At 65.9% G+C, this 57,671-nt stretch carries 45 protein-coding genes and 1 pseudogene (2 of these 46 cut by a window edge); 16 read left to right on the top strand and 30 right to left on the bottom strand.

Annotation, left to right across the window (positions count from 1 at the left end; translation table 11 throughout):
* On the top strand, positions 1–707 hold the end of the coding sequence (gene mfd / locus AB9O74_RS04655) for a transcription-repair coupling factor (protein WP_369348617.1). The gene continues 2,761 nt to the left of window position 1, outside the view; the window shows 707 of its 3,468 coding nt (coding positions 2,762–3,468); its start codon lies beyond the left edge, outside the window; it ends in the stop codon at positions 705–707.
* 105 nt (positions 708–812) lie between these two features.
* Entirely contained in the window at positions 813–1,409 is a 597-nt protein-coding gene (locus tag AB9O74_RS04650; protein ID WP_369348616.1) for an HD-GYP domain-containing protein, read from the top strand.
* Between the two features lie 71 nt (positions 1,410–1,480).
* On the opposite strand, the gene AB9O74_RS04645 is transcribed toward AB9O74_RS04650, so the two are convergent.
* The 3 genes from AB9O74_RS04645 to AB9O74_RS04635 all read right to left on the bottom strand — a co-directional run bounded on the left by AB9O74_RS04645 (position 1,481) and on the right by AB9O74_RS04635 (position 5,663).
* Positions 1,481–3,577, bottom strand: a complete 2,097-nt coding sequence (locus AB9O74_RS04645) for a M13 family metallopeptidase (RefSeq protein ID WP_369348615.1) — start codon at positions 3,575–3,577, stop codon at positions 1,481–1,483.
* 215 nt (positions 3,578–3,792) lie between these two features.
* Entirely contained in the window at positions 3,793–4,542 is a 750-nt protein-coding gene (gene gpmA, locus AB9O74_RS04640; protein ID WP_176990015.1) for a 2,3-diphosphoglycerate-dependent phosphoglycerate mutase, read from the bottom strand.
* 89 nt (positions 4,543–4,631) lie between these two features.
* On the bottom strand, positions 4,632–5,663 hold the full coding sequence (locus AB9O74_RS04635) for a cation diffusion facilitator family transporter (protein WP_369348614.1): 1,032 nt from the start codon (positions 5,661–5,663) through the stop codon (positions 4,632–4,634).
* 143 nt (positions 5,664–5,806) lie between these two features.
* On the opposite strand from AB9O74_RS04635, the gene AB9O74_RS04630 reads away from it, so the two are divergent.
* Both AB9O74_RS04630 and AB9O74_RS04625 read left to right on the top strand, forming a co-directional pair.
* Positions 5,807–7,231, top strand: coding sequence for a diguanylate cyclase (locus AB9O74_RS04630; protein ID WP_369348613.1), 1,425 nt, complete (start codon positions 5,807–5,809; stop codon positions 7,229–7,231).
* Positions 7,232–7,331: 100 nt separating this feature from the next.
* Positions 7,332–8,465 (top strand): metallophosphoesterase, encoded by a 1,134-nt coding sequence (locus AB9O74_RS04625; protein WP_369348612.1) that lies wholly within the window; start codon positions 7,332–7,334, stop codon positions 8,463–8,465.
* A gap of 31 nt (positions 8,466–8,496) precedes the next feature.
* On the opposite strand, the gene AB9O74_RS04620 is transcribed toward AB9O74_RS04625, so the two are convergent.
* The 4 genes from AB9O74_RS04620 to AB9O74_RS04605 form a co-directional block, all read right to left on the bottom strand.
* Positions 8,497–8,772 (bottom strand): hypothetical protein, encoded by a 276-nt coding sequence (locus tag AB9O74_RS04620; protein ID WP_369348611.1) that lies wholly within the window; start codon positions 8,770–8,772, stop codon positions 8,497–8,499.
* A gap of 69 nt (positions 8,773–8,841) precedes the next feature.
* A complete protein-coding gene (locus tag AB9O74_RS04615) occupies positions 8,842–11,535 on the bottom strand; it encodes a tetratricopeptide repeat protein (protein ID WP_369348610.1) in 2,694 nt (897 codons plus the stop codon).
* Positions 11,532–12,134 (bottom strand): ECF-type sigma factor, encoded by a 603-nt coding sequence (locus AB9O74_RS04610; protein WP_369348609.1) that lies wholly within the window; start codon positions 12,132–12,134, stop codon positions 11,532–11,534. Before AB9O74_RS04610 ends, AB9O74_RS04615 begins: the two co-directional genes overlap by 4 nt.
* A 113-nt stretch (positions 12,135–12,247) precedes the next feature.
* Positions 12,248–14,182, bottom strand: coding sequence for an oleate hydratase (locus AB9O74_RS04605; RefSeq protein WP_369348608.1), 1,935 nt, complete (start codon positions 14,180–14,182; stop codon positions 12,248–12,250).
* Positions 14,183–14,444: 262 nt separating this feature from the next.
* Here AB9O74_RS04605 and AB9O74_RS04600 point away from each other — a divergent pair, with 262 nt between their 5' ends.
* The 3 genes from AB9O74_RS04600 (at position 14,445) to AB9O74_RS04590 (ending at position 18,609) form a co-directional block, all read left to right on the top strand.
* Positions 14,445–14,831 carry a type III secretion system needle length determinant, SpaN/EivJ family gene (locus AB9O74_RS04600; protein ID WP_346492103.1) on the top strand — a complete coding sequence of 129 codons (387 nt, stop codon included), beginning with the start codon at positions 14,445–14,447 and terminating at the stop codon, positions 14,829–14,831.
* Complete coding sequence (locus AB9O74_RS04595; protein ID WP_369348607.1) at positions 14,828–16,327, top strand: peptidoglycan DD-metalloendopeptidase family protein; 1,500 nt, start codon at positions 14,828–14,830, stop codon at positions 16,325–16,327. Before AB9O74_RS04600 ends, AB9O74_RS04595 begins: the two co-directional genes overlap by 4 nt.
* 110 nt (positions 16,328–16,437) lie before the next feature.
* Entirely contained in the window at positions 16,438–18,609 is a 2,172-nt protein-coding gene (locus tag AB9O74_RS04590) for a TonB-dependent receptor plug domain-containing protein (protein WP_369348606.1), read from the top strand.
* Here the strand turns inward: AB9O74_RS04590 and AB9O74_RS04585 are convergent, their stop codons facing one another.
* Entirely contained in the window at positions 18,610–19,743 is a 1,134-nt protein-coding gene (locus AB9O74_RS04585; protein WP_346492100.1) for an acyl-CoA desaturase, read from the bottom strand.
* Between the two features lie 2 nt (positions 19,744–19,745).
* On the bottom strand, positions 19,746–20,819 hold the full coding sequence (locus AB9O74_RS04580) for a ferredoxin reductase (RefSeq protein WP_369348605.1): 1,074 nt from the start codon (positions 20,817–20,819) through the stop codon (positions 19,746–19,748).
* 93 nt (positions 20,820–20,912) lie between these two features.
* Here AB9O74_RS04580 and fabR point away from each other — a divergent pair, with 93 nt between their 5' ends.
* Positions 20,913–21,575 carry an HTH-type transcriptional repressor FabR gene (fabR, locus tag AB9O74_RS04575; RefSeq protein ID WP_026069985.1) on the top strand — a complete coding sequence of 221 codons (663 nt, stop codon included), beginning with the start codon at positions 20,913–20,915 and terminating at the stop codon, positions 21,573–21,575.
* A gap of 172 nt (positions 21,576–21,747) precedes the next feature.
* On the opposite strand, the gene AB9O74_RS04570 is transcribed toward fabR, so the two are convergent.
* The 11 genes and pseudogenes from AB9O74_RS04570 to AB9O74_RS04520 form a co-directional block, all read right to left on the bottom strand.
* Complete coding sequence (locus AB9O74_RS04570; RefSeq protein ID WP_319210155.1) at positions 21,748–22,110, bottom strand: glycine zipper 2TM domain-containing protein; 363 nt, start codon at positions 22,108–22,110, stop codon at positions 21,748–21,750.
* A gap of 129 nt (positions 22,111–22,239) precedes the next feature.
* A complete protein-coding gene (locus AB9O74_RS04565; RefSeq protein ID WP_369348741.1) occupies positions 22,240–23,196 on the bottom strand; it encodes a transaldolase in 957 nt (318 codons plus the stop codon).
* Between the two features lie 27 nt (positions 23,197–23,223).
* Positions 23,224–24,360 (bottom strand): annotated as a pseudogene (locus tag AB9O74_RS04560) (CaiB/BaiF CoA transferase family protein); the annotation flags it as partial.
* A gap of 137 nt (positions 24,361–24,497) precedes the next feature.
* Entirely contained in the window at positions 24,498–26,363 is a 1,866-nt protein-coding gene (locus AB9O74_RS04555; protein ID WP_369348604.1) for a glycoside hydrolase family 127 protein, read from the bottom strand.
* Positions 26,360–28,549 carry a formylglycine-generating enzyme family protein gene (locus AB9O74_RS04550; RefSeq protein ID WP_369348603.1) on the bottom strand — a complete coding sequence of 730 codons (2,190 nt, stop codon included), beginning with the start codon at positions 28,547–28,549 and terminating at the stop codon, positions 26,360–26,362. The genes AB9O74_RS04555 and AB9O74_RS04550 overlap by 4 nt, the downstream gene beginning before the upstream one ends.
* Before the next feature lie 37 nt (positions 28,550–28,586).
* On the bottom strand, positions 28,587–29,540 hold the full coding sequence (locus AB9O74_RS04545) for a ribokinase (protein ID WP_369348602.1): 954 nt from the start codon (positions 29,538–29,540) through the stop codon (positions 28,587–28,589).
* Complete coding sequence (locus tag AB9O74_RS04540; protein ID WP_369348601.1) at positions 29,537–30,775, bottom strand: serine hydrolase domain-containing protein; 1,239 nt, start codon at positions 30,773–30,775, stop codon at positions 29,537–29,539. The genes AB9O74_RS04545 and AB9O74_RS04540 overlap by 4 nt, the downstream gene beginning before the upstream one ends.
* A gap of 162 nt (positions 30,776–30,937) precedes the next feature.
* Positions 30,938–33,112: a TonB-dependent receptor gene (locus tag AB9O74_RS04535; protein WP_369348600.1), complete on the bottom strand. Its 2,175-nt coding sequence runs from the start codon at positions 33,110–33,112 to the stop codon at positions 30,938–30,940.
* A gap of 243 nt (positions 33,113–33,355) precedes the next feature.
* The gene (locus AB9O74_RS04530) at positions 33,356–34,237 is read right to left on the bottom strand and encodes a LysR family transcriptional regulator (protein ID WP_179459446.1); all 882 of its coding nucleotides are present in this window, start codon (positions 34,235–34,237) and stop codon (positions 33,356–33,358) included.
* A 93-nt stretch (positions 34,238–34,330) separates the two neighbouring features.
* Positions 34,331–36,715, bottom strand: a complete 2,385-nt coding sequence (locus tag AB9O74_RS04525) for a sodium/solute symporter (protein WP_369348599.1) — start codon at positions 36,713–36,715, stop codon at positions 34,331–34,333.
* A gap of 143 nt (positions 36,716–36,858) precedes the next feature.
* Positions 36,859–37,716: a CoA ester lyase gene (locus AB9O74_RS04520; RefSeq protein ID WP_369348598.1), complete on the bottom strand. Its 858-nt coding sequence runs from the start codon at positions 37,714–37,716 to the stop codon at positions 36,859–36,861.
* 274 nt (positions 37,717–37,990) lie between these two features.
* Here AB9O74_RS04520 and mutS point away from each other — a divergent pair, with 274 nt between their 5' ends.
* The 3 genes from mutS (at position 37,991) to katG (ending at position 43,794) form a co-directional block, all read left to right on the top strand.
* Positions 37,991–40,546 (top strand): DNA mismatch repair protein MutS, encoded by a 2,556-nt coding sequence (mutS, locus tag AB9O74_RS04515; RefSeq protein ID WP_369348740.1) that lies wholly within the window; start codon positions 37,991–37,993, stop codon positions 40,544–40,546.
* Between the two features lie 204 nt (positions 40,547–40,750).
* Complete coding sequence (locus AB9O74_RS04510) at positions 40,751–41,356, top strand: DUF937 domain-containing protein (protein ID WP_176990028.1); 606 nt, start codon at positions 40,751–40,753, stop codon at positions 41,354–41,356.
* Positions 41,357–41,559: 203 nt separating this feature from the next.
* Positions 41,560–43,794 carry a catalase/peroxidase HPI gene (gene katG, locus AB9O74_RS04505; RefSeq protein ID WP_369348597.1) on the top strand — a complete coding sequence of 745 codons (2,235 nt, stop codon included), beginning with the start codon at positions 41,560–41,562 and terminating at the stop codon, positions 43,792–43,794.
* Positions 43,795–43,863: 69 nt separating this feature from the next.
* Here katG and AB9O74_RS04500 read toward each other — a convergent pair whose 3' ends face one another.
* Together AB9O74_RS04500 and AB9O74_RS04495 are read right to left on the bottom strand one after the other, a co-directional pair.
* Positions 43,864–44,268: an RNA-binding S4 domain-containing protein gene (locus tag AB9O74_RS04500; protein ID WP_176990030.1), complete on the bottom strand. Its 405-nt coding sequence runs from the start codon at positions 44,266–44,268 to the stop codon at positions 43,864–43,866.
* A complete protein-coding gene (locus tag AB9O74_RS04495) occupies positions 44,261–44,422 on the bottom strand; it encodes a hypothetical protein (RefSeq protein WP_369348596.1) in 162 nt (53 codons plus the stop codon). The genes AB9O74_RS04500 and AB9O74_RS04495 overlap by 8 nt, the downstream gene beginning before the upstream one ends.
* A gap of 285 nt (positions 44,423–44,707) precedes the next feature.
* On the opposite strand from AB9O74_RS04495, the gene AB9O74_RS04490 reads away from it, so the two are divergent.
* The 5 genes from AB9O74_RS04490 (at position 44,708) to AB9O74_RS04470 (ending at position 49,915) form a co-directional block, all read left to right on the top strand.
* Positions 44,708–45,034 (top strand): hypothetical protein, encoded by a 327-nt coding sequence (locus tag AB9O74_RS04490; protein ID WP_369348595.1) that lies wholly within the window; start codon positions 44,708–44,710, stop codon positions 45,032–45,034.
* A gap of 85 nt (positions 45,035–45,119) precedes the next feature.
* Positions 45,120–46,223 (top strand): polysaccharide biosynthesis/export family protein, encoded by a 1,104-nt coding sequence (locus AB9O74_RS04485; protein ID WP_319210124.1) that lies wholly within the window; start codon positions 45,120–45,122, stop codon positions 46,221–46,223.
* 1 nt (position 46,224) lies between these two features.
* Entirely contained in the window at positions 46,225–46,917 is a 693-nt protein-coding gene (locus AB9O74_RS04480) for a YjbF family lipoprotein (RefSeq protein WP_369348594.1), read from the top strand.
* Entirely contained in the window at positions 46,914–47,705 is a 792-nt protein-coding gene (locus AB9O74_RS04475) for a capsule biosynthesis GfcC family protein (protein ID WP_369348593.1), read from the top strand. The genes AB9O74_RS04480 and AB9O74_RS04475 overlap by 4 nt, the downstream gene beginning before the upstream one ends.
* Positions 47,705–49,915, top strand: a complete 2,211-nt coding sequence (locus AB9O74_RS04470; protein WP_369348592.1) for a YjbH domain-containing protein — start codon at positions 47,705–47,707, stop codon at positions 49,913–49,915. Before AB9O74_RS04475 ends, AB9O74_RS04470 begins: the two co-directional genes overlap by 1 nt.
* A gap of 100 nt (positions 49,916–50,015) precedes the next feature.
* Here AB9O74_RS04470 and AB9O74_RS04465 read toward each other — a convergent pair whose 3' ends face one another.
* The 8 genes from AB9O74_RS04465 to AB9O74_RS04430 all read right to left on the bottom strand — a co-directional run.
* Positions 50,016–50,891 (bottom strand): glycoside hydrolase family 5 protein, encoded by an 876-nt coding sequence (locus tag AB9O74_RS04465; RefSeq protein ID WP_369348591.1) that lies wholly within the window; start codon positions 50,889–50,891, stop codon positions 50,016–50,018.
* A gap of 126 nt (positions 50,892–51,017) precedes the next feature.
* The gene (locus AB9O74_RS04460; protein WP_369348590.1) at positions 51,018–52,040 is read right to left on the bottom strand and encodes an acyltransferase family protein; all 1,023 of its coding nucleotides are present in this window, start codon (positions 52,038–52,040) and stop codon (positions 51,018–51,020) included.
* A gap of 83 nt (positions 52,041–52,123) precedes the next feature.
* Positions 52,124–52,891 carry a WecB/TagA/CpsF family glycosyltransferase gene (locus AB9O74_RS04455; RefSeq protein ID WP_369348589.1) on the bottom strand — a complete coding sequence of 256 codons (768 nt, stop codon included), beginning with the start codon at positions 52,889–52,891 and terminating at the stop codon, positions 52,124–52,126.
* Positions 52,878–54,014: a hypothetical protein gene (locus AB9O74_RS04450; RefSeq protein WP_369348588.1), complete on the bottom strand. Its 1,137-nt coding sequence runs from the start codon at positions 54,012–54,014 to the stop codon at positions 52,878–52,880. Before AB9O74_RS04450 ends, AB9O74_RS04455 begins: the two co-directional genes overlap by 14 nt.
* A gap of 167 nt (positions 54,015–54,181) precedes the next feature.
* Positions 54,182–55,351, bottom strand: a complete 1,170-nt coding sequence (locus AB9O74_RS04445; protein WP_369348587.1) for a glycosyltransferase family 4 protein — start codon at positions 55,349–55,351, stop codon at positions 54,182–54,184.
* Entirely contained in the window at positions 55,341–55,871 is a 531-nt protein-coding gene (locus tag AB9O74_RS04440; RefSeq protein WP_369348586.1) for a DapH/DapD/GlmU-related protein, read from the bottom strand. The genes AB9O74_RS04445 and AB9O74_RS04440 overlap by 11 nt, the downstream gene beginning before the upstream one ends.
* A 121-nt stretch (positions 55,872–55,992) precedes the next feature.
* Positions 55,993–57,234 carry a lipopolysaccharide biosynthesis protein gene (locus tag AB9O74_RS04435; protein WP_369348585.1) on the bottom strand — a complete coding sequence of 414 codons (1,242 nt, stop codon included), beginning with the start codon at positions 57,232–57,234 and terminating at the stop codon, positions 55,993–55,995.
* 90 nt (positions 57,235–57,324) lie between these two features.
* Positions 57,325–57,671 carry the 3' end of a glycosyltransferase gene (locus AB9O74_RS04430; RefSeq protein WP_369348584.1) on the bottom strand. Its footprint extends 736 nt past the window's final position, so the window shows 347 of its 1,083 coding nt (coding positions 737–1,083); its start codon lies off the right edge, out of view; it ends in the stop codon at positions 57,325–57,327.

Genomic DNA, 57,671 nt, shown 5'->3' with positions numbered 1-57,671 from the left:
CTTACCTGGTGGTACCGGACAAGCGCGCGATGACGCCCGATGCCGAGAAGCGCCTGGAGGCGATCGCCTCGATGGACGAGCTCGGCGCCGGTTTCACCCTGGCCACCCACGATCTGGAAATCCGCGGTGCCGGCGAGCTGCTCGGCGAGGACCAGAGCGGCCAGATGGCCGAGGTCGGCTTCAGCCTGTACACCGAGCTGCTCGAACGTGCGGTGCGCAGCATCCGGCTGGGCAAGCTGCCGGACCTGGATGCGGGCGAAGAAGCGCGCGGTGCCGAGGTCGAACTGCATGTTCCGGCACTGATCCCCGACGCCTACCTGCCTGACGTGCATACCCGCCTGACCCTGTACAAGCGCATCAGCAGCGCGCGTGATACCGGCGAGCTGCGCGAACTGCAGGTGGAGATGATCGACCGTTTCGGCCTGCTGCCGGACCCGGCCAAGCACCTGTTCGCGATCGCCGAACTCAAGCTGCAGGCCAACGTGCTCGGCATCCGCAAGCTGGAGCTGGGCGAGAACGGCGGCCGCATCGTGTTCAATCCCAAGCCGGAGATCGACCCGATGGCGGTCATCCAGCTGATCCAGAAGCAGCCCAAGCTGTATACGATGGATGGGCCGGACAAGCTGCGCATCAAGCATCCCCTGCCGCTGCCCGAAGACCGTTTCAGTGCCGCCAAGGCGTTGCTGCTGACCCTGTCCCCGCGCTGATTTCACGCCTGGCGCCGGTCGCCAGGCGGTATCTTTCCACCGGCACGGGCGGCATGCCGTCCTGCCAGGATGGCGGTCTTCCGGCCGCCCACCACCGGACGCCCCATGTTCGACTCCCCCCGGTTCGACGATGCCCACCCGCAGGCGTGCTCCATCGATGCCCTGTCGATGTCGCTGCAGATGCGCGACCAATACACCCGTTTCCACTGCGACCGCGTCGGCCTGCTGGGCGAACAGCTCGGCCGTCTGTGCGATCTGGATGAGGCAGAGCGCGCGCATCTGGCGCTCGCCGCGCGCTTCCACGACATCGGCAAGATCGGTATTCCCGACAACGTGCTGCTGCACCCGGCCCGCCTGGATGACGAACAGCGCGCGATCATGCGCACCCATCCCGAGCGCGGTGAACGCATTTTCGCCGCGACCGGGCGCAGCGACGCGGCCGCGGTGGGCCGCCTGATCCGGGCACACCACGAAGCCTTCGATGGCGGCGGGTATCCGGACGGCCTGAAAGGCAGCGAGATCCCGCTGGCCGCCCGTGTACTCACCATCGTCGACGGTTACGACGCGATGACCAGCAACCGCCCCTACCGTGGCCCGATGCCGCACGCCAAGGCCATGGGCATCCTCGCCGAGCAGCAGGGTGGCTTGATCGATCCGGACGTGTTCGCCACGTTCACCCGCATGATCTCCACGGCTGTCTAGCGCCGCACCCTGCATGGCCCACAAAAAACCCGGCGAATGCCGGGTTTTTTGTTTCACTCAACCGCGTGCGATCACCAGATCACGACGCGCTTGTCGTCGGCCCGCACCATCGCGTCGCCGGCCTTGCACTCGAACGCCTGCGCGTACGCCGGCATGTTCGACGGCGCGCCGTTGGCACGGAAGTTGGCCGGGGCGTGCGGATCGGTGTTCAGACGCACGCGCAGCTCGCCTTCATTGAAGTTGCGGCGCCACACGGTGGCCCAGTTCATGAAGAAGCGCTGGTCCTGCGAATAGCCGTCGACCTCGACGTTGGCCTTCGGGTCTTCCTTCAGTGCCATCTGCAGCGCGTCATACGCCACGGTCAGGCCACCCAGGTCGCCGATGTTCTCGCCCAGGGTCAGCTTGCCCTTCACGTTCACGCCCGGCAGCGATTCATAGCCGTCGAACTGCGCGACCAACTGGTCGGTACGCTGGGTGAAGGCAGCACGGTCGCTGTCGGTCCACCAGTTGTCGAAGTTGCCGTTGGCGGCGAACTGGCTGCCCGAGTCGTCGTAGCCATGCATCATCTCGTGGCCGATGACCGCACCGATACCGCCGTAGTTCAGCGCCGGATCGGCCTTGGCGTCGAAGAACGGCGCCTGCAGGATCGCCGCCGGGAACACGATCTCGTTCTTGGTCGCGTTGTAGTAGGCGTTGACGGTCTGCGGGGTCATGCCCCACTCGGTCTTGTCGACCGGCTTGCCGATCTTGTTGAGCATGTAGCGGTAGTTGAACGTGCGCGCCGCCTGCATGTTGCCCAGGTAGCTGTCGCCGTTGGTTTCCAGGCCCGACCAGTCACGCCACTTGTCCGGATAGCCGATCTTCGGGGTGAAGCTGGCCCACTTCTCGAGCGCCTTCTTGCGGGTGTCTTCGCTCATCCACTCCAGCTTCTCCAGGCGCGCCTTCAGCGCCACCGAGAGATTCTCCACCAGGTGCTGCATCTGCACCTTGGACTCGGCCGGGAACACGGCGTCGACATACATCTGGCCCAGGCCTTCGCCGATGGCACCATTGACCGACTCCAGCACGCGCTTCCAGCGCGGCTGCATTTCCTTCTGGCCACGCAGGGTGGTGCTGTAGAAATCGAAGTTGGCCTTCTCGAAGGCGCTGCTCAGGTACGGCGAGGCGTCATCGATGGTGTGGAAACGCAGGTAGGCCTGCCAGGTAGCAGCCGGGACATCGGCCAGCATCTTGTCCACTTCACCGAAGAAGCCCGGCTGGGCCATCGAGAACTTCTGCGCGGCCGGCACCTTCAGCGTATCGAACAGCGCGGTCCAGCTGAAGTTCGGGGTCAGCTTGTCCGCGTCGGCGGCACTGACCGGGTTGTAACGCTTGGCCGGGTCACGCATGTCGATGCGCGACATCGAGGCCTTGGCCAGGCGCGTTTCGAAGTCCATCACGGCCTTGGCCTGGGTCTTGGCCTGCTCGGCATCGACGCCGGACAGGGTCAGCACCTGCGCGATGTAGGCAACATAGGCGTCGCGGATCTTGGCCTGCGAATCGTCGAAGTAATAGCCCTTCTCCGGCAGGCCCAGGCCGCCCTGGCCGACGTACGCGATGACGTTGGCCGAGTCCTTGTAATCCGCATTGGCGAACAGCGAGAACAGCACGCCCTGGCCCTGCGCCTGGCTGTCGCGCAGGTACTGGGTGATGGCCGCGGTGTCGTTCAGCGCGGCGATCTTGTCCAGCTGCGGCTGCAGCGGGGTAATGCCGGCGGCCTCGATCTTGGCTTCATCCGAGCCGGTCTTCCAGATATCGCCGATCTTGGCTTCCACCGTACCGGCCTTGGCCTGGCTGGCGGCGGCCTGCTGGACCAGCGCGTGCTGCACTTCCAGCGAGCGCTCGCGCAGGATTTCGAAGCTGCCCCAGGTGGTCTGGTCGTTCGGCACCGGGTTGGCCGTGAGCCACTTGCTGTTCACGAACCCGTTGAGGTCGGTGCAGGCGGCGATGGCGGTATCCAGATCGGCAGTGTTGAGCGAGATCAGCGCGGTCTTGATCTGCGACTGGTCAAACGCCGGCTTGTCCGCATCGGCGGTGGCGGCAGGCGCGGTATCGGTCTTGCCGCAGGAGGCCAGCGACACGGCGATGGCGACGGTCAGGCCCAGCGGGACCAGCTTGGAAAACTTCATTCGACTCTCCGGCTACAGATGGATGCATCACCCGGATCACGGGCAATCGGGCAGCGTAGCGCGGGAGGGGCCGGGGCGGACCGGCCAAAGGTCACAGATGGGAACGCCTGCGGTCGGTGTGTGCGGACCGTTGGTCCGCACACACCGGGCAGATGCATCCCTACCGACGGAATGCATCCCCATCAATGGAATGCATACCCACCAACGGTGGGTATCTACCGCGCTTTGCCCTGATTGGCCACGGCCTCAGCGGCCTTGCGTGCCGCCTCGGGGTCGCCCAGGTAGCGGAACGACTGCACCGTCAGGTCGTCGTTGAGTTCGAACAGCAGCGGGATGCCGGTCGGGATGTTGAGCTCCAGGATCGCTTCCTGCGAAACGTTGTTGAGGTACTTGTACAGCGCGCGCAGCGAATTGCCGTGCGCGGTGACCAGCACGGTCTTGCCGTCCTTCAGCTGCGGGGCGATCGCATCGAACCAGTAGGGCAGCACGCGGTCCAGCGTGGTGGCCAGCGATTCGGTGCCCGGCAGCGCATTGCGGTCCAGCCCGGCATAGCGACGATCGTGAATCGGGTGGCCCGGATCCTCGATGTCCATCGCCGGCGGCGGGATGTCGTAGGAGCGGCGCCAGATCTTGACCTGGTCCTCGCCGTGCTTGGCGGCGGTCTCGGCCTTGTCCAGGCCCTGCAGTCCGCCGTAATGGCGCTCGTTCAAGCGCCAGCTCTTGCTGACCGGCAGCCAGTCCTGGTCCAGCTCGGCCAGGGCACCCTGCAGGGTGTGGATGGCGCGCTTGAGCACCGAGGTGTGGGCGACATCGAACTGCAGCCCTTCTTCACGCATCAGGCGGCCGGCGGCGGCAGCCTCGCGGCGGCCCTGTTCGGTCAGTTCCACGTCCACCCAGCCGGTGAAGCGGTTGTCCAGGTTCCACTGGCTCTGGCCGTGGCGCAACAGTACGAGTTTCCGGGTCACTGCAGTATCTCCGACAGATGGCAAGGCAGGCCCGCATTGTAGCGGCAACCCTGCCCTGCCCGTCCGCCGTGGGGCCCAGAAGACAGCCCTCAGGGATGCGGATGCCCGTGGTGGCCCTGCGCATCCGGTGCAGCGCGGCGGCTGTCGTGGCTGCCGTGTGCATGGCCGCCATGGTCATGGGCGGCGTGGTCGTGCCCGGCATGGTCATCGGCATGCCGGTCGCGCGGGCTGCCGACGCTGCAGGGATCCCCACAGTGGTCGGCCTCGATCTGCAGGGTCACGTGGTCGATGCCGTACTGCTCGTGAAGATCGGCACCCAGCTCGCGGCGCAGGCGGTCCGCATCCACGCCGGTGCCCATCACCACGTGCGCGGTCAGTGCCGGCGTGCTGGAGGCCAGCGCCCACACGTGCAGGTCGTGCACGTCCACCACGCCATCGTGCGCGCACAGCGTGCGCCGCACCGCGGCGACATCCATGCCCTTGGGCACGCCTTCCAGCATCACGTTGATCGCTTCGCGCATCAGCACCCAGGTGCGCGGCAGCACCCACAGCCCGATCAGCACGGCCAGGATCGGATCGATCGGCTTCCAGCCCGTCCAGCGGATCAGCAGCGCGCCGAGGATCACCGCGACCGAGCCGAGCATGTCCGCCCAGACTTCCAGATACGCGCCCTTGACGTTGAGGCTCTCGCCGCTGCCCGCGCGCAGCAGGCGCATCGAGATCAGGTTGATGACCAGCCCGAACACCGCGATCACCAGCATGCCGGTGGACGCGATCTCCTGCGGAGCGCGGAAGCGCTGCACGGCTTCCCAGAGAATGTAGCCGGCCACCACGAACAACATGCCACCGTTGATCATCGCGCCGAGCGCTTCCAGCCGTGCGTAGCCGTAGGTGCGCTTGGCATCGGGCGGGCGCCGGCTCAGCCGGACCGCGACCAGCGCGATCATCAGCGCGAGCGTATCGGTGGCCATGTGCGCGGCATCGGACAGCAGCGCCAGGCTGTTGGTCCAGAACGCGCCGGCCACCTCCACCAGCAGGAACGTGGTGGTCAGCCCCAGCGCCCACCACAACGGTTTTTCGTGGCGGATCTCGTTGGGCAGATGGTCGTGGTCGTGACCCATGAAAGCTCTCCTGGACAATGCCGGCAGGTTAAGCAGCGCCTCGCGCGGAGACTATTACACTTACTGCAGCGTTCAGTTTGCAACTCAATAACAACAGCGCCCGGCCGCTACCTCTCGACGGTCTGTGTGGCGGGAAGACAATCGTGCATAACGTTCCAAACCTTGATGATGCCAGCCAGCCGCTCGCGCTGGCCTGGAGCCAGACGCTGGCGCAGACGCCGGCCGCCGCGGCGACACTGTTGGCGAGCCTGTCGGCGGAAAGCCCGCCCGAGCTGGCCCACCACTTCTACGATGTGCTGCTTGAAGACCCGCGCGCGGGCCGCTTCCTTTCGCACGACCAGGTCCGGCTGCGCCTGAAGCCGGCGATGCAACGCTGGCTGCAGCAGATCCTCACCGCCACGCCGGACAGCATCAACGCACTGGTCGCCGCGCAGCGCGTGATCGGTGACGTGCACGCCCGTGTCGGCATCCCGGTGGATCTGGTCGCCCGCGGCGCGCGCGTGCTCAAGCACCGCCTGTTCGATCGCATCATCGCGCAGGCCGAGGAAAGCGCCACCGCGTTCGCGGCGATCCACTGTCTCAGCGCGTCGATGGATATCGCGCTGGAGGGCATGACGCTCGCCTATACCCACGCACGTGAGCGCTCCTCGCGTACCGATGCGGCGTATCGCCTGTTCTCGCTGGTGCAGAACGTCAGCACCGAGCGCGAACGGCAGCGTGCCCTGCTGCTCGACTGGGAAAACGCCCTGCTCTACGCGATGGCCAGCCAGAATGCCGAGGCGGAGCTCACCGGACTGGCGCAGTCCGAGTTCGGCCTGTGGTTCACCCACAAGGGCATTCCCAGTTTCGGCGAAAGCAGCGAGACCGGCCAGGTCGGTGCGTTGGTGGCCGCGGTCGATACGCAGCTGCAGGAAGCCCTGGCGCATGCCGATTTCGCGGCACGCTTCGGCGCCCTGCAGGGCATCCGCGAGCGGCTGGCGCAGATCCGTACGTTGATGGGCATGTTGTTCGAGCGGATCGGCGAACTCGATGCCGGCAGCGATGCGTTGACCAACCTGCTCAACCGCCGCTTCCTGCCGACCGTGCTGCGCCGTGAAATCGAACTGGCCAATTCCACGCAGACGCCGTTCTCGGTGCTGCTGCTCGATCTGGATCACTTCAAGGCGATCAACGATGCGCACGGCCACGACGGCGGTGACCGCGCCCTGCAGCACGTGGCCGCCCTGCTGGGCCAGCTCACCCGCGGCAGCGATTATCTGTTCCGCTATGGCGGCGAGGAGTTCGTGGTGGTGCTGGTGGCCGCCACCGACGTGCAGGCCGAAGTGATCGCCGAAAACCTGCGCAAGCACATCGCGCAGAGCCCGGTGCAGCTGGCCAGTGGCCAGACGCTGTCGCTGACCACCAGCATCGGCGTGGCGGCTCATGATGGCCATCCCGACTACGAGCGCCTGATGGCGCGTGCCGATGCGGCGATGTACCAGGCCAAGAAACGCGGTCGCGACCGGGTGGTGCTGGCCAGCGACGACCTGCCCGATGCACCCGGACGACAGGCCCTGCAGCGCGGGTGAGGCACCTGTTGCGGCATACCGGGCTGACCAATGGCGCATGCCCGGGGCGGCGCAGGCGGCGTAGCATCGCCGCATTGCACTCCGCCACAGGAACACCCCGATGTCGATCCGCCGCGCCCTGACCCGCCCTGCCGTGCTGCTGCTCCAGTCGACGCTGCTGATGGCGCCGCTGCTGGGCGCCGCGCGCGAGGTGGCCGCACCGGCCGAGCACGTCGATGCCGACGGCCCCTATGTGTTCCGCACCGCCACGGGGCTGGAAGCCGCCTGGGTATGCAAGGACCAGGTGATCCGCCGCACACTGCCGGCGCGCGGCGAGGCCACGGTGATCGCGCCCGTATGCGGCTATCCGCACCCGCTGACGGTGCTGCCACCGCGAACCGCGGAGGTCGCCCGGTTCCCGGCCACGCCGCGGATCGTCGCGCTGTCGGACATTCACGGCCAGTACGGCCTGCTCGTGACGCTGCTGCGCGCCCATCACGTGATCGACAACGAGGACCGCTGGGCGCTGGGCGACGCCACGCTGGTGGTGGCCGGCGATGTGTTCGACCGCGGCCCGCAGGTCACCGAGGCCTTCTGGCTGCTGTACAGCCTGCAGCAGCAGGCCGCGGCCGCCGGTGGTGCGGTGCACTTCGTGCTGGGCAACCACGAGACGATGGTGCTCTACAACGACCTGCGCTACGTCAACCCGAAGTACCTCAAAACCGCGCACCTGCTCGGCCGCTCCTATCCGGCGCTGTATGGCCCCGATTCGACGATCGGCCAGTGGCTGCGCACCCGCCCGGTACTGCTGCGCATCGGCGATACCCTGTTCCTGCACGGCGGCATCGCACCGGAGAACCTGGACCTGGTCCGCGGGATGGACGCGACCAATGCCGGTTATCAAGCGGCAGTCGGCCTGCCCAAGGACCAGGTCAAGGCCGCGCCGGACACCGCCCGCCTGTTCGACGGCAAGACCAGCCCGATCTGGTACCGCGGCTACTTCGATGGCCGCATGGACACCGCCCAGGTGGAGACGCTGCTCGAACAGCTGGACCTCGCCCGCATCGTGGTCGGCCACACCTCGATGCCGCATGTCAGCAGCTTCCACGGTGACCGCATCATCGCCATCGACAGCAGCATCAAGAACGGCGAGAACGGCGAGCTGCTGTTCATCGAGAACGGCACGCTCAGCCGCGGTCTGCTGGACGGCTCGCGGGTGCCGCTGGCCGAAGGCCGGCTCGGCGAGAGCGACTGACCGGCCGTTCTCGCCGGTCAGCCCCCGCAGCTCACCGTGGCCTGTAAATGCGCGAGACCATCCAGCCGCCGTGACTGCGGAAGCGGCCGCTGTCGCCGGTCAACGCGAAGCGCACTGCGACGACCGCGGCGCGCCCGCGGGAGCAATGCCAGTCGCGCGCTTTGCGGTAGGCCTTCCGGAAGGCACGGAACGGGCCGCGTGCCTGCGTGGTGTCCAGCCCGGCGTCAGCCGGGTCCAGGGCATCAGCGGAGGCCGCTGGCGGATTCGGTGCAGCGCGGGTGGCGTCCGGATGGAGATGGTTTGACATGGCTTCCCTTCGATCAACGAGGCCCGGAATCGGCCTCCTGATCGATAAACCGTGAAAACCATCACAAAACTATCGCCTCCCGGACAGACCCGCGTCGTGATCCGCCATGCGCTGCTCCAATCCCTGGATGCGACTCAGGAATTCCGACGTCGGCGCCAGTTCCACCAGGTGCGGCCGGGCCCGGGCGATCTGGGCGCGGGCGCCAGCGCCATCGCCGTTGGCGAACAATGCCTCCGCCAGCGGGATACGCCACTTGGCGGTGGCCGTGGAATCAGCCCCGTACAAACCAGCGAATGTATCCACCAGCTGGGCTGACAGCGGCACTGCCGCGGGATCATCACGGCGCTGGGCAAGCAGTGCCTGCTGCATCTGCAGCCGCAGCCCCAGCCACGGGGGCAGGCTCGGATGGGCCTGGCCGAACGCGGCCAGGGCCCGGGCGGCCTCGGCATGCTGTCCGGCGCGGGTCAGCCATTCAATCTCGACCAGGCGCAGCACCAGCAGCTGCGGCGACTCGGGCGGGAGTTCGCGCCGCCACAGGGCGGCCACCTGCTGCAGCGGTGCCTGCGCCTCGTCCGTGCGGTCGGTACGCAGCAGCAACCGGGCCAGCACCATGTCCACGTCGAGGGTGTCGGCGTGCTCGGGCCCGAGCAGCGCCCGATAGCGCGCCAGCGCAGCGCGGTAGTTCTGCTCGGCCTGCACGTAGTCGCCGCGGGCTTCCTCCATCAGGCCATGCGCATACTGTTTGACCGCGTAGGCGCGGCTGTCCACGCCATCCACCGCGGCGCTGGTCTGCAGGCTGTTGCGGAAGTGCTGATCGGCCGCCTGGTAGCGGCCAAGATCGAGATACTGTCCGGCCAGCGCGGCTTCGGCCGAAGCCGTGTAGCTGCTGCCCGCGCCGAACATCTGCCGTGTAAGCGCGAAGCCGCGCTCGGCCAGCGCCAGCGCTTCATCGATACGTCCCTGGTTGAGCAGCGTCGAGGACAGCGCCCGCAGGACCCGCTGGTACTCGGCCCCCTGCACACCAGGCTCGCGCGATGCCTCGGCCAGACCCTCGCGCAGGATCGCGTCGGCCTTGTCCAGCTCACCCTGGCTCCGGTACAGATCGCCGAGGTTGGCCATCGCCGCCAGGCCGCCGCGCTGGAGCGGCGCACCGTTTCCACGCCGGCTCAACGCCAGCGCGGAGCGGAAGGAGTGTTCCGCCGCAGCCGGCTGCTCCAGCTGCGCCTGGGCCAGGCCCCGTGCGTTCAGGGCTTTCACCCGCACTGCCGGGGCATCGTCCTGCTCAAGCAGGCCCAACGCGCCCTCTGCATTGTCCAGCGCCTCCTTCTCACGCCCGGCGCTGAGCAGTTGCACCGCCAGACTGGCGCGGGCGTCGGCGATCTCATGCGGCGCGGCGCGCGTGTGCACCAGCCCCTCCACGCTGTCCCGGAGCAGAGCCTCGGCATCCTGCGGTTGGCCAAGGTTCTGGTAGGCGCGCCCCAATGCAGCCTGCATCCGTGCGCGCAGCGCAGGCGACACGGTGCGGTCCTGCTCGAGCCGGCGTGCGCCCAGATCGAGCACCTCACGCGCGGTCATCGGCGTACCGTGGCGCAGGCCGGGATCGGCCGCGTCGAAGGCGGCCACCAGCACATCGGCGATGCCGGCGGCAGCCACCGCATTCTGCTCGGCCTGCCGACGCGCCTCGCTCAAGCGCAGCACGAAGGCCAGCACCATCACCGCCACCAGCGCGACGATCACACTCGCGCGCCATTGCCGCCGCAGCAGCAGGCGCGCACGATGCCAGCGGCTGGGCCGACGCGCGCGCACCGGGCGGTGTGCCAGATACCGTTCAACATCCTCGGCGAGTGCGTCGGCAGAGGCATAACGTTCGGCCGGGTCCGCGGCGGCGGCCTTGGCCGCGACCGCCAGCAGGTCGGCGGGTACGCCGCGCGCCGGCGGCGGCGTGGCCTGCAGCAGTGCCTCCAGCATCACGCCCAGACTGTAGACATCGCCCACCACACTGGCTGGGCGCCCTGCCAGGCGCTCGGGGCTGGCATACGCCGGGGTGAGGAATGGCGCGGCATCGTTGGCGTCACCGAGCAGATGCGCGATGCCGAAATCCAGCAGGACCGGCTGGCCGTCGGGTCGTACCAATACGTTGGCGGGCTTGAGGTCGCAGTGCACCACCGATTGGGAATGTGCGGCCTGTACCGCGCCGCAGATCTGCACCAACAGGCGCAGGCGTGCGGGCAGATCCAGCGCCAGCGTGCGACAGGCGTCGTCCAGCGGTTCACCCTGCACGTATTCCATGACCAGATAGGGCTGGCCGCCCTCGGCCACGCCCACGTCATACAGCCGGGCGATATGCGGGTGCTGCAGGTCGGCCAGGATCTGGCTTTCACTGGCCAGCCGCGCGGCCAGTACCGGATCGTAGGCGCGGCGGATCAGCTTGATCGCCACCTCGCGCCGGTACAGCGCATCGGCGCGCTCGGCCAGGAACACCGCCCCCATTCCGCCGACGGCCAGCAACCGGCTCAGGCGCCACGGGCCAAGCCGCTGCCCGACCAAGGCGGCCGGATCATCCATCGCGGCCATCACGGCGGCAAGCGCGTGCTCGGCCCGGCCCAGGTCGGTGGTCTGCGCGCGCAGCAGGTGCAGCGTTTCGTCGATCGCGGCCGGGTCATCGCACAGCTCACCCAGCGCCGGGCGCCAGCGCGCCTCGGGCAGATCGCAGACCGCGTCGAACAGCCCGCGCACCGTCTGCCAGCGGTCCGGGCCCGTCATGCGCGCGTGGCCGGCCCAGCCAGATGCCGGTTCAACCACGCCTTGGCAAACCGCAGATCGCGATCGACCGTGGGCACCGACACCTCCAGCGCCAGGGCAATCTCTTCACGGCTCATCCCACCGAAGTACATCCATTCCACGGTGCGCGCGGCGCGCTCATCCAAGGCGGCCAGTTGCTCCAGCGCGCGGTTCAGGGCCAGCACTTCGAAGGCATCGTCATCGGGGCTGGCTTCCTGGTCGGCATACGACAGGGTCAGGTTGATCGCACCTCCACCCCGCTTGGAAGCAGCCATCGCGCGTGCGTGATCCACCAGCACGCTGCGCATCTTCAGCGCCGCCAACGAGAGGAAATGCACGCGATCGCGGTAGCCGATCTCCCCACCGATCATCCGCATCAGGGCCTCGTGCACGAGCACGGTCGGCTGCAGCACGCCATCCTGGGGAGTGCCCAGCCGCGCCACGGCCATGCCACGCAGCTGCGCATACAGCAGCGCCAGCAGTTGATCGCGGGCGGCGATGTCCTGCTGCTCGCTCCAGCGACGCAGCAGACGAGTGACATCCTGGCGCTCGGCCGCTGGAGGTGTCGCGTCAAAAGACATGTGGGGCGGGTCCGTGCATCACAGCAGGCGATCAGCCTGCAGTATCGCCGATCCCTATCCACATGGGGCGGCGGTGCCGCGGCGATCTCCATCACCGCGGCACCGGAGCCGGGCTACTTCCCGCGCTTGGCCAGGTTCTCGCGCAGCGTTTCCAGCCGCGTGGAGAGATCCTTCAACGCGCTGCCGCCCTTGCCGACCAGCCAGGACACCTCCTCTTCCATGAAGCCGGTCCGGCTGCGTTCGGTGTCCGGCAGCGGCGGCAGGATGTGCGCGAAGTAGGTCTTGTCGAGTACCCGCCGCAACAGTCGCTCGCCCGGGAAGGGTTCGTTGTTGTTGAGCGCACGCGCCGCCTTGATCAGGTTGCGGATGTCGTACTGGGTCGGGCTCAGGTCCGGCACCTGCTTGGGCAGGTCCAGCAGCGTGTACACCGCCACGCGTGCGGTGCGTACCGAACTTTCCATGGTGAACACCACATCGTTGCGGGTCTCCACGAACTGCCCCAGCAGGCCCAGATTGGTGCAGCCCTGCGGGACCACGTGCGGGCGATCGCCGGCGGCGCGCGGCATGAACTGCGCGGTGATGTAGGGCATCAGCGCGGTGCGCACCTTGGTGCTGGCGACGATCTCATCAAGCTGATCGACGATGCCCAGGTGGTAGCTCAGCTCGGCCAGGATTTCGCGGCCGGTACAGGCTGGCATCGGCTTGGCCACGTGGTTGCCGTTCTGGTCCATCAGCAGCGCATACACCCACACCACCAGCACGTCCTTGGGCTGGTCCACGAAGTGCGGCTGGCGGTTGACGGTGAAGCTCAGCACCCAGGTGGAATCAGTGAAGGTGATCACGCCGCCGGTCACGGTCCTGCCCGAGTACGGGTCGTTGACCGAGAGTTCCTTGATCTTGTCCACCAGTGGCGAGGGGCGGCAGGTCAGCGTGGCCGACTCCCACATCGAACGGTCGATGTCCCCGTGGAATTTCTCCGGTCTGCCGAAGATCGGCGACTGTGCGGCGAGGTTGCGCCACAGGGCCCAGTCACTGTCCGGCCCGGGGGTTTCGCGCGGACGCTGCAGCACCGGCACCGTGTCCATGTCGCCGTAGGCGGTGCCCTCGGTCATCGAACCGGTCAGGGCGAACACCAGATCGCCGTCGGCCACCGGCAGCAGCGTGTCGTTGCCACCCACCCGGCAGCGCAGCCCGGTGACGGTACGGGCTTCGCCGTCCACGCGCATGTCCAGGTCGTACACGCGGGTGCCGAAGGTGACCTGCACCCCCTGCGCACGCAGCATCTTCACCAGCGGTTTGACGAAGCTTTCGTACTGGTTGTACTTCGGGAACACCAGCGCGGACATGTCGTTCAATCCGTCGATGGCATCCAGGAAGCGATGCATGTACAGCTTCATCTCCAGCAGGCTCTGCCAGTTCTCGAAGGCGAACATCGAGCGCCAGAAGAACCAGAAGTTGCTCTGCAGGAATCCCTCGCTGAAGTAGTCCTCGATGGTCACATCGTCCAGGTCTTCCTTGCGCTTGAGCAGCAGCTTGACCAGCTCCCACTGCTGCGGCTTGCTGAGCCCGAACGTGGAGAAATCCTGGATCTTTCCCTGCTGGTGCATCAGCCGGGCCTTGGAGTAGTTCGGATCGTTGTCGTTCACCGCCCGGTACTCGTCGAGCACGCTGTAGCCGGCAGGCAGTTCCAGCGCCGGCACGTCCTGGAACATGTCCCAGAAATTGTCGTAGTTCCAGTTCATCTCGCGGCCGCCGCGGACGAGGTAGCCCTGCTCGGGGTCACCGGCGCCATCGAGCGAACCGCCTTCGATGTCCAGGCTGTCGATCAGGGTGATGTTCGCCGCCGGCATGCCGCCATCGCGGATCAGATAGAACGCCGCGGCCAGGCCGGCAATACCGGTGCCGATGATCCACGCCTTGCGATTCGCCACGCCGGCCGGTGCGACCGGGCGATTGCGCATGTAGGCGCCCATCATGTCCGGCGGCGGCAGCGTGTTCGCGGGCCGATTGGACCAGTAGCCAGCGGTGGCATCGGGTTCTTTATCCATCACCGATGTCCGGTGTGCGCCGTGTTGCTCGACAGCCATATCACGTCTCCTTTTGCGATGAACCCACGGGCGGCACCGGGTCATCCGGATGCCGGCAGCACGGCTTCCTTACCGCTCACGGCCCCCTCCTGGCACCGCGCTGCACAGGAGGGATGGTACCCACCCCACCTGTGACGGCATTGATCCGCATCAATGACCGACCTGTTGCATCGCGTGCGACATGTGTCGCACACTTGCGACACCTCGCCACACCTGGAGTCTCATGTCCGCACTGCCTACCCCCTCCAATGCCGAGCTGGAACTGCTCAAAGCGCTCTGGCGCCAAGGCGCCTGCAGCGCGCGCGAAGTGCACAACGGTGCGGTGGCCACGCTGGACTGGTCCTATTCCTCCACCCGCAAGACCTTGGAACGCATGGTCGACAAAGGTCTGGTCGAGGAAACCGTCGAGCACGGCTTGAACATGTACCGCGCGAAGGTGGGCAAGGTCGCCACGCTGGCCGCGCTCAGCACCGACTTCGCGCGCCGGGTGCTGGAGCTCGACGGCGCATTGCCGGCGCAGGCCTTCGCCGACAGCCGCCTGCTCAGCGAGCAGGAACTTCAGCAGCTCGATGCCCTGCTGCGCGCGCCTGCCCAGGATGACCCGGCATGACCCTGCCGACGCTCGGGTTCTGGGTGGTGCATGGGGCCGGCGCCTTGGCCGGTGGCTGGCTCGCGTGGGCCGCCGGCCAACGTCTCCACCGGCGGCTGGGTCTCTCCCACGCCGCGCAGGGCTACTGGATGGGGCTGTGGCTGCTGGCCGTGATGCCGGTGCTGCTGTCGGCAGTACTGGCGCTGTGGGCGCCCGCACCGCTCGTCTCATTGCCAACGGCGTTGAGCATGCCCTTGCCGCTCGCGCTGGACCTGGACGATTCCGGTGCGACAGACCGGACCGTAATGGCGTCCGGCTGGACGCGTCCGGCCACCGCCACGTTGCTGGCCGCGCTCTACCTGATCGGCGTTGGTGTCGCATTGCTGCGCGTCCTGCTCGGCACGCGGGCGACGGGCCGGCTGTGCCGCGCGACTACGCCGATCGCGCCGGAAGCCTGGCCAGGCCCGCGCAGTCGGGCTTCAGCGCTTCGGCTGCGGTCGGCCGGCATCGCCTGCCGGCTCAGCACGTTGCCGGTGAGCCCGTTCGCGGTGCGCTGGCCTCGGCCCTTGATCGTGCTTCCGGCCTCGGCACTGCAAGCGCTGGATGATCGCGCCCTGTGCCTGATCCTCGGCCATGAAGCTGCTCACCTGATGCGCTGCGATCCCCAACGCGCCGGGCTGATGGCGGTGTTCAATGCGCTCCTGTGGTTCAACCCGTTCCTGGCGCGGATCGGTGCGCGTGTGCAGCTGGCGGCAGAGCTGCGCTGTGATGCACATGCACTCGCCGGTGATGCCCACGGCGGGCGCGAGTTCGCTGCAGCCTACGTACGCACGCTGCGACTTTCCACGGCGGCCCACAGGCCCTCCACCGCACTGACCCACCGCGATCTGGCCGGGCATGAGATCCGCATCCGCCACATGCTGCATGGCGATGCTGCAAGGCCACTGTCGGGATCACGAGGTGCCATGCTGCTGGGCATCGCACTGATCATCGGCTGCGCGCTGATGGTGATGCAGGCCAGCACCGCGCGACCGCTGCAAGGCCCTGCCGCCTCGAGTGCCCCGGCGTTGAGCTCGACCACCCACGCCGCATTGCCGCTGCCGCCGATGGGCAACACCCCCATCGAGATCCTGTTCCAGGCGCCATTGGTCACCCCGCGGATCACGGGTCGCTTCGGCGATACCGGCAGCATCCGTCAGCGCCCGCATCGCGGCACCGATTTCGGTGCGCGCCCGGGCACGCCAGTGCTGGCGCCGGCGGACGGCCGCGTCGTGGCAGCAACGACCGCCTACCCCGATGGCCCGCAGTACGGCACGGTGGTGGTGATCGACCACGGCCAGGGGTGGCAGACGCTGTACGCCCACCTGCAGAGTGCCGATGTGGCGGTCGGCCAGCAGGTACATGCCGGCGAGCAGATCGCACGGGTCGGCAGCACCGGGCGCGTGACCGGCCCGCACCTGCATCTGGAAATGCTGCGCAACGGTGAGCGCGTCGATCCGCAGGCGCACCTGCCATGACCCGCTAAGCCGCTCCCCCGAAACCACCGCTGCATTTCGTTTTCCTGGCCACAGGAGGGGCGCGTGTTGCCCGGCGAAATGCGTACCTGGCCCGTCTGCACGGATCGCCCATGACTTCTTCGTTCCGCATCGCCCTGGCCCTGGCCCCGCTATGCACCGCGTTCCCGAGCGCTGCGCAGTCACTCCCCGCGCCAGCGACTCCGCCGACCACCGCGCTGGATACCGTACAGGTGCAGGCGCAGGCCTACGACATCCGCCGCGACGACACCGCCACCCGGATCGTGATCGGCGCCGCGGCGCTGCGCCAGTACGGCGACCCCGGCCTGGTCGATGCGCTCAAACGCCTGCCGGGCATCACCGTCGGCACCGCCGCCCCCGGTCGCAGCGGCGCGCTGTCGCTGCGAGGGTTGGGCGCGGGCTACACCCAGATCCTGCTCAATGGCCAGAAAGCGCCCACCGGCTTCGATCTGGATTCGCTCACGCCGGAGATGGTCGAGCGGGTGGAGATCATCCGCGCCCCGACCGCCGACCAGCGTGGCGAAGCGATCGCCGGCTCGATCAACATCGTGCTGGCCGCCGGTGCACGCACGGATGCCGACCAGCTGACGGTGGCCTGGGGCAGTAGCAATGGCCGCAACACGCCCTCGGCCAGCTGGCAGCGCAACCGGCGCGCCGGACATCGCAGCAGTGCGATCACGGCGACCGCATCGCGTCGCGAGTTCCTCGTCGAGGAAACCGGCACCGAACGCGCGTGGGACCCGGAGGGAACCCCGACCGTGCTGCGCGACACCACCCTGCGCGCGGGCGGGAACCGCGATGTGCTCTCGCTGGCCCCCAGCCTGGAAGCCACGCTGGAGAACGGTGACACGCTTGCGTTGCAGGGCCTCGTCGATGCCAGCCGGTTCAACCGCGTCACTGACATCGACTGGATCAGCACACTCGGCGCGCCACTGCGGACGAGTCGGTATCAACAACGCACGCGCATCGATGTCGCCCAGGCCAACGGCAGCGTGACGTGGACGCGCGCCTTCGAACAGGGCGGCACATTCACCACCAGACTGCGCCTCGGCGGCAACCGCGAGCGCTATGCCTACCGCGAGCAGGGTCGGTCACCGGAGGGGCAACAGAACCTGGACGACCACACCAATGCGCGGCTGAGCGTGCGCGACCTCAACAGCACCGGAAAATACACGCTGCCATCCCGCGGGCGCCATGCGCTGCAGCTCGGTTGGGAAGGCAGCGAAGACCGTCGTGACGAGTCGCGGGTGCAGCACCTGCTGCCGGTCGGCGGGGAAGCGGAGTGGTTCAGTGACCTGGCCTTCGACGCCCGCATCCGGCGGCTGGCGCTCTATGCCCAGGACGACGTCACCCTCAGCGAGCGCTGGTCGGTCTATGCCGGGGCGCGTTGGGAGCAGATCGATACGCGTAGTGAAGGCAGCGGATTCAGCGGCATCCATCGGCGCGAGCAGATACTGTCGCCTGTGCTGCAGTCGCTCTGGAAAATCCCCGGCACCACGAGCGATCAGCTGCGCGTCGCGCTCACCCGCACCTACCGCTCGCCCACGCTGGCATCGCTGATCCCCCGTCCGTACACCTCCACCAACAACCGCCCGCTCAATCCCGACGAACGCGGCAACCCTGCGCTGCGCCCGGAGCTGGCGACCGGGCTGGACCTGTCCTACGAGACCTACGGCAAGGAAGGCGCGCAGCTGAGTGTGGGGGGCTATGTGCGGCGGATCACGGAGGTGATCCGCACCGAGACGCATCTGCAGGACGGGCGCTGGGTGGCCTCGCCGGTGAACGGCGGCACCGCGATGACCTGGGGCGTGGAGATGGATACCGCGTTGCGCCTGCCGCAGGTGATCGCCGCTGCGCCGGATGTAGCGCTCCGCTTCAATGCGACGGCCAACGATTCGCGCGTGGACGATGTGCCCGGTCCGGACAACCGCCTCGATGAGCAGGTGCGCTTCAGCAGCACGCTGGGCGCGGACTATCTGATCCGCACCGGCTGGACGGTCGGCGGCAGTTACACCTACCGGACCGGCGGTTCGGTGCAGGTCAGTCCCGGACAGTTCGAGACCAGCGCCTACGCACGCGAGCTGGACCTGTATTCGCTGTGGTCGCTGCGCGCAGGCAGCAAACTACGGCTGAGCCTCAACAACACGCTGCACCCGTCGCTGCACACCGGGCAATCGCGGATCAGCGACGAAGGCACCGAGCAGCTGCGGCGGCAACGCAGGGCTTCGCCGCTGCTGCGCCTCCAGCTCGAACTCCCTCTCTGATCAGCCCGGCTGGCGACTCGCCTCGCCTACCGCCGGCAGCGCACGCGCGCGGCCCGGCCTGCTCGGGAAGGCATGGCGCACGATCCGCCACATCACCTGGCCGAACTGGCGCGGCAGCGAACCGGTGTTGTAGTGCTGGCCGTAACGCGCGCAGATCTCCTTCACCTCGACCGCGACCGCGGCGTAGCGGTTGGCCGGGATATCCGGGTAGAAGTGGTGTTCGATCTGGTGGCTGAGATTGCCCGACATGACGTTCATCAGCTTGCCACCGGTCAGGTTGGACGAGCCGCGCAGCTGGCGCAGGTACCAGTGGCCGCGGCTTTCATCGCGCACGCATTCCTTCGGGAAGGTCTCCGCGTCCGCGGTGAAATGACCGCAGAAAATGATCACGTAGGTCCACACGTTGCGGATCAGGTTGGCCGCCACATTGCCCAGCAGCACCGGCAGGAAGAACGGGCCGGCCAGCGCCGGGAACAGCAGGTAGTCCTTGAACATCTGCTTGCCCATCTTGCGGCCGACCGGGCGGAACTGCGTCCCCAGCTGGCGCAGCGTCATCTTGCCGGCGAACACGCGGCCCAGGCGCAGGTCCTGTATGGCGATGCCCCACTCGAACAGCAGCGCGAACACCACCGCGACCACCGGCTGCATCAGGTAGAACGGGCGCCAGCGCTGCTCGGGGAAGATGCGCAGCAGGCCATAGCCGATATCGTCGTCCAGCCCGCGCACATTGGTGTAGGTGTGATGGCGGAAGTTGTGCGTCTTGCGCCAGGCGTCGGCGGTACCGACGATGTCCCACTCGTAGGTGCTGCCCTGCAGCTGCGGATCGCCCATCCAGTCGTACTGGCCGTGGATGACGTTGTGCGCCAGCTCCATGTTCTCCAGGATCTTGGACAGCGCCAGCATCACCACGCCGGCGATCCACGCCGGGATCAGCACGCTGTGCACGAACGCACCGAGGAACAGCAGCGCACGGCCGGCCACGCCGGTCCAGCGTACGGCGGCAACGACGCGGCGGATGTAGCGCGCGTCGCGCGCACCGAGCGTGGCCAGCTGGCGCGCGCGCAGTGCATCGAGTTCATCGCCGAAAGCCTGCAGTTCGGCCGGGGACAGCGCGCGGTTGTGCACGGAAGACATGGTCACAGCTCCAGGATCAGGTCGGTGCTGGCGCTGTTCACGCACAGCTTCACTTGCGTGGCCGGTTCGGCCGCGTGCTCGCCGGTCAGGGTGTGGCGGGTGACGCCGGACACCTTGCCGCAGACACAGGTATTGCAGATGCCCATGCGGCAGCCACTGGCCGGCCGCAGCCCTTCGGCTTCCAGCGCCTGCAGCAGCGAGGTGCCCCGCGGCAGGGCCAGCGTGCGGCCGCTGCGACGCAGCTCGACCTGCACGGTGCCCGTTTCCGCCGCCGGCAGGACCGGCGGGGTGAAGGCTTCGGACTGCAGCGAGGCGACACGGCCCTGCAGGCGGGCCTGCGCGGCGTCGACAAACCCGCCGGGGCCGCACACCAGGGTACGCGCACTGCCCAGGTCACCCAGCGCCTCGAACGCGAACGCGTCCACGCGCGGGGCCGGTGCGGCCGGATCGCGGGTCAACGCGATATGCAGCGAGAACGAGGGATGCCGTGCGGCGAGCGCTGCCAGCTCCTCGGCGAAACACAGTTCCTCGCGGCGGCGCGCCCAGTACACCAGGTCCACCGGCGCCGACATGCCGGAGACGTCGAGTTGGCGCAGCAGGGCGCGCATCGGGGTGATGCCGCTGCCGGCTGCCAGCAGCAACAGGCGCTCGCCGTGCGCTGCGGGCAGGGTCATCTCACCGAACGCCTGGCCGAGTTCGAACACGTCTCCGATCACAGCGGCCCGGGCCAGGTGCTGGCTGACAGCGCCGCCGGCGATCGCCTTGACGGTGATCGCCAGCCGGCCATCGGCCAGCGCGGTGGGGCTGTAGCTGCGCGACAGCCGACGGCCGTCGACCTCCACGCCCAGGGTGATGTGCTGGCCCGGCAGCAGGCCGCGGAAATGGCGGTTGGGTTTGAGCACCAGGGTGACGGCATCCGCGCTCTCGGCGGTGCGCGACACCAGCCGTGCCAACGGGCGACGCAGGGTCCACAGCGGATGCAGGCGGGTGCCCCAGAAGTCGAACAGCTCCTCGGAGACCCAGCGGCGGGGGCTGGCGGCGTGACGGCGGGCGGCGATGCGCGGGACGGTGCTCATGCTGCGCACTATACGGCCGAGCATACGACTGTGTATACAGTTGTATATAGTCGGGACGGGCTATGATTCAGGGACTTGACTCCCCTGCCCCCGATGACCTCCCCAGACCTGCCCCTGCCCGCCTCCGACGACGCCCATCCCGCGCGCAAAGCCTCGATCTCACGCGAGGATCTGCTGGCCGCGGCATTGGCCCTGATCGGGCCGCACCGCAGCGTCTCCACGCTGAGCCTGCGCGAGGTCGCGCGTGAAGCCGGGATCGCCCCGAACTCGTTCTACCGTCAGTTCCGCGACATGGACGAGCTGACCGTAGCGCTGATCGACCTGGCCGGGCGTTCGCTGCGCACCATCATCGGCGAGGCCCGCCAGCGCGCGGCCTCCTCCGATCGCAGCGTGATCCGGCTCTCGGTGGAGACCTTCATGGAACAGCTGCGTGCCGACGACCGCCTGCTGCACGTGCTGCTGCGCGAGGGCACGGCCGGCTCGGATGCGTTCAAGCACGCCGTCGATCGCGAGCTGAATTATTTCGAAGACGAACTGCGGGTCGATCTGATCCGCCTGGCCGCCGCCGATGGTGCGCGGCTGCACGAGCCGGCCCTGGCCTCCAAGGCGATCACCCGCCTGGTGTTCGCGATGGGGGCGACCGCGGTCGACCTGCCGCCGGAGAAGGATCCGGAGCTGATCGAACAGCTGACCCAGATGCTGCGGATGATCATCACCGGCGCACGGACGCTGGCCGGCAGTCCGCCGCTGCGCTGATCCGCCCTCGCCTCGATATACGCGGGAACGTGCGCAGACGTACGAGGGATGCTGCAACCGGGTGGCAGAGAAGGCAAAACGAAATGGCGGCCCGGAGGCCGCCATCTCATTCTGCACTTCCCCTTCCCTCAACCGTCGCCCCCATGTGGGGATCGATCAGGACAGGGATGGATCAGCGGTACTGGCGCTCGCAGCGGCGCTCGACCACGCGGTCGCCATTCTTGGACTGCTGGTTGCCCTGGATCTGGCGCCCGGCGGCGCCGCCTGCAACCGCACCGGCGACCGTGGCCAGTTTCTTGCCGTTGCCGCCGCCAACCTGGTTGCCCAGGAGGCCGCCCACCACTGCACCGGTCGCGGTGCCGGTGATGCGGTTGGGATCCCTCGAATTACGCTGGACCTCGACGTTATGGCAGACAACCTTGCTGCCGTCGTTGAAGCGGCGTCCTTCGTCCTTGGGGCCGTAAGTCTGTGCGCCGGCAACGGCCGACACCGCCAGCAAACTGCCCAGGCACAACACGCGGATGCTCGTCTTCATGGTCGATCCCTGTTTATGGAACATGGACCGAGTGTCTGCCTGCCGGTGCCAAGCCCGGGTGAATTCAGGTGGAGGCCGCGTCAAGGCCCTTGCATTGGTTCAGGAGGCAGCCAGAGAGCGGATGACCACTTACAGCCGCTCGCGGATCGTCTGCCGCAACGCCTCCAGATCCTTGGCGAACGCATCGATGCCGCTTGCCAGCTTCTCCGTCGCCATCGGGTCGGCCGCCAGATCCGCCGCAAACCGCGCGCCATCGATCGGTGTCACCTGGACGGATTCGGCTGCACCGGCCACCAGCCTGCGCGGCAGCTCACCGTGATCGGCGTCCAGCTTCTCCAACAGCTCCGGCGAGATCGTCAGACGATCACAGCCCGCCAGTGCCTCGATCTGCGCCGTCGAACGGAACGACGCGCCCATCACCACCGTCGGCGAACCGCGACGCTTGAACTCCGCGTACACCCCGCGCACGAACACCACGCCCGGGTCTTCGTCGATGGTCGCCGGCGCCTGCCCGTTGGCCACATACCAGTCCAGGATGCGGCCGACGAACGGCGAAATCAGGAACGCCCCGGCCTCGCTGCAGGCCAACGCCTGGGTCGGGTTGAAGATCAGCGTCAGGTTGCAGTCGATCCCCTCGGCCTGCAGCTGGCGTGCCGCCTCCACGCCTGCCCAGGTCGCCGCGATCTTGATCAGCACCTTGCTGCGCGGCACGCCGGCCGCTTCGTACATCGCGATGAACTGGCGCGCCTTGGCCACCGTCGCCGCCGTATCGTGCGCTTGGTCCGCATCGACCTCGGTCGAGACCCGGCCCGGCACCAGCGTGCTGAGCAGCGTACCCACGCCCACGGTCAGGCGATCCGCCACCGCGTGCACGATGGTCTCGCGCTCGCCACCCTGCTCGCGGCCCCAGGCCAATGCGCTGTCGATCAGATCGGCGTACACCGGCAGATCCAGCGCCTTCTTCACCAGGGTGGGATTGGTCGTGCAGTCGACCGGCTTCAAGCGCTTGATCGCTTCGACATCGCCGGTATCGGCAACCACCACGGACAGATCACGCAGCTGGGAGAGTTTCGACAGCGACGCCATCGCACCGACCGCCGCCGTATCCTGGTCGAACACCGGTGCCGCGAACGGCTCGGGGCCAGGCGTGCGGCCGAACACGATCGGCCGGGTGATGCCGCGATAGCTGCCGAGCAGCGGATGCGGCAGCGACGTGATCATCGCCTCGGCCAGCACCTGTGGGTGGTCGAACATATCCTCCACCTGGCGCGCGGCCGCGCAGGGAACCTCTTCACCGAACAACGCCTCCCACGCCAGTGCACTGCGTACGGCCAGTGCCGCGTGCAGCTGCGGCAGCAGTACCTCGGCATGCGTGGCACGCTTGCGCACCGTGTCATAGCGCACGTCAGCGGCCAGCTCCGGCAGCCCGATCCGCTCGCACAGGGCCTGCCAGAAGCGCGGCGTATTGGCCGAGATGTACAGATACCCGTCCGCGGTGGGATGGATGCCGGTGACACCGCCAGAGCGCATATCGCGACCCACCCCCTCCGGCTCGCCCTCGGCCCAGATCATCCGCGCCGACTGCATCGTCAGCGCACTGCGCAGCAGCGACACCCCGACGAACTGGCCCTCGCCACTGCGCTCGCGCTCGTACAGGGCCGACGACACACCGGCCGCCACCAGCGCCGCCGCGTAGTAATCGACGACCGAGCCATAGAGGATCTCCGGAGCGCCGCCCGTCTTGCCCTGCATCGTGCACATGCCAGTCATGGTCTGCAGCACCTGGTCGTAGCCGGCCTTGTCCTTCAGTGGCCCCTGCTCGCCATAGCCGGTGACCGAGCAGTACACCAGGCGCGGGTTGAGCTTGTGCAGGCTGTCAAAATCGATACCCAGGCGCACCGGCACGCTGGGCCGGAAGTTGTGGACCAGTACGTCGGCCTCGCGCACCAGGCGCATCAGCACCGCACGCTGGTCGGGCTGCTTCAGATCCAGCACCACGCCCCGCTTGGACCGGTTCACGCCGAGGAACGCCCGGCTCTCCGCCTCCAGCGTGGACGGATAGCGGCGCAGGTTGTCGCCGACCGGCGGCTCCACCTTGATCACCTCCGCGCCCTGGTCGGCCAGCAGCGTGCAGCCGTAGGGGCCGGCGATGTAGGCGCTCAGGTCCAGCACGCGGATGCCGCTCAACGGCCCGATGGCGCCCTCCCGCTGGGCAATGGCGAATGGAGAACTGGGGTTGCTTCCGGTCATGGTCAATACACTCGATACCTTGAGGGAAGTTTCCTCCTGGCCAACGGGAAGAAACAGATCGTGTGGGTATGTTCTGCGTGGACAAAAAGCACGCTGCGGCGTCGGCGGCTGCGTGGCCGCCGAACATCGCCATGCCGTCAGTCCGATGGCGCCAGCGACAGCCAGCTCAGTCGCCAGCTGCCATGATCGCGGCCACCGCATCGGTAGTAGGGCTCGAACATCAGGGGGCCACGGCAGTCCAGCTGCAGGGTGATCGACGCACCCTCGCCGCCATCCTCACCCACCTGCAGCCACTGCGAGGGCGGCAGGTCAGGCAGTCGTACCGTCTCGTCCGTCTTGTAGCCGTCAATCAGACCGGTGGCATACACCAGCGGCCCGTAGCTCAGCCCCACGTACTCCCAACGCAGTACCTCCTGCGCCACCGGCGCGCCATCCGGCGCACGCGATTCCTGCACGTTGATGTTGGCCGCCCGGTGCAGGCGCGGCTGCATCGGCAGGTGCACCCGCAGGGTGTCGCCGGACTGCCAGGTCCTCTGCACCTGCACGAACCCGTCCGCACCCGCCTCGGCCGCCACGGGCTGCCCGTTGACCTCGATGCGCGCGCCCGTGGTCCAGTCCGGAATCCGCACGCCGATACCGAAGGCTGCGATGCATTCCGGCAGCACGGTGATCGTCACCGTTCCGTCGAAGGGGAATCGGGTTGCCTGCAGCAGGGTCACCGCGCCAGCCTGCGCATGCAGCAACGTGGCTTCCCCCGGCCCGTAGAGGTTGACCCGCAGCCCGCCATCGGCCGCGATGCCATAGGCCACCTGCGGCAGCTCTTCCACCGCCATCGCACCGCTGGACTTGCAGCAGCGCCAATACGTGGTGTGCACGCGCCGGCCATTGGGATAGGTGTAATAGCACCAGTCCTCGCCATTGGGGGCCATCGCCGCCAGCAGATCGTTGTAGGCGGTGCGCTCCAGTTCGTCGGCGTAGCGTGCATGGCCGGTAATGGCCAGCAGTTCGCGGTTGAGCTGCATCCACGCCAGCACCGAGCAGGTCTCGACATAGGCCTGCGGGAAGAACGTGCGCGGCGCATTGAACACTTCACGCGATCGGTGCGCCACCCCGCCCCACGGCCCGCCACCCAGGGTGAGGTGCTGCTCGCGGATGTTGTGCCAGAGATGATCGAGGGCCTGGCGATGGTCGGCATGCCCGGTGGCCTTGTACAGCTTGGCCAGCCCGACCAGGTTCCAGCTGAGCTGGTAGGCCTTGCCCGTGGCGATGAACGCCGCATCCTCGCCGGCCAGCGCCTTGTCCAGCAGCGCCAGCCGCGGATTGGCATTGGCCTGCGCCAGGATGCGCTCGGCCAGCGCCAGGTAGCGCGGCTCACCCGTGACCAGGTAGAGATCGGCCGCTGGATCCAGCAGCACCGTGGCGGACATGCCGTGATGATTGCCCAGGGTGGTGATGTCGATCCCGGACTCCAGCGCCTGCCAGCACAGGTCCGCGATCCGGCACGCGGCCTGCAGATAGGCCGCGTTGCCCAGCGCGCGCCACGTTTCCAGGAAGCCGAGGATCAGATAGCTGTGGGTCCAGATGTCCCAGGTGCGCAGTGCCGGCTCGCCGTTCCAGCTCTCCGGCCTGGGCGGCTGCGGCACCGTGAAGCGGCGCTCGGCCGCATAGTTGCCAAGATAGCCGTCGTCGTCCTGCTGGCTGATCAACCAGTCGGCGACGCGGCGCAGCGAAGCCTCCAGCCGCGGCTGTCCGCCCTGCGCCACTGCGCGTGCGGTGGCCGACAGCCATTTCCCGGCATGTTCGCCGTACCAGTCGCCTTCATGGTTCTGGTGCTTGTGCGCCTGGCTGAAGATGCTGATCGGCGCGCTGTGCTCATCAACGACGAACGTGCTCAGGCGCCCGCTGCGGTTGGCTGCCAAGGCATCGCCCAGCACACCCTGCAAGGTGACCTGCTGCGGCGGGACCAGCGTCATGCCGCGGGCGGCGGGATGCAGACGGCTCATGCCACATCCACCACGCAACGGAAGCCGACCGTGCCGGAACGGTCCTTGGACGGTCCCATCAGCAGGTACTTGCCATGCTGGTCCAGTCGGTAGGCCTGCGGGAAGTACCAGTGCGAGGTCTGCGGCTGATAGCTGCTGCCGCCACGCAGTACGGCCGCGCGGGTGTGCGCATCGCTGAATTCATCGGTCCATTGCCACACATTGCCGACCAGATCCTGCACCCCGAACGGGCTGGCGCCCTGCGGATGTGCATCGACATCGGCTGGCGGGGTGAGGCGACGGCCACGATTGACGCGCGGCACGCACGCCGCATCCCACGCGTTGCCCCACGGATACAGTCGCCCGTCCGTGCCCTGCGCGGCGTACTGCCATTCCCACGCATGCGGCAGCCGCTTGCCGGCCCAGGCGGCGTACGCACGCGCGTCCTCGATCGAGACCCAGGTCACCGGCTTGTTGTCCCAGCCCGCACGCGGCGCGCCATCCTTCCAGTCCGCCAGGAAGTTGTGATCATCGGCCGGCCGGTAGCCGCTGGCATCAAGGAAGCGCTTGAACGCCGCGTTGGTGACCGGGTGGCGATCGATATGGAACGACGCCAGCGTCATGCGCCGGCGATGGTGGCGGCGCGCGCAGTCTTCCCACGGGAACTGCACATCCAGGCCCGCCCAGGTGAAACCCTCGATCTCGATGCCGCCCACCTGGAACAGGAACTCGCCGGCCGGGATCGTGACCATGCCGGTCGGCGCTTCGGCCTGCGGGGGCGTGCTCGCGATCGCCAGCAACTCCTGCGGAGCGGCCTTCCACGCGGCGGAGTAGCTGTTGAGGGGCTGCTGTGCGCGCTCGGCGGTCGCCGCGAGGAAATCGTCCAGACCCTCGACCGCGGTATCTGCAGCCACACTCAGGATCGCGCCAAATCCGCGCGCTTCCATCGGCAGCTCGATGTACGCCGCGCCGTCGATGATCCGCGGCGTCAACGCGCACCCATGCCACGCATCGTAGTAACGCGTGCCGTCCGCATGCGCCAGCGCAATCTGCTCACCGTCCACGGCGTACTCGTTACGGTTGATCAACGTGTGCAGCACGATGCCCTCGCCCGGGAACCGACTGGCGAAAATGCCGCCCTGCAGGCAGACCTGGTACGGCTCCCAGTCCATCGAGACCACCAGCTGCGGAAACTGCCGGTACAGCGTGGCGATCCGGCGCAGGGCCTCGCCATCGCGCGGGGTGAACTGGTTCCAGACGCCCCAGATGTTCTCCCAGGCGTTGTAGCCGATGCCGTTGAAGAAGCAGTACTGCAGGTCGTGATTGCGGTTGCGGCCCCAGCGGTTCTCGTAGTTGACCATGTGGCGGGGCTCCAGCCACTTCCACTTGGAGACGGGCGGCACCGGGCCATCGGGCGCCTTCTTGCCCCAGCTCTGCACGTTCCAGATCAGCTGCTCTTCGGAACTGATGGTGGACTCGGGCTGCACCACCACCGGGTTGCCGCGCGCATCGCAGGCATCGAAGAACGCCCGCGGCACACCGTTGAAGGTATCGCCGTTGATGCCATCGGCACCGACCGCCTTGACGATCTCGGCCAGCCCATCCCAGTGCGTCACGCCCGGGTCGCGGGTGCCGTGGTCCCACGGCTTGGCCGGCAGGAACACTTTGACGCCGCGCTTCTGGAAGGCCTGCACCGCGGTTCGCAATCCCGCCAGGCCGCCGGGCATGTCGTGCGCCAGATCGAACTGGTTGCGGTCATCGATGCCGATGTTCGGGTAGATGTACCAGATCAGCACCGAGTCCAGCCCGCCAAACCGTTCGGTCAGATCGTCCAGATAGCGATCGACGGTGTACTGCCCGGTGGCCGCGTCGAAGAAGTAACGGTCCTCGACCATCATCTGCGCATGCACGAAGTTGCGCTGCGCCCACTGCAGTTCCGGGCGGCGGTAATTCACGTCGGTATAGCCGATCCGGACCAGATGCTCGCGGCGCCAGTCCTTGAGTTCTTCCAGCCAATCACCCGCACTGGCATTGGCATCGATCATCCAGCTGCCGATGTCGGCGAACGGCCACGCCGGCGCCTTGCCCGGGGTGGGCAGGTAGCGCCCGGTGGTCACGTGCGAGAACTTGTACTCGGTGCGGATCGCCTCACGCCCGTAGTCGGCTGCGTCGGTGTCGTAGTCGGGGCTCTGATACGGCGTGGTCATGGGCAAGGCATCCAGCAGGAAACGGAAAGGAGGTACATCAGCACGCGCACGCTGCCGCCAGCGCGGCATGGGCGGCGGCATCGGGAATGCACGCGGGATCTGCAAGCAGTGACTGCACTTCGGCGCGGGCGGGAATGCTCGACTGCGCGCCCAGGCGGGTGCAGGCCAGCGCGGAGGCTGCGGTGGCGGCAAGCAACGCATCGGCCATCGGTTGATGGTCGGCCAGCGCAGCGACCAGCGCGCCACAGAAGGTGTCGCCGGCCGCCGTGGTGTCGGTCGGATCGATGCGGAACCCGGGCTGCAGCAGCACCGTGTCGTTCACCCGCGCCAGACAGCCGCGCGCGCCCAAGGTCACGATCACGCAGGGCACCGGCACGCGCGCCAGCCCCGTGGCCAGGTCCGGAGGATGGCCGGCCACCACGTCGAGCTCCCCCTCATTGACGATCAGTACATCCAGCAGTGCGAGCAGCGCGTCGGGCAGTGCCTGCGCCGGCGCTGCGTTGAGGGCCACCTTCAGCCCGGCCAGGCGGGCGCGGCGCGCATACGCGGTGACGGTGGGCAGCGGGGTTTCCAGCTGCAGCAGCAGCCAGTCTACGCCGTCCAGCGCGGGCAGGTGTTCCTCGCCCAGGGCCAGGTTGGCACCGGGTGCGACCGTGATCGCGTTCTCGGCACTGTCGGCCAGGCAGATGAAGGCGGTGCCGGTCGGCAGCGCAGGATCGCGCACGATCGACAGGTCCACGCCGGCGTCCCGCAGCGACGCTTCGATCGGCATGGCGAAATCATCCTCGCCCAGGGCCAGCAGCATCCGGGTCGTCGCACCGCCGGCACGCGCGCAGGCCACGGCCTGGTTGGCGCCCTTGCCTCCCGGGAAGGTGCTGAAGCCATGGCCGAGCACGGTCTCACCCGGTGCCGGCACATGCGCGGCGCGCACGACGAAATCGAGATTGGCCGAGCCGGCGACGAGAACGGTGGAACGTGCCGCACTACTCATGGGTCCAGGGCCTCATCAACGCGGTTGTAGAACATCGTACTGATGCGCGGCAGGTCGTCGTTGCCACCGGGCAGGTGCTGCAGCAGCAGGATCGCGACCAGCCGGCGCGCAGGGTCGATCGTGTAGTAGGTCGAGGCCGCGCCCGACCAGCCGAACGCACCCACCGATGCGGTGCGTCCTTTCATGGCCGGGTCCAGCAGCACCGAACCGCCCAGGCCGAACCCCTCGGCATCGCTGAACTCGGTCACTGGCCTGGGCAAAGCGGTATGCACCAGCTGGTTCTGCATCATCAGGGCCACGGTGGCGGGACGAAGCAGGCGCGTGTCGCCATGGCGACCGCCATCGAGCAGCATCTGCGCGAACCGGCCATAGTCGCCGGCCGTGGAGTACAGCCCGCCGGCACCGCTTGGATACGGCCGCAGCGGGCTGCCGGGGTCCCGCGCGTGCACCTCATCGGCAAGCACCAGGTCACCATGCTCGCCCATGGTGGTCAGCTCGACCACCCGCGCGCGATCGCGCGCCGGTACCACGAAGCCGGTATCGGCCATCGCCAGTGGACGGAAGATGCGTTGTTGCAGGAACTGCTCGAACGGCAGCCCGCCCACCACCTCCACCAATCGCGACAGAACCTCGATGGAGGTGCTGTCGTAGCGGAAGCGCGTGCCCGGCTCGGTCGCGAGTGGAACGCGGGCCAACCGGGCGGTGTAATCGGCCAGGCTGTCCGCAGCCTGCACCTGCTGGCGTTCCAGCAGCGCGGTGACGGCCTCGAACCCCTCCCCGCCCGCAGCGAAGCCGGCGGTGTGGGTGAGCAGATGGCGGACGGTCAGCGTCTGTGTCGCCGGCCGCAGCTGCGGCGCCGCGGCGGTGCCCCCGGCGAAGACCTGCAGGTGTGAGAACTCGGGGAGGTGGCGCGCCACCGGATCATCCAGATCCAGCCGCCCCTCCTCCACCAGCATCATGGCGGCCACCGAGGCCACCGTCTTGGTCATGGAATAGATGCGGAAAATGCTGTCGGTTCGCATCGGCCTGGCATGGGCCAGGTCCTGCCAGCCGTAGGCAGCGTCGTGCACGATGCTGCCGTCGTGGATCACCAGCGCGACCGCGCCGGTATAGCCCTGCCGGCCGGTCGATTCGTGCAGGAAGGCATCGACAACAGGCAATCCCGGCGGTGCAGCCGGCGGCTCCGGCAACGACGCCGCGGCCTGCCCGACGATCAGCATCAGCAACGCGAGCATGGCCAGGCATGCTCGGGGGCGGCAATGACGGGCGTGGGCCGGTCCGTGCGATGGCCAGTACATCCGCTCTCCTGCTGTCAGTGGCGGTAACGTCATGACAGGGTAAGGCAAGTAAAACGGACCGGCGCTGCAGTGTTCCGCAGCGCCGGCCCGCGGTGACGGTCAGAACGTGAAGGTGTGGGTCAGCGACACCATGCGGCCCCGGCCGGAGAAGAAGTTCTGCCAGCCCGGCAGCTGCGACCAGGTCAGCACGTACTGCTTGTCCAGCAGGTTCTCGATGCCCAGCGACAGCTTGCCGTAGGTCCCGGTGTCGTAATTCATGCTGAGGTCCCACAGCGCGTAGCCGTAGGTATCCTCTTCATTGAGATAGACCGCGCCGTTGGACGGATTGACGAAGGTTTCGCGCAGGTCGCGGCTGAAGGTACGGCTCACGCCCAGCGTCGCATCGAACCGGTCGTTCGGCGTCCAGGTCAGCGAGGCGTTGACCTTGTCCGGCGAGATGTCGAGGATGCCCATCTCCTTGTTCAGGCCCGAGCCGTCGTAGTACTGGGTCTGGCCGCGGATCCGCGAGTACAGCAGCGTCGCCTTCCACTGGTCGTTGAAGGTCCAGGCGCTGTTCAATTCAACGCCTTCGATACGGGTCGGTGCGCGGGTGAGGATGAAGTCCTCGGTGACCTTGTCCACCGTCAGCGACGAGCCGAACTCGGAGGTCGAGCGGTAGGCCGACATCCCGACCTGTGCCTGCTCGCCGCGCCAGTTGAAGCCCACTTCCTTGTTCTTGGTGATCAGCGGCTGCAGATCGGCGATGCACGCCACCGCCTTGCAGGGGCTGTTGGCCTGGATGTTGCGCAGCGGGATGCCCACGTTGGCGATACCGAAGCCTTCCGAATACGAGGCGAACACCGACCACGCATCGGTGATGCGCCAGATCGCACCGAAGTTGGGCAGGTTGGCCTTGTAGTCGAGCTTGCCGCCCTGCACCGGGGTGAAGTCGCGGTAGGCGGTGGTGGTATAGCTGTCGATCTCCAGCTGGCCATCTTCGCGGCGGATGCCCGCATCCAGCGTCACCGGACCGATGTCCCAACTCAGCTGCGCGTACGGCGCCAGGCTGGTGTACTTCATCGGCGGTACCCAGACCCGGTCGGTCAACGCCAGGCGCTGCTCGGCCGTGTCTTCCACCAGGTCCAGGCCGGTGCGCAGCCGCAGGCCCTCCACCGCGAACAGGCCGCTGTAGGCATAGGCCGCGCGCAGACCCTTTTTCTCGGAGTTGATCTCCGACTGGTCCCAGATCCGCTGGTCTTCCGGCGGGGCCGGCTTGACCAGCTGGCGGTCCGTGCCGTTCTCCGGCACATAACGCATCGCCTGCTTGGCCCAATAGAGATCCACGCTCAGGTCACCGCCGAAGAAATCGGCATGGGTGTACTTGGCGGCGAACTGTTCGAAATCGTTGAATTCGGCCAGCGAATCCTTGATCGAGCCCTTCTCGGCGGTGTTGGTGCTCGGCACCGGGCACTCCACCGCGTCGTAACGGCAGCCTTCGACCGGGATGTAGTTGTGCTTCCCACCGATGTGGAAGTTGCTGTAACTGGCCTGGATGCGCTGCATCTGGCCCTCGCCGAAGTTGTAGCCGCCCTTGAGGAACAGGTTCTTGCTGTAGGAATCGGACAGCGAGCCGGAGGTGTTCAAGCCAACCCGGCGGCCGTCGCCGTCGTAGGCGATGCCGCGGTCGATGTAGGCGCCGCTGATCAGGAAGTCGGCGGCATCGCCCTTGAAGGTGTGGGTGATGCCGATCTTGGACTGCCCGCTGTCGTCCTTGAACTGGGTGCCGTAGCGCGTGCTCACCGTGGTCTGGTGACCGTCCACTTCCGGATTCTTGGAGAGATAGTTGATGACGCCACCGGCGCCACCGATGCCCTCGGCGGCCGACGGGCCGTTGATGACCTCGATGCGGCCGATCACGCCCATGTCGGTGAACGTGCCATTGCGGCTGCCTTCGCGAAGCGGAGAGCCCTGCGGCACGCCGTCGAACAGACGCAGCGCCACGCGGCCGCGAAGGGTTTCGCCGCTGTTGCTCATCGCCTGCGAGGACTCCGAATAACCCGGCACCATGCGCGCCAGTACCGCCGTCGCGTCTTCGGTCAGGTTGAGGGTGCGCTGCACCTGCTCCTGGTTGACCACCGTCACTGCACCGGGGACCTTCTCGATCGAGATCGGGGTCCGGCTGCCGGTCACGATCACCTGGTCCAGATCGGTCGGCGTCGTGCTCTGCGCCATGGCAGGGCTGATGGCACAGGCGAACAGTGCAGTGCTGATGGCCGCGGATAGTGGCTTGATCATTCGTTTCTCCCCCCCGATATGGAAATGCGGGACAGCCGGCCGGGGAGCCGTCGCCACCGATGACGCGCATGGGCTTTCGCCCCTCCGCCGGTCGATGCGGTTCCCTTGCGGGTCTCCACGTCCTGTCCGGCAACGAGGCGAGAGCCTAGGCGCGGCTCCACGGCGATAGAACTGCGCTCAGGTATGTTCAAAGCCTAGGATTTGTTTCGCCTCGCACCGCGCACCACGCGAGAACCCGTGGTGTCAGCGTTGCGGCTCGGTCAACGCGACGCGCGCTTCTTCCAGAAGCACGTTCACCAGGCGGATGCGCACCGACGAACGCGACCAGACCACCCCGATCCGGCGTGGTTCGCTGCACTGCGGCAAGGGAATGCGCACGACATTCAAGCCTTCCGGCCAGGGCTTGGCCCAGTCCGGCACCAGCGATACGCCGAGCCCACGGTCGACCATCACCGCGATGGCGTTCAGCGCATTGAGCTCGAACCGTTCGCGCGGGACAATGCCGGCCTGCCGCAGATAGTCATCGGCAAGGCGCCCACCCCATTCGTGGCGGTCGTAGCGGATCAGCGGTTGCTCGCGCAGCAGCTCGTGCGGGTCGCGGCTGCCCAGATGGGCCGGTGCCAGCACCACCAGCGGTTCCTCGCGGAGCTGCTGCCACTTGCAGGTCTTGGGCAGCGCGAACGGCGCCTGCAGCACCATTGCCGCATCCAGATCGCCCGCCTCCACGGCCCGGTACAGATCGGCCGAGTAGCCCGGCTTGATGAAGACGTTGATCTGCGGGAAGGTCGCCACCATCCGCGACAGGATGTCCGGCAGCAGTCCCGCCAGTGCGGTCGGGCACGCACCCAGCCGCAGCTCGCCGGCGATGTCGTTCTCGTTGGCCACGCTGCGCAGGTCGGCCACCTGGCGCAGCAGGTCGCGCGCCCGCTGCAGGATGCGCGCGCCGTCCTCGGTGACGCTGACCGTCCGCCCGGCGCGGGCGATCAGCGGCGCGCCCAGCTCGCGTTCCAGCGTCCGGATCTGCTGGGCGACCGCCGCCGGGGTGATATGCAGCGAGCGGGCGGCAGCGGCCATGGAGCCGCGGTCCACCACTGTGACGAACGTACTCAGGAACTGGGTTTCCACGGTTTACCTCTCAGCGCGTGAGCAACCTACACGAGCCACCGGCGCAATGCGATTGGACCAATGGCCCGTGCGCCGGCGCCTCAACGGTGCTGGTCATGGGGCTGCCGCTTCGGCCGGGGTATCGCTGTAGATGGTCAGCCCCTTCAGCGAGCGGGTCGGTGCCGGGAAGAACAGGCTGGCCACGTAGCCGATCACGATGCACAGCAGGATGGAGATCGCCAGGTAGAAGTAGGGGTGCACCAGGTCCATGCTCCAGCAGACCAGGGTGATCAGCACCGACCCGGCCACGCCGATCGCCACGCCCGGCGCGTTGGCCCGGCGGGTGAACATGCCCAGCGTGTAGGCACCGGCGAAGCCGCCGCCGAGCAGGCCGGCCAATTCGATGGAAACATCGAAGAGCGAGTGGATGTCGTAGCGGCTCATCACCAGCGCGATGCCGATGCCGATCAGCCCTACCCCCACGCCCGACCATTCCGCCACGCGCACGGCGGTCTTTTCATTGGGGTTCTTGACCAGCTTCTGGTAGAAATCGACGGAAACCAGCGTGGAGATCGAGTTGATGATGCTCGACAGGGTCGACATCGCCGCGGCGAAGATGCCGGCGATGATCAATCCGGTCACCCCGGCTGGCAGCTCGGCGGCGATGAACAGCGGGAAGGTCGCATCGATCGGCAGCAGCGGATTCAGGCGCTCCGGGTTGTTGCGGTAGTACATCCACAGAGCCGTGCCGATGCCGTAGAACACGAAGCCGCCGGGAATCATGATGGCGGCGAATGCCCAGATCGATCGACCGGCTTCCTTGTCCGAGCGCGTGGACAAGGTGCGCTGCATCAGCACCTGGTCCTTGGGGAAGGTCAGCACCACATCGAACACGACTAGGAAGATGAAGCCCCACACCGTGGCCTTGGTCAGGTCGAAGCTGAAATCGAACAGCTTGGTCTTGTCCTCCGCCGCGGCCGCACTGAGCAGCTGCGGCATGTCGCCGCCGGTCTGCAGGAAGATGAAGCCGATCGCGAACAAGGCACCGCCGAACATCACGATCACCTGCACCACGTCGGTCCAGATCACCGCCTTGGAGCCGCCCACGGTGGAGTAGATGATGGTGAAAACGCCCATCAGCATGATCGACCAGACCACATCCACACCGGTGATCGTGGAGATCGCCAGCGCCGGCAGGAACAGGATCACGCTCATGCGGCTGCCGATCTGCATCACGATGCACAGTGCGCTGGAGAGCATGCGGATCGCCGGATGGAAGCGAGTCTCCAGGTAGGAGAACACGCTCATCAGGTCCAGCCGACGCAGCAGCGGCACGATCCAGACCGCCACGAACATCAGGCCGACGACCGCGATCAGGTTGTTGGTCAGGTACTGCCAGTTGGTATCGAAGGCCTTGGCCGGGATGGCGATGAAGCTGATCGAGCTGGTGTTGGTGGCATACAGGCTGATGCCGGCTGCCCAGAACGGAATCGAGCGCCCGCCGACGAAGAAGTCCGCCGTGGAAGCGTTCTTATCCTTGAGGTAGAAATAGAAGCCCATGCCCAGCATGGCCAGCAGGTAGATGCCGATCACCGTCCAGTCCAGCCAGCGCAGCAGGTGCTTGCCGCCCTGCATTTCGGCGTACTGGAGCTGGCTGCCGGTGGCGCCGGCGGTTGCCCAGGCCAGTCCGTTGCCCCAGGCCGTGACGGCCTGCGGATCGGCGGCGACGGGGGTCTCCAGCGTCGTCCATGCGTCGGTGATGGTGTGGAACGTGCGCGCGTGGGTCACGCCGCTGCCGTCCTTCACCAGCATCAGCAGATGCGCCTGGCCCAGCGCGCGCATCGAGCCGGCCACGATCGTGCCGTCCGGCGACGCGACCTGCTGCCAGCTGGCGTCGGCGTTGCGGCGCCACAGCTGATCCGGTTGCCCCGCCACGCCCATGGCCAGGTACAGGGCCCCCTTCTGCGCCTGCATGGCACGCGGCACGCCGGACGCGGGCACTTGTTCAAGATGCTGCCAGGCGGCGGCCGCCGTCGCACCGCGGCGATACAGTTGGAGGGTGCCGGTGGTGTCGCTGCCGATCACGAACAACCCATCGTTGAACGCGGCCACCTGCGCATTGCCCATGGGCTGCGGCAGCGGTACGGGGGAGTCGAGAACCAGCGCACCGGCGCGCAGGGTCACCGGTTGCAGCGCATCGCTCAGCGCGCCCGGCCCTTCTAGCAGATAGGTGCGCCCGGCGATGCCCGCGCTTGTGGTGAATGCCCGGCCCGGTGCCATTGCCGGCAGGCGCACCGGTTCCCACGCGGTGTTGTCCGCGCTGAGCGTCCAGGCCTGGTCGCCGCTGAGCGCGACGAGGCGCCCATCCACGTGGACCAGTCCGGCCGGCGCGATCTGTGCGGGTAACGCGGGCAGGTTCCCCGAGCTGACCGTGGTCAGGCTTTCGGCAGCGACCGCACCACTGCCGGTCAGCAGAACCGCGGCGGCAAGCAGGCGCACCGAACGTGCGCAGCGCCGGAGCACGGATGAAAAAGAGGCGAACGGGACAGGCTTGAGCATGGAATCACCCGGAAAGAGCGCGGCGCGGCCGTTGCAGGTCGTCGCGCAGGAATGAGAAAGGGGTCGATGCATCTGGTTGCCGCTCAGGCGACCGGGGGAGAGGTGGCGGCGAGGAGCGCCTCGGCACGACGCAGATACGGCAGGTCGATCATCCGGCCTTCGAACAGGAACGCGCCGTGGCCGTTGTCGGCGGCGCTCGCCGAAGCAGCGACGATCCGACGCGCCTCCTCGAGCACCGCCGGCGGTACGTTGAAGGTGGCGTTGGCCAGCCCGACCTGGCGTGGGTGGATGCAGCTCTTGCCGATGAAGCCCAGCTGCTGGGCGATCCGCGCCTCGGCCAGGAAGCCTTCGGTGTCGCTGACATCCGGGAACGCGCCATCGCAGGCGAAGACGTTGGCTTCGGCTGCGGCAAGCCGCACCGCGAACAACGTCGCATGGACGGCGCTCAGTTCCCGGTGGATGCCGTTGGGGGCAAACAGGTCGCCCAGCCCGAGCTGCAGGCCGGCCACGCGCGGATGGGCATTGGCCAGCTCGGCAGCCGTGCGCAGCCCCTTGGGGGTCTCGATGTTGATCAGCAGGCCGATCGGCCGCTCCACGCCGTTGGCCTGCTCGGCCCGTTCGAGGCGAGCGATGGCCGCCGACAGCTGGCCGACCGACTCGATCTTGGGCAGGTTGATCAGGCTCACCCCGGGGAGCGCCACGGCGGCCAGATCGGCCTCCAGGTGACCGCTCCCGGTGCCGTTGGTGCGCACGATCAGCTGCTTGCCGCTGGCATGGGTGGCCGGGCGCTGCAGGAAGGCGGCGACGTGGGCGCGCGCCTGGGCCTTGCCGGCCTCGGGGACCGAATCTTCCAGGTCAAAGGAGAGTGCATCGGCCTCGCCGGCCATGGCCTTGTCGAACAGTTCCGGGCGGGCGCCGGGGACGAACAGCTTGCTACGCATGGTTTTCCCTCATCAACCCGCGCAGTCTGCAGAATTAAAAGCCCGTAAAAAGTGCGGCCCCGGACATTCATTGGATAGTTTTTGTATTGATCGGGGGAGTGCCGATCGTTACGGGCCTGCTCGGCTTAAACTGGGGGCCTTGATGAAGGTCGGCCTGCCTGCCGCGCACGGCCCGGATCGACCGCCCCGCATTTCGTAAGGACGTTTCTTGCAAACCACTGATTCCAAACTGAAAGTCAAAGAGAGCAAGGGGACCGCCGAACACACCCCGCTGATGAAGCAGTTCTTCGCCGCCAAGTCCGATTACCCGGACCTGCTGCTCTTCTTCCGGATGGGCGACTTCTACGAGCTGTTCTACGACGACGCCCGCAAGGCGGCGCGGCTGCTGGACATCACCCTGACCCAGCGCGGCAGCTCGGGCGGCGCGCCGATCCCGATGGCCGGCGTGCCGGTGCATGCCTACGAAGGCTACCTGGCGCGGCTGGTGGCGCTGGGCGAGTCGGTGGCGATCTGCGAACAGATCGGCGACCCGGCGCTGGCCAAGGGCCTGGTGGAACGCAAGGTGGTGCGCATCGTCACCCCCGGCACCGTCACCGATGAGGCGCTGCTGGACGAGCGCCGCGATACGCTGCTGATGGCGCTCTCGCGGGGGAAGAACGGCTATGGCCTGGCGTGGGCCGATCTGGCCGGCGGCCGTTTCCTGGTCAACGAGGTGGATTCGGACGATGCGCTGGAGGCCGAGCTGGCCCGCCTGGAGCCGGCCGAGCTGCTGGTGCCTGATGAAGAGAACTGGCCCGCCTTCCTGCAGTACCGCAATGGCATCCGCCGTCGCGCGCCGTGGCTGTTCGATGCCGACAGCGGCCGCCGGCAGCTGCTGAGCTTCTTCAAGCTGCACGACCTGACCGGCTTCGGGATCGACGACAAGCCACGTGCCACCGCCGCGGCCGGCGCCCTGCTCGGCTATGTCGAAGAGACGCAGAAACAGCGCCTGCCGCACCTGACCGCGATCGCCACCGAAACCGCCAGCGAAGCCATCGCCATGAACGCGGCCACGCGCCGGCATCTGGAACTGGACACGCGCGTCGATGGCGATACCCGCAACACCCTGCTCGGCGTACTCGACACTACGGTGACGCCGATGGGCGGTCGCCTGCTGCGGCGCTGGCTGCACCGCCCGCTGCGCCTGCGCGAGGTACTCGTGCATCGCCACGATGCGGTCGCCACGCTGATCGATCGTGGCGCCGAGGGCGACGTACGCGATGCCTTCCGTGCACTGGGTGATCTGGAACGCATCCTCACCCGCGTGGCCCTGCGCTCGGCGCGTCCGCGCGATTTCTCCACGCTGCGCGATGGCCTGGGGCTGTTGCCCGAGGTGCGCGCGGTGCTCGCACCGCTGGATTCTCCGCGCCTGGTCGCGCTGCACGATGCACTGGGCTCGCATGACGAGTGCGCCCACCTGCTGGCCAGCGCGATCGCGCCGACGCCGCCGCTGAAGCTCAGCGATGGCGGTGTGATCGCCGAGGGCTACGATGCGGAACTCGACGAGCTGCGCCGCCTGTCCACGCATGCCGACCAGTTCCTGATCGATCTGGAACAACGCGAGCGCATCAGCAGTGGCATCGCCACGCTGAAGGTCGGCTACAACCGCGTGCACGGCTATTACATCGAGATCAGCAAGGGCCAGTCCGAGAAGGCGCCGGTGCATTACACGCGCCGCCAAACGCTGACCAATGCAGAGCGCTACATCACCGAAGAACTGAAGTCGTTCGAAGACAAGGTGCTGTCCGCCCGCGAACGCTCGCTGACCCGCGAGAAATTCCTGTACGAGCAGCTGCTCGACCTCCTCGCCAGCGGGCTGGAGCCGCTCAAGCAGTGCGCCGCCGCGCTGAGCGAACTGGACGTGCTGGCCGGTTTCGCCGAACGCGCGCAGGCGCTGGACTGGGCGCGGCCGGAACTGGAGACCGCCCCCTGCCTGAAGATCGAGCGCGGGCGTCATCCGGTGGTGGAAGCGGTACGCGAGCAGCCGTTCGAGCCGAACGATCTGGACCTGCATCCGGACCGTCGCATGCTGGTGATCACCGGCCCGAACATGGGCGGTAAATCCACCTACATGCGCCAGAACGCCCTGATCGTGCTGCTGGCCCACATCGGCAGCTTCGTGCCGGCCCGCCGCGCGGTGATCGGCCCGATCGACCGCATCCTGACCCGCATCGGCGCCGGCGACGATCTGGCCCGCGGGCAGTCGACCTTCATGGTCGAGATGGCCGAGACCAGCTACATCCTGCACCACGCCAGCGCACAGTCGCTGGTGCTGATGGACGAGATCGGCCGCGGCACCTCGACCTACGACGGCCTGGCCCTGGCCGATGCCGTCGCGCGGCACCTGGCCTACCAGAACCGCTGCTACACGCTGTTCGCCACGCACTACTTCGAGCTGACCGCACTGGCCGACGAGCAACACGAAGGCGGCGCCAGTGGCATCGCCAACGTGCACCTGGATGCGGTGGAGCATGGCGACGCCCTGGTGTTCATGCACGCGGTGAAGGACGGTCCGGCCAACCGCAGCTTCGGCCTGCAGGTGGCCGCGCTGGCCGGCCTGCCGAAGTCGACCGTGGCCCAGGCGCGGCGTCGCCTCGCCGAGCTGGAACAGCGCAGCCACGAGACCCAGTCCGCGGTGGTCGCGGCGCAGGCGCTGGATGCACCGCAGCAGTTCGGGCTGTTCAACGCGCCGAACACAGCCGCGCAGGACGCGCTGGCCGCGATCGATCCGGACGAGCTGACCCCGAAGCAGGCACTGGAAGCGCTGTACCGGTTGAAGACGCTGCTCTGAAGGAGCGTCCGGGCTGGCCACGACCAACGGTCGTGGCCTACCACGGCGGTGCGGTAGTGCCGGCCGCTGGCCGGCTCCACACGGAACCGGTAGCACCCGACCGTTGGTCGGGTGGGCGCATCCCACCCGCGTGAATTCTTCGCATTCCCGTAGTGAACGCAGCGCTATGCTCGGGCGGTTCCCATCCCTGCCCTGGAGTCCGCCGTGAATACCGAATCGCTTGCCGCGTCCCTCTTCCAGCAGCTGCAGCAGGGCCAAGGCCTGCAGCAGGTGTCCCAGCAGCTCGGCATCGACCAGAACCAGGCCAGCGGCGCGATCGGCGCGGCCCTGCCGCTGCTGCTCGGCGCGATGGGCCGCAATGCGCAGGAACCGCAGGGTGCACAGGCCCTGCTCGGTGCCCTGCAGCGTGACCACGCCCCTGCCAGCAGCGGCGGCTTCGATCTGGGCGGTCTGCTCGGCAGCGTGCTTGGCGGAGGCGGCGGCAATGCCACCAATGGCGCCGGCATCCTCGGCCACGTGTTCGGCGGCAACACCGAGCGCGCCACCCAGGGCCTGAGCCAGGCCACGGGATTGGACAGCAGCAAGACCAGCCAGCTGCTCGCCATCCTGGCGCCGATCGTCATGTCCTATCTGGCCCAGCGCTTTGCCAGCGGCGGCAACCCGAACCAGCTCAGCCAGGTCCTGGGCCAGGAAGCACAGAGCGCCAACAGCGGCGGCCTGCTGACCTCGGTGCTGGACCAGGACGGCGATGGGCAGCTCGGCGTAGGCGACCTGCTCAAGCTCGGTGGCGGTCTGTTCGGCAAGCGCTGAGGGCAGGCACTGGAAATAGCCTGCGCCTATCGCATTGGTTGATTCATTCGAATGTACTGAATGAACGGCAGTGCTTAACGTGTGGGTACGCCTTCACATCGCGGCGCCCCACGCCCGCATGCGCAGGCACCACGTTTCCAACGTTGCCATCGCCTCCCCCGCGCCGGTGGTTTCCACGTTCGCCAGTCCACAGGTAGATACCCATGAAAAGCGAAGCCAAGTGCCCGTTCAATCACGCCCTCGTCGGCGATGCAACCACCAACCGCGACTGGTGGCCCAAGCAGCTGCGGGTGGACCTGCTCAACCAGCACTCGACCCGCTCGCATCCACTGGATGAGACGTTCGACTATGCCCAGGCCTTCAAGGGGCTGGACTACGCCGGCCTCAAAGCCGACCTCAAGGCCTTGATGACCGACTCGCAGGACTGGTGGCCGGCCGACTTCGGCCATTACGGCGGCCTGTTCGTGCGCATGGCCTGGCACAGTGCCGGCACCTATCGCATCGGTGATGGACGTGGTGGCGCCGGCCGCGGCCAGCAGCGCTTCGCTCCGCTCAACAGTTGGCCGGACAACGTCAGCCTGGACAAGGCACGCCGCCTGCTGTGGCCGATCAAGCAGAAGTACGGCCAGGCGATCTCCTGGGCCGACCTGCTGGTGCTCACCGGCAACGTCGCGCTGGAATCGATGGGCTTCAAGACGCTGGGCTTCGCCGGTGGCCGCCCGGATACCTGGGAACCGGACCAGGATGTGTACTGGGGCCGCGAAACCACCTGGCTCGGCGGCGATGTTCGCTATGCGCATGGCTCCGAAGGCGTGCAGGAAGACCACGGCGTGCTGGTCTCGGATGATGACGCTGACGGCGACATCCACTCGCGCGACCTCGAGAATCCGCTGGCGGCGGTGCAGATGGGCCTGATCTACGTCAATCCGGAAGGCCCGGACGGCAATCCCGATCCGCTCAAGGCGGCGTTCGACATCCGCGATACGTTCGGACGCATGGCGATGGACGACGAGGAAACCGTCGCGCTGATTGCCGGTGGGCACAGCTTCGGCAAGACCCACGGCGCCGGCCCGGCCGACAATGTCGATGTCGAACCGGAAGCGGCCGGGCTGGAAAGCCAGGGCCTGGGCTGGGCCAACAGGTTCGGCACCGGCAAGGGCGGCGACACCATCACCAGCGGCCTGGAAGTGACGTGGACGCGCACCCCGGCGCAATGGAGCCATGACTTCTTCGAGATCCTGTTCGGGCACGAGTGGGAGCTGACCAAGAGCCCCGCTGGTGCGCACCAGTGGGTCGCCAAGGACAGCGAGGCGATCATTCCCGACGCGCACGATCCGTCGAAGAAGCACCGCCCGACCATGCTCACCACCGATCTGTCGCTGCGCGTCGATCCGGCCTACGAGAAGATTTCGCGCCGCTTCCTGGCCGACCCGCAGGCCTTCGCCGATGCCTTCGCCCGGGCGTGGTTCAAGCTGACCCACCGCGACATGGGCCCGCGTGCACGCTATCTCGGCCCTGAGATCCCTGCCGAAGAATTCGTCTGGCAGGATCCGGTGCCGGCGGCACCGCAGACCAGGCTGAGCGCGCAGGACATCACCACGCTGAAGCAGCAGATCGCCGCGGCCGGGCTGAGCGCGGGCGAGCTGGTCTCCACGGCCTGGGCATCGGCCTCCACCTTCCGCGGCTCGGACAAACGTGGCGGCGCCAACGGTGCACGTGTGCGCCTGGCCCCGCAGAAGGACTGGGCGGTCAACCAGCCGCAGCAGCTCGGGAAGGTGCTGGCCGTGCTGGAGAAGATCCAGGCCGGCTTCAAGGGCGACGGCGGCGCGCAGGTCTCGCTGGCCGACCTGATCGTGCTGGCCGGCAATGTGGGTGTCGAACAGGCGGCCAAGGCCGGTGGCCATGAGGTCAGCGTGCCGTTCAACCCCGGCCGCACCGATGCCAGCCAGGCGCAGACCGATGTGGAGTCGTTCGCGGTGCTGGAACCGTATGCCGATGGTTTCCGCAACTACGTCAAGGGCCGCTACAGCGTGCCTGCCGAAGCGCTGCTGATCGACCGTGCGCACCTGCTCACGCTGACCGCGCCGGAGATGACCGCACTGGTCGGTGGCCTGCGGGTGATCGGTACCAACGTCGGCGGGAGCACGGACGGCGTGTTCACCGATCGCGTCGGTACGTTGAGCAACGACTTCTTCGTCAACCTGCTCGACATGCGCACGCAGTGGGTCGCCCAGGGCGATGGCTACAGCGGCCGCGACCGCAGCACCGGCGCGCCGCGCTGGAGCGGCAGCCGGGTGGACCTGGTGTTCGGCTCGAACTCGGTGCTGCGTGCACTGGCCGAGGTCTATGCCAGCGCGGACGGTGAGAAGAAGTTCGTCCGTGACTTCGTGGCCGCTTGGGCGCGGGTGATGGAGCTGGACCGCTACGACCTGCGTTGAGGCGACGTCGCGCGCAGACACAAAGACCGGGCCCATGGGCCCGGTCTTTTCATGTGCGCCGCATGCAGATCACAAGGCGTCCAGATCACCCAGCGCACGGATCAGCCGACGCGCACGCTTGTCCGGCTTGTGCTCCGGCGGCTGGTACCCGTTTTTCGCCGCGGCGCGCTGCAGGCGCAGTTCCGCCCGGCGTGCCAGTGAGGCCTCGCTCTCGGCATATAACTGCTGCGCCACGGGTGCCGGACCGCGCATTTCGCTGAGCCCAAGCACCTGGATATCGAACACTTCATCGCCACGGCTGATCTGCAGCGCTTCACCCACGCGCACCGCGCGCGAGGATTTCGGGCGTTGCCCGGCCACATCGACCTTGCCCGTTTCGACCGCCTGTTTGGCCAGGCTGCGGGTCCGAAAGAACCGCGCGGCCCACAGCCACACGTCCAGCCGCACGGCGGCCACCGGTGTTGCGTCAGTCATGCTTCCTACCCAGCTCCACGGCATTGGCCGGTTGTCGGTTGAGGGGTTGCGGAGCGTCCGGCGTGCCACGACAGCCGGTACCGCCGATCAGCGCCGGCACCCCGGCATCCAGATCGCGGCGCTGGCTGCCGACCTGGCATTCCGGTCGGTCCATCGGGCGCACCTGCGTGTCTGCCAGGCGCTCCGAGGTGGAACATGCGGCCAGGGCCCCGACAATCAAGAGCAGCGTCAAGATCGTCCGACTCACGTTCACGGATGCAGTCCTCATCATGCCTCCACAGGCGTCGCGCCCCGCCACGGGCAGATTCCATCATCCGCGGGCCGTTGGGTCCGCGCAATTCCATTTGATGGCAGCCGCACATTCAGTTCGGGTTGACTCTTGCTCCCCGGCTGGTCACCATAGACGGGCTATTTTCCCTAACGGAGTAGGAGACCCCTCATGTTTAAGAAGACGATCGCAGTGCTGGCCTTGGTAGGCCTGTCCGCCTCTCCGGTGATGGCTGCCCCGCAGGACGCCCCCGCTGCTGAGCCGGAAGCCGCCACCGACGTGGCAGGCGCCGAAGCCTCCGCGTACTCGACCACCGCAGTCGTAGCGACCGTGGGTGCCTCCATCGCTGCCGCAGCCGTGCTGTACAGCATCGGCGGCGATAGCTCGAGCGGTGAAAAGGATCCGGGCGGCAACGAAGGTGGCCCGGGTGGCCCCGGCGGCCCGGGCGGCACCGGTGGTACCGGCGGCACGGGTGGTACCGGCGGCACGGGCGGTTAATCGCTCTTAGTTCCGCACTCAAGCCCTCGCCGGGCCAAGCTTGGCGAGGGTTTTTTATGCCTGCCGTAAAACCATGATGAAGATGATGATGAAGCCCCTGTGCCTGCCGGCCGCCATCGCGGCGACCCTGCTCCTGTCCGGCTGTATGCTGGCCCCCGGCCAACACCTGCGCCACAGCGACGTTTCGGCGACCCGTTCCAGCGAGGATGGTCGTCTTGAGATGATCCCGATCACGCCGAAGCTCATCGCCATGAACGATGCGTCACAGGCGGAACAGGTACTGCCGGCTGCACTGCTGGATTACCAGGCCGAGCCTTATCGCGTGGGCCCCGGCGACATGCTGTACATCACCGTGTGGGACCACCCGGAGCTGACCGTGCCTGCGGGTTCCCAGCAGCAGGGCAACCTTGCCGGGCGACTGGTACAGGGCGACGGCACACTCTTCTACCCGTACATCGGCAAAGTCCAGGCGGCCGGCAAGACGCCGGTCGAGCTTCGTGCGGAAATCACCCAGCGGTTGGCCAAGTACATCGAGGCACCGCAGGTGGATACCTCGGTGCTGACCTACGCCAGCCAGCGCGTCTGGATCACCGGCGCTGCCGAGCGTTCGACCTCGGTCCCGCTGACGACGACGCCGCTCACGCTGTCCGATGCGATCAGCCAGGCCGGCCTCAATGCGAGCCAGGCCGATCTCTCCGGCATCCAGCTGAGCCGCGACGGCGTCACCTACTCGATCGACATCGAAACCGTCGCCCGCCAGCATGGTGGCCGACCGATCTACCTGAAGAACGGCGACTCGATCTACGTGCCGTATCTGGATCGAAAAGAGATTTTCGTCGTGGGTGAGGTCACCCAGCCGGGTGCCTTCAGCTTCCGCACCTCCGACATCTCGCTGAACCAGGCGATCGGCCGCGCCCGTGGCCTTACCCAGGCCACCTCCAACGGCAATGCGGTGTATGTCATCCGGGGCTCGAAGGATCTGCAGAAGGCGCCGTCGGTGATCTATCACCTGGAAGCCCGTTCGCCGACCGCGTTCGCCGTGGGCAGCCAGTTCATGCTGCAGCCCGGCGACGTGGTGTTCGTGGGCGCCGCCGGCGTGACGCGCTGGAACCGCTTCGTGAACCAGCTGCTGCCGTTCACCAACATCCTCTACACCGCCGCTCGTACCGAGAGCGAAGTCGGGAACTAACATGCGTCCTATGCAGCATGACGCCACGCGCTCCAGCGCGCGTGGCGGGTTGGGCCGCGCCATGGGCATCGCTGCGCTGGTGGCCCTCGCCGCCTTGACCAGCAGCTGCACCACGGTGAGCCGCTCCAGCGCCGACGCGCTGCGGCTGATCTTCGTTCCCAAGCCAAGCGCGACCCCGGCCCAGGTCGCGGCCGTGCGCTTCCCACAGCTGCAGTTGCGCGCACCGGACGTCAATGGCGTCCTCGTGCTCGGCTTCGTTGATGGGGGGCGCCAGGCGTGGATCGCGGGCGGCGACGCGGTCTTCTATCTGCAGCCCAACGGCCTGGTCACCGCGACGTCGGGGATTGGCCGCAGCTATGCCGCGCGCATCACCGGACCGTCGCCGTTCGATGATCTCGGCGCACTGCAGGGCACCGCCCGGGTGCAGCGCCAGTACGACTGGATCCCGTCGTATCAAATGAGCGTACCGGTGACCGGCACGCTCACGAAGGTCGGCACCGAGAAGGTGGTGATCCTGGAGCGACCACTCAGCCTGGCGCGCTACGAAGAAAAGCTCTCCGGACCAGGCTTCCGCGAGACCAACATCTATTGGGTGGATGAGCGCTCCGGGTTCATCTGGAAGAGCCGCCAGTACCTCGCTCCCGGCTATGCCGTGGACATCGAGCAGCTCAAACCCTACCGCCCTGGCCAATGACCATGCTGCGCTACTGCCTGATCCTGTGCTCCACCCTCCCCTTCTTCGTCGCACATGAGGTTGCGGCAAAGCCCGTGGCCGATACGGTAGAGGTTACCGTCGAGGGTGCGGTCAATGCGCCGGGCGTCTACCCTCTTCCCGCAGGAGCGCGCTTGGCGGATGCCCTGATTGCCGCCATGCCGATGCCGGACAGCTACGTCACAGGTGCCTCGCTGCTGCGCGAAAGCGCACGTGCCCAGCAGGTACGCCTCAAAGCCGGGCTGCTCTACGACCTGAAGGTGCTGCAGCAGAGCCAGGACGAAGCAGCCAGCAAAGTTGCCTCCAGCCTTTCAAGGCAACTGACCGACCTTCCAGCAACTGGCCGGGTGGTGGCAGAACTCGAGCCGCGCCTGATGCAGACGCGCAAGTCATCCAACCCGGTCGCCATGCAGTCGGACATAGTGCGGTACCCCGCCAGGCCGGACACCGTTCGCGTCATGGGCGCGCTGGATCAGGCCTGCGAGCTTCCGCATCAGCCTACTGCGGATGTCACCCATTATCTGGCTGCCTGCCCATCGAACCGCGTGGCAGACAAGGACCAAGTCCACGTGATCCAGCCGGATGGACACGTACAGATCATCGGTATTGCGCTGTGGAATCGCGCAGACCTGCAGGCCGTCGCACCTGGCGGCACGATCTATGTCCCCATCGCTGCAAGACTGATGAAAGACATCGATCCAGAGTTCAACACGCAGTTCGCCGCATTCCTCGCGACGCAGCCGCTGCCTAATCCGCGAGTAGCACCTTGATGCACGTCCGTTCCAGACATTTCGCTACCTTGGCTTTCTCAGCATTGGCATTGGCGACATCCGCCTGCCTGCATGCGCAGGAAGCGCCGCCCGCAACAGCAAGCGAATGGGGTGGAATGGGCCTGCTGCAGACGCCGAGCGCGCGTATGGCTGATGACGGCGAGATCAGCTTCACTGCCTCTCACAACTCGCCGTACAGCCGCTACAACCTGACGATGCAGCCGTTCCCCTGGCTGGAGGGGTCATTCCGCTATATCAACGTTGCCAACATCCGCTATGGCGCGACGAGTGTCAGCGGAGACCAGAACTACAAGGACAAATCGATCGACTTCAAGCTGCGCCTCTGGGAAGAGAGGCGCTGGCTGCCTGAAGTTGCATTCGGCATTCGAGATCTCGGCGGTACCGGCCTGTTCTCCAGCGAGTACCTGGTGGCAAACAAGCGGTTTGGCCCGGTCGATGCGAGCCTGGGTTTTGCGACCGGGTACATCGGCAACCGCGGCGACCTTGGCAACCCGCTGAGCGCTATCGACGACCGTTTCGATGTTCGCCCGACGCCAACGAGTGATATCAACAATGCCGGCAAATTCGGCCTGAGCTCTATGTTCCGCGGCCGCGTGGGCGTTTTCGGAGGTATCAGCTACCAAACGCCCTGGGAGCCGCTGCTCGTCAAAGTGGAATACGACGGCAACGACTATAAGAATGAGCCCAGGAAGAACAACCTGCCTCAGAACACTCCGGTCAACATCGGATTGGTGTACAGCCTCAACCAAAACGTGCAGTTCACCGCCGCTTGGGAGCGCGGTGACGCTGCCATGTTTGCCGTTACCCTTCGCGGGAACCCAGGTCGCGCCCATTCGGCGCCCAAGCCGTTCGACCCTGCGCCCGAATCTCTCAAGCACACTACAGCCAACGTCTCCCAACCCACGCAGGGCGTTGACTCGGCTACGCTGGTCACTGAAACGGGCGTACAGACCCCGCAATCCGAATCAATCAGCGGAAGCGATGATGCGCGATGGGCAGAGATTGCCGCGCGGCTTCAGGTCAACGCCGGCTTCCGGGTGGAAAAGATCTCTCGGCGCGGCACGGAGATGATTGTCACCGGGCACCAGCTACGCTACTTCCATACGGCCAAAGGCTTGGGCCGCGCGTCCAGAATTCTCCACAACGATCTGGATTCATCGATCGAGTGGTTCACGTTTGCCACGTCACGCTTGGGCATGCCAATCGTCGACACAACCATCAACCGTCAGCGCTTCGTCGATTACACAGAGAACCGCGCGGACCTCGACCAGCTCAAACTTGGTATCGAGGTAACGGCACCCGCTCCTGTCTACAGCGACACGCTGTATCGTGCGCCCCTGCAGCGCTTTGGTGGCGGCTTCAACGTGAGCTACAAGCAGAACGTTGGTGGGCCCGATGGCTTCATCCTCTACCAAGTCTCGGCAAACTACACCGGCAGCTTCTTCTTCACTCCGGGTGTCTGGATTACAGGCACAGCCAGTGGCAACGTGCTCAACAACTACGACAAGTTCAAGTACGACGCGCCCAGCCGACTTCCAAGGGTGAGAACCGATCTTCGTCAGTACACGACCACCTCGGATTTCACCGTCCCCAATCTGCAGCTGACCGCTGCCCATCAGTTCGGCCGTGACCTTTATGGCATGGCTTACGCAGGCTACCTCGAATGGATGTACGCAGGCGTCGGAGCTGAAGTTCTCTATCGACCGTTCGGCGAGGCGTGGGCGATCGGTGCCAACCTCAACTGGGTGAAGCAGCGTGATTACGACCAGCTTGCCGGCTTGCGCGACTACACCATGACAACCGGGCATGCCTCGCTGTACTACGCGTTCGACCAGGAGCAGCGCATTGTCGGTTCCATCAGCGCCGGCCGCTACCTTGCGGGGGACTATGGCGCGACAGTGAATCTTGCCCGCGCGTTCCCGAACGGGGTCACCATGGGCGCTTACGCGACGAAGACGAATGTCTCCGCGCGCGACTTCGGTGAGGGCAGCTTCGACAAAGGCATCTACTTCTCGATTCCCTTCGACACCATCCTGCCACGCTCCACCCGCGCGCGCGCAGCGGTCGTCTGGAACCCGCTTGTTCGAGATGGCGGCGCCATGCTCGGTCGTAAGTACACGCTGTACGGCACGACCTCGGAACGCGATACGGAGTTCTTCTACGAGAATCTTCGCCACATAGATGACTGATCCGGGAGGACGGTCGTTGGACCGTCCGCAGCGACAGGAACATCCGCGCGTCGGGGCATCGGGGCGTCCCAGACCTGGTCATGCGCAATCCGCGCAAGGACTATGGCTGCCGCCTCGCCCCCTTCTGGATGGCCGGCAGAAGACCCTCTACGCCAAACCCACCCTCGTAATCGAACAGACACCAAGTGATGCCACGCTCCCCCGCCATTCGGGCGACGGAGGATAGCCAGACAACACGCTCCTCCGCAGGGGCGCGCTTGAAGACACCGAACTCACCGAGAAACAGAGGTGCGTCGTTCCGCGACATCCAACCATCCACCGACCTGAAGTCAATCGCCAGGCGCGTGCGATCCGCGTAACTACCCCACGCGATGTTTCGGCGCTCGGCAAGACTTGGATGGGCCTTCAGCCAGTCAGCCCCCTGATGGGTGAAACTCATGGGATTGTAGTAGTGGAACGTGTAAATGATCCGTTCCTGATCATGGTCTGCTGGAGGCAGATCCCATATCGTCGAGTAGCCTTTGCCACCAACGATGATCGAATGGTGACGATCCTTCGACCTGACCAGCTTGATCAACTGGGGATAGAGGGCGCCCCACTGACTGACCATCTCCCCCTTCGGCTCATTCAGGAGCTCGTAGGAGACGTCGAAGCGCGTATCGGAGAACATCCCCGCCGTCCTTGACCAGAAGTCGGTTGTCAGCCTCCTGCATTCTGAGGCATCGACTCCACAGCGATTGGATTCGTGCAGATCGATGATCATATGCAGGCCAACCGAATTGCCATATGTCACAAGCACACGAAGCGACTGATACCAAGCATCGATAGCGTCCTCGCCGCCATCTGCAACCGCTGCAGGGAAGAGATTCAGCCTGATCGACCTGAAGCCCTCTTGGCGGGCCTGGAGCAGCAGCGCCTTTGTCTCCTCCATACGGGAATTCTGGTACCAGAGCTTGTTCTCAGAAAGCACATTCACGCAGGGAGCCGGCACGCCAGCCCCGTGGGCGGATCCAATGCAAAGCAGCAATGCCACAGACGTCCAGATGTATCTCAATGGCGCCACCTTACGCTGACCGAAGCACCATGCATTCTGCAGACGCGCTTATACACTTGCCCGGCCCCAGCCCTGGGCGGCGAGCCTGCGAGGCGGTTCGAACAGGAACATCAATTGCCATCGCTTGCAGAGCCTGTACAGGACCACGGGCAATGCAATACCGGCCACGAGACCAGCAATGACGTGAAGCCACACGGGGCATTCGGGCCATGCCCTTGAGAGCCCGACCCTCATCCCGCTTGCCACAAGAATGTGGCCGAGGTAGATGTACATGGACATCCTCCCCAGATAGGCCAAGCCCGAGGAAAGACGACCTGTAACCAGGGAGGCGACGCTGACGGTTGCTGCAATGCCCGTGCACGCAATCAGCAGGGAAAACAGGCTCCGATCCGAGTATCGCAAGCCTGCGAAGGAATGGAAGACGTACTCGACAACCGCAAATGTAGAGAACAACACGAGCGTCACCATCGGCGCACGTCCGATCTCCGCCTTGGACAGCCTGAAGAAAACGACACCCAACACGAAGAACACCATCATGCGTGCGGCATGAATGAAGGGGCCCATGTCCTCTGCGCGCGCGAAAATGAACGATAGCGCTGCAGCGCCCATAATCAGGTAGGGCAGCCAGCGAGCTTTGAAGGAAAACAGCACCGCGCTGACTATGAATATCTGGAACAACGCATAGAGAAACCAGAACTGTGCCCTGGGCGCCCACAGTAGTGCCAGCACATCACCCGCCTCCGTCGCACCATTCGTATATCGTGCCAGCAGAACCTCGATGAAGCCCTGCAGCAGCGACCAGACGAGATACGGGTACAGAATCGTGTCGACCTTTGAAAGGACCACACCGCCAACCCCTCGCTTGGCCAGTGCCTGATCAAGGAAGATGCCGGCCAAGAAGAAGAACAACGGCATGTGGAACGAATAGATGACACTGTCCACGATCTGAAATGTTGAGCTGTCTGGTGCCAGACCCGCAGACACCAGGCCCCGCATGACGTGACCGTAGACGACAAGCATGATACCCATGCCTTTCGCCACATCGATCCAGTGGAAACGCTTGCCACTCATAGTTACCATCAGAACCTGTCCTTAGTCAGAACGTTGACCACTGGATGTCATCCTCCGATATGCCCAGCCGGCGCCATTGACACTCATCGCCTGTCTTTGGCAACAGCGAGGAGGAAGGCGGGGATACCGATGACGTAACGATTGAACAATCTTCGCGGCTCCAGCAACAGGCGATATAGCCACTCAGCGCGAATCAACCGCAGAAACCGCGGCGCGCGAGTGAACCGTCGCGCTTTGAAGTCCAGGATCGCGCCACCGCAGATCAACAACACGTCCGTCTGCACCGCGGTCCGGATGAGGTTGGCGACGGCCTCCTGCTTGGGCATTCCCATTCCCAGCACTACGATAGCCTGGCCCCGTGCTGGCACGTGAGCACGGAAGTGCTGAAGATACTCCGCAGGCTCCCTGAAGCCGTCCAGAGAATGGAATTCCCGACCATTGAAGAGGGCGTCACCGCCCCTCTTCAACCAAGGCTCGGAGGTGCCATAAGCAAAGAACTGCACGCGAGGTCCCAAGGAGGAGGATGCGAATTCAATGAGCGCTGGAATGAGGTCTGTGCCGTTCAGGTTGTCTTTTGCGTCGAGCCCGAACGCTCTGCACGCGAGTGCCATCCCGATCCCATCCCTGAAGATGACATCCAAAGCGTCAAACGCTTCATAGGCGGCGGGGTCGCGGCGCGCCAGGTTGTATCCGTGTTGATTGAGGAAGCCAACCGACGCCGGCCCCTCCACATCAAGAAGCTCCTGAAAGATCGCTTGCAGCTCTGCTGCATCCGCCAGACGGCACTTGAGCACCAAACTCCGCATGCGCAGGGGTCTGGAGCGGCCGGGTTGCGCATCAGCCTTCATCATCAGCCCCTACACGGCGACCCACCGCCAACACGAGGCCCAACGCAAAGTACACACTGTTGATTGCACTGACCGACAGCCCATTGGCGATCAGCAGGACAATGAAACACAACCTCACGCGACTCGGCACGTGATCCATCATTCGCCACATGGCCCCGACGATGAAGAGGAGGCCAATCACGCCGTGGTCGTAGATAACCCGCATGTTGAACGAATGAAGAATCACTGAGTAGCAGGTGCCATCGTTCCGATAGCTGAAAAGCCCTCTGTAGGCAGAAAGCTGATTGCACGCCCACTGAGGGAGAGCCGTGATCCTCGGCTCGCCGACCAGGTAGTTCCACCAATGCCAGTCACTGATGGCCTCAGTGAACACAAAGAAGAACCGGACACGATCGATGTTTTCCACACCACCCGCACCCGCTCTAAGCTGAAACAGGATGGCCCCCATTATCACCGCTGCGACCAAGCCACCAATCGCGAGCAGATCGCGACGTCGCAACCGCCCTCTCACCAGCAAGAAGGCAATGACGATTGCAAAGCACAGAGCGGACGAACGCGACCCCGATATGAATACAATCGCGCCAAGCGCAAGCATTTCCCCAATGTGGATTCTGTCGCGCGCCAAACAGGCAAGGTAGAACACCATGCACACGAGCAGCAGTTCAAAGTTGTTCTCGGTCAGGACGATCGGACGATCGATCTCCAGGAAAAATTTCTTTACTGAGTAGATGACCAGGAACAACGTGAGCAGAAATCGATTCAGCCGGACGATATCCGACTCCGATAGAAATCTCGCACCGGAGATGGGTATCAACAGGAGCAGGTACCAGAACGACTTGTAGGCCTGGAAGAAGTCGAGAAAGTTGGCCTTCCTAATGACAACCGCCAGCACCACGCCCGCAAGAATGTACAAAAGCAGGAACATCGCCAGAAAGATCTTTGACCTCGGTACTCGCGCACTGTACAGACTGAGCACGGCCAGAAGCACCATGAAAGGCTCAAGCAACGGGGTCAACCAGCCAATGTCGGCAAAATTGATGATGCCACCGACCAGGAAGATTCCACCCAACCCGAAGTAGAGGGCACTGGATAGCGGGTCGCGACGGCGGATGGTGAAGCCATTCATGGAGGTGTTCCAGGTCACAGATTTATTGTAAGGCTCAGTGCGGTGCGGCGATTGCGGACGGTCCAGCGTCTACGCACCACTTCTACAAGGCGTCGTTCCGCCCTGACAGGACCGGATCCGTATGGGGGCGCACGAAGCCAATCAGCATCTTGCGGTGCAAGGCCCAGTCACTTGCCTGACAATGCAAATATGCGCCCCACCAACGTTGGTGCGTCAAAGCCTTTGACCGCTTGGGACACGCCGGAACGCTCGATCTGCTGGGAGCGGACCACGCGTTGCGCAATGTTGAGCGGATTGCGATCACAGGTGTAACCAGTCACTCCATCGCGAACGATGCCGCCCGTGTCGCTTCCTTCAGTGACCACGGCCGGGAGGCCCGACGCCATGGCTTCGACCAGTACGCGGGCAAATCCTTCATAGCCCGGATGCGACGTCATCAGAAATACGCCACCCCGCGCCATGTCCTGTGCCACCTGCTTGGGTCCGACGCGGCCGTGCAGTGTAATACGCCCTTTTACGTTCGGCTCCAGACGCTCCACCAGGCGAGCCACTGACTCGAATCGCGTTCCGGAGCCAAGCATCTCGAGCGTCCACGGCGTAGCCGGATCGACTGAAACCAGCGCTTCCAACACAGCCACTGCCAGCTCGGGATCCTTGGGCACCTCGAACCGCCCCACCCATATGATCGAATTTGGATTCTCATGAGCGGGCTCCTGCTCGATCAGTGCAGGATCAAACCACGTGGGGAAGAAGTGTGCCCGTTGATTCCACTGCTTCACCGTCTGCGCATACTGATCGTTGAAGACCATGATGGCCCTCGCTCTCTTGGCGACCCGCCGCTCCAGCACATGATGCAGACCGCCAAAGAACCTCCAGAAACTGTCGGATGTCTTCCCGGTCAGACCATTTTCCTGGGTATGGACGAAGTACACCTGCGGACGCGCGGACAGCAACCCGACCGCAGCCGCCATATCCATCCGGTGCACATGAAACGCCTCGCTCGCCGGAAGCTTGCGCCAGTTCATGACGACGGCCAGGAACAGTCGGATCGAGTGAGGGATCAGCCGGGACTGGTTCCCCGGGTCTAGGCGAACAGCAGGAAGAAACCAGAAATCGGCGCCGCCGAGATTATGGCGCTCCCACTTCCCAACCTGGCGACCAGGAACGTCCGCGCCAGCGTCCACGCCAACAAAGGCCAAACTCTTGTCGCGGGGGAAGTAACGAGCGATCCCCCTCAGACAGGTGTCGATTCCGCCCGGCGAGGGTCGCGCTGGGTCGAACTGGTGGATAACCAGGCGATCGACGGACTTCGGTGGGATGGAGTGCTCAACGAACATCGGATACGCCCTTTCTCAATTCCATTTTGTAACCTTCTTCCAGGATGCTATCCACGCGCTGCCTTCTTGTTTCGCCGGACATCTCGACCTCTGCTCGCCATCCGCGTACTTTGTCGACAAAATCTTCATATTCGCAAATGTACTTCGCAGGATTTCCAGCCACCACAGACCCGGAGGGTATGGATTTGGTCACGACAGAGCCAGCCCCAATGACGCAGCGGGAACCGATCCGCACGCCCGGCATTATTGTGGAACCGGCGCCAATGAAGCAGCCATCGCCCACCGAGATTCTCGCGTAGCGATACCGCCGTCCTTTTTCATCCGACACCAGCCATCCTGAGCCATCGTGATTGACGAAGACAACGTCGGAACTGACAGTCACCCGGGATCCGATGCTGATCAACCAGGGTTCCGAGCCAAACCTACTGGTCAGGATGCGGCAGCCTTCGCCGACAGTCGCTCCTTTTCTCCTCGCAAAGGCGACGCCACCAAGAATTTTGTACATCAGCTTGTCAAGCATATATCCCTCACATTGCGGCGATCAACGTGGATGTGCCGCAGGATTCCCTCAGCATCTTCCACGAACATCGCCTTGCAACTAGATTCATTAAGAGCCTGTGGATCAACGGAAAGCCATCTGTTCATTCTGCTCTCCTGATGAACCAGAGACTCACGAATGTATGAATCACGTATCCCAAGCTTGCCGCTACGGTGAACCAAGCCATCGCCGAGATCACGGTGTAGCCCATCCATAGCGGGATTGCGAGAGAGAAAATCCTCAACAGGACTTGAATTACACCGAACGCCAGGTTGAGGCGCTGCAACCTCAGCGCTGATGCCGCGAACGAAATGGGGAGCCGCGCCACGAGCGCGAGCAATGTGATACCCAACAGGGCAGCGAAGAACTGGACGTCCTGCCAGTCATCGCTCAGCAGTGTACGGGTCACCAGCACGGCCAACATGACCAGCGGGACTACCGTGACAAGGCCGGCCGCGAACGAAATGGCCACATACCGGAACATGCGACGGGCCATCGCCCCCCCTTTCCTAGCCGTGCCAAGATGGCGCAGGAACAAAGGGCGCAGGCTGCCAGAGACGACGAAAAAGGGAACGAAAAGCAGATTGAACCCCATCCAGTACATGCCAACTGCGTGCTTCTCAGAGAACATCGAAAGGACGTACACGGCACACTGAAGCTCGACGACACTAAGAAGTGCCGATGAGGATCCGTAGAATATCTCCTGCTTTGATGACCGATAGATTCTCCGGGCATCCGTCTTTCTCAACGAGCGTGCGGCTGAAACGCCGGCTGAAACGTCCGACCGCAGCAGCAGTGCACCAGCAGCCCACGCGACGACGCGCGCACCGATCAGAGACAGCCCAATCGGAGCAATCTTCGCACCCACGATCTGCAGAACCGCAGTGGAGAAAGACACCACCAGATTCATGCGTCCCAAACGTGAGAGCTGCCCTGGCGACGAGTTCTGCGTCGGCAGCACATATGTCACCAAGGATGACAGGAGAACGCCAATGGGCACCAACGCCACCCACGACGGTGCAAGGCCAAGAACTGCAGCAGTTACGCAAAGCGGTAGCGCAATCAGCAGCAGGCACATGTTGACTGCATACGACATTGCGACGAAGTTTCGACGGGCAGCTTCGGTCTTGCAGACGAGGGCGCGAATTTCAAAGCGGGCGCCCGATGCCATGGATAGAAGGGCGCAGAACGATGTAAACAGCCCCAACTCACCGTATACATCCGGCGTCACCAATCGTGCTACCCAGAACGTACTGAGCAGCACCGCTACTTGACCGAGGCCACGATTCATGACCAACCCAACGACCGGGTGGCGTAGCGCATTGCGTGTGCGCGCGATGATCATGCGACCCTCGCCTTTGCCCTGAGTGCGGCGAGCCGGCCACCGAGGGGCCTGCGGCCGCGGTCCGGCAACCAGCACGGCAGCCAGAGTCTGCTATGCAACATTGCCCAGCACTCTCAGGTAGTGGTCGGTAATGACGGGCGCCGAGAAATCCTTCGCCCGCCCGACCAGCGGCTCGATATCAACCTCTTTCTCCAGTGATGAGAGTATTGCACCAGCCAATGCGACGCGGTCGCCGACGGGGACCAATTGCCCGAACTTTCCACCGGCAAGCACCTCCTCGGGACCATAGTCGCACCGGGTCGATACCACTTTTGCGCCTACGGAAAGTGCTTCCACCAAGACATTTGCAAGCCCCTCGTATCGCGAAGCGAGCACGAATACTTTGCATTGAGCAAGGAAAGGCCGGGGGTCTTTCACAAACCCCATGAAATGCACCC

This window comes from Stenotrophomonas sp. JAG2 (assembly GCF_041080745.1).
Classification (GTDB): Bacteria; Pseudomonadota; Gammaproteobacteria; order Xanthomonadales; family Xanthomonadaceae; genus Stenotrophomonas; species Stenotrophomonas maltophilia_AA.
Note: the sequence above shows the minus strand (reverse complement) of the source record. Positions and strands in the feature narration are given on the sequence as shown.

Excerpts from the sequence above, each read along its gene's own strand:
- AB9O74_RS04650 (WP_369348616.1), top strand. The coding sequence starts at position 813 with ATGTTCGACTCCCCCCGGTTCGACGATGCCCACCCGCAGGCGTGCTCC.
- AB9O74_RS04645 (WP_369348615.1), bottom strand. The coding sequence starts at position 3,577 with ATGAAGTTTTCCAAGCTGGTCCCGCTGGGCCTGACCGTCGCCATCGCC.
- AB9O74_RS04635 (WP_369348614.1), bottom strand. The coding sequence starts at position 5,663 with ATGGGTCACGACCACGACCATCTGCCCAACGAGATCCGCCACGAAAAA.
- AB9O74_RS04625 (WP_369348612.1), top strand. The coding sequence starts at position 7,332 with ATGTCGATCCGCCGCGCCCTGACCCGCCCTGCCGTGCTGCTGCTCCAG.
- AB9O74_RS04620 (WP_369348611.1), bottom strand. The coding sequence starts at position 8,772 with ATGTCAAACCATCTCCATCCGGACGCCACCCGCGCTGCACCGAATCCG.
- AB9O74_RS04615 (WP_369348610.1), bottom strand. The coding sequence starts at position 11,535 with ATGACGGGCCCGGACCGCTGGCAGACGGTGCGCGGGCTGTTCGACGCG.
- AB9O74_RS04610 (WP_369348609.1), bottom strand. The coding sequence starts at position 12,134 with ATGTCTTTTGACGCGACACCTCCAGCGGCCGAGCGCCAGGATGTCACT.
- AB9O74_RS04605 (WP_369348608.1), bottom strand. The coding sequence starts at position 14,182 with ATGGATAAAGAACCCGATGCCACCGCTGGCTACTGGTCCAATCGGCCC.
- AB9O74_RS04600 (WP_346492103.1), top strand. The coding sequence starts at position 14,445 with ATGTCCGCACTGCCTACCCCCTCCAATGCCGAGCTGGAACTGCTCAAA.
- AB9O74_RS04595 (WP_369348607.1), top strand. The coding sequence starts at position 14,828 with ATGACCCTGCCGACGCTCGGGTTCTGGGTGGTGCATGGGGCCGGCGCC.
- AB9O74_RS04590 (WP_369348606.1), top strand. The coding sequence starts at position 16,438 with ATGACTTCTTCGTTCCGCATCGCCCTGGCCCTGGCCCCGCTATGCACC.
- AB9O74_RS04585 (WP_346492100.1), bottom strand. The coding sequence starts at position 19,743 with ATGTCTTCCGTGCACAACCGCGCGCTGTCCCCGGCCGAACTGCAGGCT.
- AB9O74_RS04580 (WP_369348605.1), bottom strand. The coding sequence starts at position 20,819 with ATGAGCACCGTCCCGCGCATCGCCGCCCGCCGTCACGCCGCCAGCCCC.
- fabR (WP_026069985.1), top strand. The coding sequence starts at position 20,913 with ATGACCTCCCCAGACCTGCCCCTGCCCGCCTCCGACGACGCCCATCCC.
- AB9O74_RS04570 (WP_319210155.1), bottom strand. The coding sequence starts at position 22,110 with ATGAAGACGAGCATCCGCGTGTTGTGCCTGGGCAGTTTGCTGGCGGTG.
- AB9O74_RS04565 (WP_369348741.1), bottom strand. The coding sequence starts at position 23,196 with ATGGCGTCGCTGTCGAAACTCTCCCAGCTGCGTGATCTGTCCGTGGTG.
- AB9O74_RS04555 (WP_369348604.1), bottom strand. The coding sequence starts at position 26,363 with ATGAGCCGTCTGCATCCCGCCGCCCGCGGCATGACGCTGGTCCCGCCG.
- AB9O74_RS04550 (WP_369348603.1), bottom strand. The coding sequence starts at position 28,549 with ATGACCACGCCGTATCAGAGCCCCGACTACGACACCGACGCAGCCGAC.
- AB9O74_RS04545 (WP_369348602.1), bottom strand. The coding sequence starts at position 29,540 with ATGAGTAGTGCGGCACGTTCCACCGTTCTCGTCGCCGGCTCGGCCAAT.
- AB9O74_RS04540 (WP_369348601.1), bottom strand. The coding sequence starts at position 30,775 with ATGCTCGCGTTGCTGATGCTGATCGTCGGGCAGGCCGCGGCGTCGTTG.
- AB9O74_RS04535 (WP_369348600.1), bottom strand. The coding sequence starts at position 33,112 with ATGATCAAGCCACTATCCGCGGCCATCAGCACTGCACTGTTCGCCTGT.
- AB9O74_RS04520 (WP_369348598.1), bottom strand. The coding sequence starts at position 37,716 with ATGCGTAGCAAGCTGTTCGTCCCCGGCGCCCGCCCGGAACTGTTCGAC.
- mutS (WP_369348740.1), top strand. The coding sequence starts at position 37,991 with ATGAAGCAGTTCTTCGCCGCCAAGTCCGATTACCCGGACCTGCTGCTC.
- katG (WP_369348597.1), top strand. The coding sequence starts at position 41,560 with ATGAAAAGCGAAGCCAAGTGCCCGTTCAATCACGCCCTCGTCGGCGAT.
- AB9O74_RS04500 (WP_176990030.1), bottom strand. The coding sequence starts at position 44,268 with ATGACTGACGCAACACCGGTGGCCGCCGTGCGGCTGGACGTGTGGCTG.
- AB9O74_RS04495 (WP_369348596.1), bottom strand. The coding sequence starts at position 44,422 with ATGGACCGACCGGAATGCCAGGTCGGCAGCCAGCGCCGCGATCTGGAT.
- AB9O74_RS04490 (WP_369348595.1), top strand. The coding sequence starts at position 44,708 with ATGTTTAAGAAGACGATCGCAGTGCTGGCCTTGGTAGGCCTGTCCGCC.
- AB9O74_RS04485 (WP_319210124.1), top strand. The coding sequence starts at position 45,120 with ATGATGAAGCCCCTGTGCCTGCCGGCCGCCATCGCGGCGACCCTGCTC.
- AB9O74_RS04480 (WP_369348594.1), top strand. The coding sequence starts at position 46,225 with ATGCGTCCTATGCAGCATGACGCCACGCGCTCCAGCGCGCGTGGCGGG.
- AB9O74_RS04475 (WP_369348593.1), top strand. The coding sequence starts at position 46,914 with ATGACCATGCTGCGCTACTGCCTGATCCTGTGCTCCACCCTCCCCTTC.
- AB9O74_RS04470 (WP_369348592.1), top strand. The coding sequence starts at position 47,705 with ATGCACGTCCGTTCCAGACATTTCGCTACCTTGGCTTTCTCAGCATTG.
- AB9O74_RS04460 (WP_369348590.1), bottom strand. The coding sequence starts at position 52,040 with ATGAGTGGCAAGCGTTTCCACTGGATCGATGTGGCGAAAGGCATGGGT.
- AB9O74_RS04455 (WP_369348589.1), bottom strand. The coding sequence starts at position 52,891 with ATGATGAAGGCTGATGCGCAACCCGGCCGCTCCAGACCCCTGCGCATG.
- AB9O74_RS04450 (WP_369348588.1), bottom strand. The coding sequence starts at position 54,014 with ATGAATGGCTTCACCATCCGCCGTCGCGACCCGCTATCCAGTGCCCTC.
- AB9O74_RS04445 (WP_369348587.1), bottom strand. The coding sequence starts at position 55,351 with ATGTTCGTTGAGCACTCCATCCCACCGAAGTCCGTCGATCGCCTGGTT.
- AB9O74_RS04440 (WP_369348586.1), bottom strand. The coding sequence starts at position 55,871 with ATGCTTGACAAGCTGATGTACAAAATTCTTGGTGGCGTCGCCTTTGCG.
- AB9O74_RS04435 (WP_369348585.1), bottom strand. The coding sequence starts at position 57,234 with ATGATCATCGCGCGCACACGCAATGCGCTACGCCACCCGGTCGTTGGG.